The following is a 57,671-nucleotide window of genomic DNA, read 5'->3' as shown; positions in this document are numbered from 1 at the left end:
TAATGATATTGAAAATTGGCGAGGACAAGATGCCTTCACATCCGCTTTCTCATCATTAACTTTAAAACGGGAAGCGTGTAGTAGTCGTGAGGCTGTTTACTATTCATTAAAAAAACATGTAGAAAAACGGCAAAAGGAAAATGAACATTACATAAAGGATCCGCATATCGATGTGCTAATGGATAAAATTAATCATATTCCTTTTAACTCAAAAGCAAATAAAGCTCTTGAGCTTATAAAAGAAATTGACGATAAAGTCGTCATCTTCACGGAATACCGAGCGTCACAAATGTACTTACAGTGGTTTTTACAACAACACGGCATTTCTTCCGTACCATTCCGCGGCGGATTTAAACGCGGGAAGAAAGATTGGATGAAGGAACTTTTCCAAAACCACGCACAAGTATTAATTGCAACCGAAGCTGGTGGTGAAGGGATTAACTTACAGTTTTGTAGCCATATGATTAATTATGATTTACCATGGAATCCAATGCGTCTTGAACAAAGAATCGGACGTATTCACCGTCTTGGTCAAAAGAATGATGTTCATATTTATAACTTAGCCACAAAACACACTGTTGAAGAACATATTTTGAAACTGTTATATGAAAAAATCAATTTATTCGAGCGTGTTATCGGTGAACTCGATGAAATTTTAACGAGAATTAATATGAAAAACATCGATGCGCATATTCAAGAAATATTTGCGCAATCAAAAAGCGAAGGAGAAATCCGAATTAAGATGGAAAACTTAACATCTATTATCGACTTCGCGAAACGAAATGAAGCTGAGGTGCAAGGCTATGCAGCAACATGAAATTCATAATTACTTATACAATTTCTTTGAGGCGAATAACTGCGAAATTTTAGAGCGTTCTCCTCAATTATTAGACGTGCAATTAACAATTGAGATGGATAAATTATTAATGAACCGTCCTTTTTATTGGCACTATCTTGAGAAAACAGGAGGCGTACCGAATCCGATGCGCCTTACCCTTATTACGAATCCAGAAAATGAAGAAAATGATGGCGAGCTTATTCACTACGGTTCACCGCGTCTACATCAAATTTTCCAGACGACAAAAGAACTAGGATCTTACATACGTTTATATGAGGACGTACGGCATAACGGGGCAACACATACCCCGCTCCACCCGTGGCTCGGTATAAATATAAAAGTTTCCTACCAATGTGATCGAAAAAAAGACATTCTTCACTCCATTGGTATTCATCTCATTTCTGGAACAATGATGGCAAACTTTCATGACACATTAACTAAAATTAAACTTACACCAAAAATACCTGACTTTTGTTTTACACTCTCACCTATCATTAAACCGCAAAGTGGTTTACAACGTATAGAGGACGCTTTAAAAAGTATAATTGCAGAAGATGACCATACGTGGGCGAAAGAAGCAAGAGTGCGCTGGAATCACGATTTAGATCTTTTAAATCGTTTTTATGAAGAAAGTGATGAACTTCCTGAAAGCTATGAAATTGAAAAACAAGCCTTGCAAGAACAGTATGAACCACGCATTACAGTGCAAATTATTAACGGTGGCCTTTTTTATGTTACCGCGAATCATTTCCTCTCTTAAAAAAGCTCCTTCTGTTTTAGAAGGAGCTTTTTTTGAGTTATCCTCTATCGCCATTACGCTCTTGCTGTTTTTGTTTTGCCAAACGTTTTTGATGTGCGCGATCTTTTGCGCTCACATGATTTGCATCAGTTGGTAGATTTTCTTTTGAACGGCCAATTCCATTGCTCATATGTCCCACTCCTTTTTATATCTTTCAAAATACACCCTTATTTTCAGCTAGAGGCACCATCCTTATACAAAAAAATAAGAGCAGCCATCGGCTACTCTTATTTACTCACTTACATATTTTTGAAACATATCATGGATGCCTTTATTTACAAGGTTCGAGATCTGTTCGTCAGATTTATTCGGATAACGATCACGTAATCTGATAGATGCCTTCACCATTAAATTTTCTAATACAGAACGGCCACCTTCTCCATAAATAATTTCAGCATACTTAACAAGCCTTCCATCCTCTACTGTTGCTGGATTATGATTGAAGAAAAATTTACTCATTGTCTCCACCTCTCTCTTTTGATAACGTTTACATTTATATAGATTATTTATGTTATTTATTTCACAATATTGTATGCATGTATATTTAATTAGTTTCATTATAAAACAACATATCGATCGTAATTATGTGATTTTCCGTCCATTTTGTGAACAAACTAAAAATGAAAGCGTTCCCTTTATTATATACTAAAAAAACTTACTACGCTAGGGGCAATTTTTTTCAATCTACTAATCATATACTTTTTCTTTTTTCACTAAACCTTATACAATTTTCAGAAATTATATTATAAAATATATGTATGACTTAAGGAGGCTCTATATGAATCAAAATAAAAAAGCTATATTAGATCTCGTCTTTTATCTCGTAATCCCATTCCTCATTTGGAAATTTGCGAAGCCTTATATCGATCCTTATTACGCGATGTTACTTTCCTCTGTTCCGGGGATTATTTATACACTGTATACCTTTAAAAAAGAAAAACAGTTTAACGTAACAGGGTTCTTTATTTTAATTACACTCATTTCGAATACGACAGTAGATTTATTATCTGGATCAGCTGAACGAATGTTGTGGAACGATGCGTATTATCACATCGTACTCGGTATTATCGTTATATGTACAATTTTTATAAAAAAACCACTTATGTTATATTTCGCAGCAGATATTGCCGCACTGCAAGGCCATGACCGTGATAAAAGTCGTGAACTGTATCGTGATAGTCGTATCTATCCTGCACTACAATATTTAACGCTATTTTTCGGGCTACAATTCATATTAAAAAGCTTCCTGAAAATTTATTTCATCTCTTTTTTCGGTGTAGATGGCTATGGTGAAATGAGAGCGATTATGACTGCTGTCGGCTGGGGCATTTCTATTTGTATCGGCATAGGATTCGTATGGGTAAACAATAAAATACATGCTGTTACAGAAGAAAAAGAATCCGTGCAGTAAATACAAATCCCCTAGTAGTATGATGCTACTAGGGGATTTGTATTTTGCTAGACATATTACGGAATAGTTAACTTGATTTTTTTCGTTTATCTTTTACGTTTCGATAAAACAAAGCAGCACTCAGCGGCATCACACCAAACCACTTATTCATAAATGGCTCTTTTTCAGCACGGCGTTGTTCTTTCTTTTGTTTACGATCTTCTTTTGGAGCATCCATATACGACACAAATTGCTGTGTCACAAAGCGAACATAATCATTAGTAGACATATTATCATCACCTCTACTTGATTAGTATGTCCACTTTCTTATTCATTAATCTTTTCTTTTAATTCATTCATAATTTGCTTTACCGACTTATTTGTCGTATCGATATGAATATGTGCTTCCTCATAATACGCTCGGCGCGATTCAAATTTCATTACAAATGCCTCTATATCTTTCTTCTGAAATAGTGGACGTGTCGTATCTTCACGAAGCCTTTCTGCAATTACATGTGGATCACAATACAAGTACACAACAGTTCCATTTTCCTTCATCCACTTTCGGTTTTCCTCTCGTTCAATGATTCCGCCGCCAGTTGTAATAATGACATTATAACTGGGTAGTGAACGTAACATTTCACTTTCATATTCCCGAAAAGCCATTTCGCCTTCTTCGGCAAAAATATCACGAATCTCCTTCTCTTGCTTCTCTTCAATTTTTTGGTCTGTATCTACAACATCCATATGAAGTTCTTTACTTAATGCTTTTCCAATTGTTGTTTTCCCAGCTCCCATATAACCGGTTATGTATATAGATTTCATGTTCGTTCCTCTCAATCGTCATGTATTATTTGTTATTATAACGAAAGATTACATTATTGAATAAAAAAACGTCTTGTTCTCCTTATACAATGAAGAACAAAACGTCACATACACGCTCTTACTTATAAGTACCTCTTCTCACCCACTGCGTTGCAATCCATTTCTCACCTTTCGTTACAGGTGCCCCTCCGTGTAACGTAAGCTCATTTAATGAATGGTCTTGATAGAAATACTCAAAGTATACTGCCATTCCCTTTCTAGGGTTCACAGAAAGATTTAATTTCGGAAAGAACGTTTCTCCGCCTTCTTCTACATCATTTAAGTACATGACAAGCGTACTAATACGATTATTAGTAGCTGATCTACTATGTTCCGCAAAATAATCATAGTGCGCTTTATATTGTTGATCCACTTCATAATTTAAAATGTGTAATCCTTCTCCATGCGACGCAGGAACATTCATGATAGATGAAATTCGTTTTTCAATCTTCGCAGTAAGTTCATTATCGTCTAAAAATGCACCCTTACTCGTTCGAATATCATTTACATCACGTGATGAACCAACTTTTGAACGCGCCAATTTATTTTTAGACAATTCAATTAATTCTTCACATTCTTCATCACTTAATACATTTCCTAACACGACAATAAGAGGTTCTTCGAATCTTGAAATAATTTGTATTTCCCTATCTTCCGTCATAATTACATTTCCTTTATGATCAAAAATAGTTTGTTCCTTATTTTCACCTATTTGATTGTTGTTTGTCATTTCCCTATTCTCCCTAAAATAATGATTGGATAGCATGAATATATCATATTCTTTCTACCTTTCTCTTTTTTGAGAAAATTTAAACTTTTAATTATTTTATTTATCCATTTCCTTTAAAAAAATAGCCTATTTTTAAATGAGAAATCATGGTTTTTTATCCATATATTTTACATACTATCCTTCTATCCAATCGAATATTTTCTCATCTTTTTTTCTATACCGAAAGCTTACTTTATAGAAAACTTCTTGTTTTATTTTGCACTGCAATGAAACGAGAATAACATCGTTTTCAAAAACGTAATTCCCACTTGCTTCGCCCTTTTCATAATGAAAGAAAAAAGTATCTTCCTTTTCTTTTTGTTGTAAGTCTTTTTTTATATTTGTAATAGATCGATTTAATAGTTCCTCCAGTACAAATTTTTGCTCTATTTCAGTATAAAAATTTTTATCTATACGCAACATATTCGTTTCATATACAAAGAACGAAGTTAATAATACAAGAAAAATGATTGTTCCTGGCATTGTAAATCCATCTTGTTTTCTCATGTATTTATTTCCATTTCGCTATATCTTACAGCTACACCTTCATATATTTTTCCCCTCCTATCTTTCACATTTATAAAAAGCAAATGAGGTGTTACTTCATACGAAACCATTTCAACATTTTGTAATATAACTTCTCTTCCACGCATATTCACTTTTCTTACAAGACGATTATTCATTTTTTCATACGTCACTTCATCTCCAGTGCGAAGACGGAAGCGCAACATACTATCTTTATTCTCAGGAACTATTTTTTCTACAAATGATACTTCACGAAACTCTAACTGTACTTGTCCTAAAAATACATCCCATTCCCAATTATTTAATCCTTTCGACTGTTTGTTTTCTATTCCGATAAAATTTAAACGTGGCAAGAGTAAAAAGAACAGTGATAACAGAAAAAAACATACGATCATTTCTATTAATGTAAACCCAGCTTCTAATTTATTTTTTCCCCTGCATAAAAACATTGTTCCATCCTTCTTCCTTTCACATCTCTCCACATAGCACAAACTTCATTTCCTCCCCAATATGTGTAATATACATTTCCGTCTATGACTTTTTCTTTCTGCTGCTTTGCCTCATTCTCATACATATATAAAGCTGCTTCTCTTTTTAATAATACAAATGCCTTATAACGAATTTGTATGTTTTTTCGTTCTTGCATAATCAATACTGTTTGCGGAAGTAGTAAAGATACCGCCATCATTAAGATGCTTAATGCTACAAGCATTTCAGCCATCACTGACCCTTTTTGACATTTCACGATACGTAAATCTCCCTCTGCCAAGCTGAAATACAATATCATATTTATAACTTCGATACGAAAGTAGAATCGTACCACCTCTATTAATATTTCCACTCGGATTATATGTCATCGGATTTGGAAAAGTATTCAAATCAATTTGTATATCACTATCATATTCTCTTTTAATGATAGAAAGATTCGTACTCGACTCTCCTATATAATACATATGTCTATCTTTATGCCAGCGTAATGTATAGTGTTTTTGACGGTTTATCGCTAATTGTTGCATATACAAAATATCATTTGAAAACTGTCTCAAAAATTGTTCGATTTTTTGTTTTTCATATAATGAATGTACGTTATAATACGTGACCATACTTAATACAGAGATTGCAAATAGAACGAGTAGCATTTCTAAAAGAGTAAAACCCTCTTGTTTCACAGTTTCCCACTTGTTACTGTGCCATCATTTGAAATATGAATAGATTCACCATTCGGACACTTATCAGCTGTAATATATTTTTCATCACTTAGCTCTTTTAGCGTAGGAATTTTATTATGTTGTAATTGGTATACTTGTATTTGGGCTTCTATAGATTTCACATAAGCTTTACATCCTTTTCCTTCGACAGATGAACGCTGCGTAACTACATTTGGAATAATTAATAGTAATAATACAGTTATGACCACCATAACTAATAACATTTCTAAAAGAGTAAACCCTTCCTCATTCTGCATGTAAATACCCTCCTAAATAGAATTCATCATTTGAAACATTGGCATAATCATCGCTAAATACATAAGAACGACTATTCCTCCAATACACATAAATAAGATCGGTTGAATGATCACTAACATACGTTTAATTTTCCGCTCCATCTTTTCCATAATAAGATTGCTATAGTCACCTAATTCAATCGCCAAATTACCGTTTGCTTGTCCATGCGTAATAATATAAGAAAGTTCTTTCTCATAATATCCACTTTTAGCAATAATAGATTGTAACGATTCTCCTGCAATTAATTGGTGCTCAATTCGGCTCGCTTCATACTGAAAGAACGGATGATATTTTTGCTCCATCATTATTGTTAGAGCCTCAAGTACTGATAATCCGCCATGTAATAAACTGCTCAATTGAGTGGCGAAATAATGTGAATGCTTTAAAATAAAAAATGTTTTTACGATGGGGATACGAAGCATAATTTTTACCTGCTTCATATACGAGAGTTTCCGAAAGTAAAGCATATATAAACTGCATCCAATCAAAACGATAAAAAGAGTGCTAAATATAAGGTAAGGTAGTAGCTTAATTGTACTTAATATTTGTTTTGTAAATAACGGTGCTGTAGAACCAAACGAACTATATACCATATCAACCTGTGGTAATAAAATGCGGTTAAAAATCAAAATCATGATTATTAAAAAAAATGCCAAAAACATAGGATACTGCATGATTTTTAACATATCTTTCCTATACTTAACCTTTTTATATAGAAGTGCGCTCCCTTGTTGCAATGCAAAAGAAAGATCACCATGTTGCTCGGCATAAAATAAATAGCTTAACATCTCCTGATGAAACTTTAATTGATGAAAAGAATCGTGTAGACTTTTCCCATCTTTTAATCCATCAATCATGTGCTGCAATTGTACTTTCTTTTCTAAAGGTAATTGAAACCGTAAAAATTCTAATGCCTGCAAAAGGGAATATCCTTTTTCTAATAGTTTCCCTAATTGTTTCAGTAATACTACTTGATCACTTAAACTCCATATTTTCTTAAACATAAACATCCTCTTCTAAAAATCCTAAAGCGTATCCTTTTCGTATCGAAGATTCTAATGTTTCATGCGTGTATGTGACACATTCCCCGTTTGCTTCTTTAATCGCTTGTTTTAACTCATATCCATATAACAACTCATAAATACTCGCTTGTCTTACTTGCCTCATTGATTTACATAAAGTTGAGCACTTTCTTTTGCAAAACGGACACTTTAATTCGACAAGTCGCTGTGCAGCTATAGCCAATAAAGACTGTTCAATCTCTTGCCTCGTTACGCCAAAATCCATGAACCTGAGTATCGCCCCTTTCGCATCATTCGTATGCAGTGTCGTCATTACTAAATGTCCAGTCAAACTTGCTCTTATTGCGATTTTCGCTGTTTCTTCATCACGGATTTCACCAACTAAAATAATATCTGGATCATGACGTAAAATAGCCTTTAGTCCCGCCTCATATGTGATACCTGCTTTTTCATTTATTTGAATTTGTAATAAATCGTCATTTCTTTTTTCAACTGGATCTTCCAGTGTAACGATGCGGCGCGTTTTCTTTTTTCTCATTACCTCTAATAATGCATACATTGTTGTTGTCTTCCCAGAACCAGTCGGTCCAGTAAATACAAGTAACCCATGTGAATAACTTAAAAAAGAGAGTAATTTTTTTGCTGTACTTGGAAATAACGAAAGATGAGATAACGGCTGAATAGATGCTTGTAAATGGAGACGAATAACGAGACTTTCTTGGTATACGGTTGGAAGCGTGGAAAGGCGTAAGTACACTTCTTGTCCATCCATTTGTAAATACAGTGAACCATTTTGTGGCTTCCGCCTCTCTCCTATATCCATGGATGCTAAAAATTTAAAGTGTGAAACAAGTTTTTCTCCAAATTCCTTTTCAATACAATGTTTCATCATTAAATCTTTTCCTATACGTAGTTGAATTGCCACGTCCTTCTGCCTCGGCACGATATGTAAGTCCGACGCTTGTACCCTACACGCTTCTTTCAAAATCGTATTCGCAAAACTTTCAATTCCATTCATCATTTTTCCCTCCCCACTATGTATATAGCATGAAAAAATTCATAAGAAAAATCGGCATTTTTGTATTTTCACTAGGTAAAAAAGGAAAAATATGTTTGTGAAATTATGAACAATTTCTGAATTATTGTCTGAAATTACCTATACTCATGTTTATCTGTATTATAATGTTATTATCTTGGATAAAGTGATAAAGGTGGAGATCCTCATGGAACAAGCTTTAAAAATTACAGGTGTATTATCTGACCCAACTCGTTATTACATTTATAAATATATTTCTCAAAAACATAGTTACGTAACTGTACAAGAAATTGCAGATGAGTTTGACATTCATCCAAACGTAGCACGTTTACATTTATCTAAATTAGAAGATGTTCATATGCTTAAATCGGAAACAAAGAAAACAGGAAAAGGCGGAAGACCAAGCAGATTATATGTATTATCTGATGATGTTATCCAATTACAATTCCCCTTCCGTGACTATCAATTGTTAGCAAGAATAGCATTTAATTCTTTACTTAGCCTTGGTGCTGCTGGTGAAAAAGCGCTATACGAAACAGGAAAACAATTCGGGGCCGAATTAATGCAACAACATATGCAGCGCTTAAATGTGAGTGAAGATGCTTTAACAGTGGAACAAAAAGTTCAAATTGCAAAAGAAGCTTTCTCAACAGCTGGCTTATCACCGGCATTTGAATTAAGTGCAGATGGAACGAAAATTTTCTATGATGTACACAATTGTCCATTTAAAGAAGTTGCTGTTCATCATCCAACTGAAATTTGTAATATGCACGGAGATATGATGAAAGGGATTTTTGAAATCCTATTCCCTAACACGGAATTAACACGAAATGATAGTTTACTGGATGGATGTAAATCTTGTAATTATAAACTAACAATTTAATTTTCCCTATAAAAAGAAGCCAATTATAATTGGCTTCTTTTTATATGAACGAATATTTACAATAGTAAGAAAAATAAACTATAATGAAGTGAGGTTTACTTTTTTTAGAAAAGGAGGGAGATGGCATGGAGCGCATGTTTCGCGTTCTCGGCTTTTGGACTGGAATTTTCTCGGTTATGTTTTACGTAGGGGATATGCACTCGACCGCACTACTATTTTTAGGACAAACAGGATTCTTCGTACTTTTAAGCTATTTAAAATTAACAGAGCGTATGTATATATACGTATTCGGGGCATATTTAACTGTTTTCTTCATAGGATTTACATACTACACGACGTTCTTGCTTGTCCCTGGGGCTGGACATTAAAAGATGGCATTTTGCCATCTTTTTTTTAATTCCGCAATTTCCTAGTTGACTTATAGGTTTTATTACCTTATATTCTATATAACAGATTGGAATTAGGGGGAATCAACATGAATACACTGCTTGTCGGAATTAACGTTGCAGTCATGCTCATCTTAGTTGGCGTATTATACTATATGCAACGTAAGCATGTATCTTTTAATAAACGTGTATTTACTGCTTTAGGAGTCGGAATTATCTTCGGTCTTATATTACAATTTATTTATGAGCCTACTTCTAAAGTCATCATTGAATCAAATACTTGGTTTGGCTTAATCGGTAGCGGTTATGTGAAATTGCTTCAAATGATCGTTATGCCACTTATTTTAGTATCTATTATTTCAGCATTTACAAAATTACAATTAACGAAAAATCTTGGTAAAATTAGTGGTCTTATTATCGGAATTTTAATTCTTACTACAGGAATCGCTGCAGCTGTCGGTATCGCTGCAAGTGCAGGATTTGATGTATCAGCAACAGGCCTACAACAAGGTGATGCAGAATCTGCTCGTCTGAAGTTAGTTGAAGAAAGATTTACTTCTATTGAGAAAACAACAATTCCAGATAAATTATTAGAGTTGTTACCTACAAATCCGTTTCTTGATTTAACAGGTGCTCGTCCAACATCAACAATTTCTGTTGTAATATTTGCAGCATTTATCGGTATAGCCTTTATAGGTGTAAAACGAAAATATCCAGAACAAGCAGAGCTATTTAAGAAGATGCTTGATGCTGTATATGCAATCGTAATGCGTATGGTAACATTAATTTTACGCCTTACTCCTTACGGCGTATTAGCTCTTATGGCAAAAACAGTTGCTGGTAGCGATATAAATGCTATTTTAAAACTTGGTAACTTCGTGTTAGCGTCTTACGTAGCACTTATCGTAATGTTCGTTATCCACTTATTATTAATTGCTCTCTCTGGTTTAAATCCAATTCAATATTTGAAAAAGGTGTTCCCTGTATTAACATTTGCATTCACATCTCGCTCTAGTGCTGGCGCAATGCCATTAAATATTGAAGCTCAAAAAGAAAAACTTGGTATTTCTGAAGGAATTGCAAACTTCGCAGCATCATTTGGAGTATCTATCGGACAAAACGGTTGCGCAGGTATTTATCCAGCAATGCTTGCAATGATGGTCGCTCCAACTGTAGGAATTGATCCATTACAACCACAATTTATTTTAACTTTAATCGCTGTCGTTGCGATTAGCTCATTCGGTGTTGCCGGAGTTGGTGGCGGTGCAACATTCGCAGCATTAATCGTACTATCTACAATGAACTTACCAATCGGTATTGTCGCTCTTGTTATCTCAGTTGAACCATTAATCGATATGGGTCGTACAGCTCTTAACGTAAGTGGTTCTATGACAGCAGGTCTTATTTCAAGTAAATGGCTTGGTGAATTAGATCAAGATACGTACAATCAAGATGATACAAAAACTGGTGAAATTGCTTCATAATGAAAGAAAGACGCTAACATACATTTGTTAGCGTCTTTTTTATTCCGTTCCCTCTTTATAGATCTTATCTTGAGAATTATCACACCAAATATTCTTCTAGTTGCTCTTTTAACTCTTCCTCAATCTCATAACAAGATTCATCAACAAGTTCTCCTACTTTCTTACTCCACAAAATGTTTGATTGAATTGGCATTCCTAAAAAAATTCTTTCGCATTTCCAAATTGAAATATTGTGAAATTCAATCATCTCTTTTTCTTCATCTAATATAGCTATAGCAACTGATGAATTATATCCCACCTCAAAGGGATTCTCTTTCTCTCTTGCAAATCCCATATCTAATTCCATGTTTTTTCTATGTATAAATGCGAATACTCTTTATACAGTTTAAGTGATATTCGCTTTATTTCCTTCTCCACACACTGAATTTTCTCTTTTAGCTCCAATGTAAAATCCCGTTCTTTATACTTCATTTCCATCTCCTTAAACACGGAAAAAGAGAATACAATAACATATTCTCTTTCCTCAAATATATTTCATTATCTCACAGCCCGTCCTTTTCACAAATAACCATTTTGTTCGCACCATTTATGAAATTGTCCTACGTCTACTCCAACTAACACGATATCCTTGAGCTCTACATCAATGCTTTGTTCTCCAATTACAATAGCAAACTGCGATTCTAATTTTGTCTCGTTTTTCTTTACAATTCCAATTCGGTTCCGATGCGCTCCATCTTTTATATATGCTTTTTGTCCTACAATATCAAAGTTCAAGATTTTCACCTCTTTTACTGCGCTCAAATTGGAAATACGATCTCCACCTCGGAAAATTTCCTTTCATTGCACTATTTCTCTATATATATGACGAAACAATAAAAGAGTCCTTCCTTCTTTACAATTATTTTTTCTTTGTTTCATTTTTGTGATTGAAACGTAAAGTTTATAATAAAATACACTTGGAAGCGCTTTCTGTGTAATTTTTTATGTTATAATATATAAGTAGAACTTCGTAAAGAGGGTTAAAAAATGAATACAAAAATGATAAAAAAAGTAATTGAAGCATTAAAAGTATATGGGTTTCAGGATGTATCATTCTGTGACAAAACGAAGCAATTTTTATTTCATAACGAAACGGATATTATGAGCGGCTATGCAGAAATAACATATAGTAGTCAATTCGAAAAATTCAACGTACAAATTCATCCAATTGAAACACATCACCAAGGAGAGTTACAAGAGGTTGAAAGACATATACAAGCCTGTATAAGAAAAGTGGAATATTTAAACGCACTTCTTAGCGGACAAACAAAACTAGATGACAAAATTATTATAATGTAAAAAAAGAACGTGAGGATATCACGTTCTTTTTTTACATTATACGTTCATCTTTTCCTTCAGTTGTAATCCTGTAATGGATTGTAATACATCCATTGCTTCTCCAAATGTCATATCAAAAATTGTCTTATCTTCTATGTATGGAAATTGTCTAAAACGCTTTTCTAACATTTTCACGGCGTCCGACGTAAAGTGTGCACTATCAATGCCAAATTCTGTTTCAAGAAGAACGATCCAATCTAACACATGAAAACCTAATCCATTTACGAATGAAATAAGTTTTTCTTCTGGCTGTGAAGATAAGAATACGTATCGCTCCATCTCACTAAACAGTTCTTCGCCTAAAACTTCTGCTAACTCATCATCATGTTCACGTTCAATAATCTCTTCATACCCGTAATCATCAACAAGCTCCTCAACTTCTTCACTATCCTCACAAAGCAATTGACTAAGAAGTGCATCTTTCTTAAATTCACTACCTTGTACAACTTCTAAAAAGCTCGTTTCCCATCCATTTTCTAATTTCATATAATGTAACTCCTTTATATACTTTTTCTTATCATCACTGTACCCAAAAAATCGCTTTTATAACCTTTTAGATAATTACTATTATTTCACATGATTCATAACGTGAGATGCAAATTCAGCTGCATCGCCTTCAAAAATATTTATTTCTGGCAAATGATAGAACGTTGTTTGAAGCGGGTTTCCTTCATGATATACATATATCTTTTTCTCTAGCGCAATCGCCATTCCAAACTCTGTATGACTCCCATTTCCGCCATCTAATATAAGTAAAAAGACATCCGCTTCTTTGATAGCATTCTTTTCTGCCTGGCCAATTTCTCTTAATTGTTCTTGATTTACTGCTCTTTCGTTTCTTGTCCAATCATATGTATGATGCCATCCTGCATGTTTCAGTTCATTTGCTATAGAACGTACAAGATGTTTATTTTTGAATCCTGAAGCGATATAAAAATCCATTTATATACACCCCTTCTTTATATACGGGAAACTCCTTTTTAGCGTTACTTGCTATATATAATAAAAAACGATTTCAAAAAAAATACCCATCTTTAAAACTTATTTGCGTTTAAATGATGGGATGCTTCATGATCTTCTTTTATTTTTTGCTTTTTATAACTTTCATCAGCTAACATATCTAGTTCAGCTGTTATCTCTGATTTTTCAAGCTCTCTTTCTTGCGAAAATTTCCTTGAAATATAAACAATAACACTACCAACGTACAACACAAAGCATATAATAAGTGCAGTATTTTCATAGAGACTTAGCTCCAACACAGTCACTCCTAATCCATTCGTATTTTCACGCTTCATTAATTGGAATTTCCCTACTAACCATTTGTTATTGTAACATAAAAACACCGTTTCTTGGAATCTTTCAACCTACTAAAAGAGACATGATTTTTTCATCATGCCTCTGAAATATGGTGAATGATTGTTTTAGTCGCTTCTTTTCCATTATATTTTTTTAATGCGGTTTTATACGCCTCATTATTATGAGATAGCTCTTCAACATGCTTTATAAGAGAATTCACAGTCACATCTTCTTCATACAGTACAGAGGCATATCCTTGTCTTTCAAAAGACTCTGCATTTAATATTTGATCTCCACGGCTTGCAAATTTCGATAACGGAATTAGCAGCATTGGCTTTTGCAATGTTAAAAACTCAAAAATGGCATTGGATCCCGCACGCGAAATAACAAAATCTGTTATCGCTAATATGTCTGGCAGCTCTCCATGTACATATTCAAATTGTCTATATCCTTCTTCATTTTGTAAACTTTCATCAAGATTACCTTTTCCGCAAAGATGCACAATTTGATACTTTTTCAGAAGTTCTGGTAACGCTTCTCGAACCGTTTCATTAATTTTCTTTGCGCCCAAACTTCCTCCCATGATTGTAATAACTGGCTTTTTACGTGAAAAACCTAAAAATGCTAAACCTTTTTCACGATTTCCCTTTAATACTTCTTCACGTACAGGTGATCCTGTATAGATTACTTTTTCTTTCGGTAAATGTTTCGCAGCTTCTTCAAATGTAACAAATATTTTCGAAGCAAAACGGAGCGCAATTTTATTTGCTAGTCCTGGCGTCATATCAGATTCATGTAATAAGACTGGTACTCTATTTAGCCATCCTCCAATTACGACTGGTACAGATACGAAACCACCTTTTGAAAAAATCACATCTGGTTTGAGTTTTCGAATCCTTACATACGCGTCCATAACACCCTTCATTACAAGAAAAGGATCTTTTATATTTTTTAAATCAAAATAACGGCGTAGCTTTCCACTCGCAATACTATAGTACGGAATGCCTTCCTTTTCTATAATCGTTTTCTCAATTCCTTGATGAGAACCAATATAAGAAATATCCCAGTTGTCTTCCTTTAAATATGGAATAATGGCTAAATTAGGTGTTACATGCCCTGCCGAACCGCCACCTGTAAAGACTATTTTTTTCATACGTCTCCCCCTTCTAGACTATAATACACTAAAATATCTTGCCTCGGGGTGAGAAAATACCATAGCCGTTACAGACGCTTCTGGCTCCATCATAAATCCTTCCGTTAATGAAATACCTATTTCCTCTGGATGAATTAAGCGAAATAGCTTTTCTTGATCTGCAAGTTCTGGACATGCTGGATAACCGAAGGACACGCGTATCCCTCTATATTTCGTACGGAAGCGTTCTTCCATCGTCAATTCTGGCGAATCTGGAATACCCCAGCGATCGCGAATGAGCATATGTGTTTTTTCAGCAAGTCCTTCTGCTAGTTCAAGCGCTAACGATTGAATGGCATGACTGCGTAAATAATCACCTTTCGCCTTCCACTCTTCAGCAATGTCCCGAACGCCTTCCCCAACAGTAACGGATAGGAAAGCAACATAGTCCATTTCATCTCCAATTGGTCTTAAATAGTCACCTAAAGTACGATATGGTGCTTTTCCTTGTCTCGGGAATGTGAAACGCTCTATGACACGTGTATGATCTTCTGGATCATATATTACAATATTTTGTCCGTCGCTTTGCGCTGGGAAAAATTGATACACTGCTTTTGGTTTTAACCAAGATTGTCCTTCCTGCAATAATTCGTCTATTAAATCATTTAAATCGTGCGCTCTTTTATCTCCCTCTCGCAAAAGCTTCTTCACACTTCCTTTTAATCCAAGGTGATGTCCAAGTAGCATTTGTCTATTCAGAAATGGTGCGAGATGTGAAACAGGAACATCTCGTAATACAATTCGTTTTATTGAATCAGGCACCATAACCTCTGATTTTGGTAATGGCTCAATTACTGCTGGAATTTCTACTTTCTTCTCTTCTTTTGTTACAATATGAAGATGACGTTCCTTTTTATCCTGCTTCATCTTCTCACGCTCTTCTTCTTTTTGAAGCTTATTAATAATATCAAGCCCCGTCATTGCATCACTTGCATAACATACGAGCCCTTTATAGGATGGCGAAATACGATTATCTGTAAACTTTCTCGTTAACGCTGCCCCGCCTACAACAATCGGAATATCAATATCCGCCGCTTTTAAATCTTCTGCAGTCGTTACCATTTGTTGAGCCGATTTTACTAACAAACCAGAAAGACCTATAATATCAGGCTTCTTTTCTTGTACTTCTTGAACAATTCGATCCGAACGTACATTGATTCCTAAATTAATAATCTCATATCCGTTATTCGCTAAAATAATTTCAACGAGATTTTTCCCAATATCATGCACATCACCTTTAACAGTCGCTAATAATACTTTCCCTTTTTTTGCACTATCGCTAGATTCCATATGTGGCTCTAAATAGCTTACAGCAGCTTTCATACTTTCAGCACTTTGCAATACTTCAGCAACGATAAGCTCATTATTATTAAATAATCGTCCCACCTCATCCATTCCTGTCATAAGTGGGCCATTAATAATATCCAAAGGTTTTCTTCCTTCAGTAAGTGCGAGGCTTAAATCTTCGTGTAACCCTTGTTTCGTACCTTCTACAATATAATTTGCTAGTCGCTCATCAAGAGTTAATGTTTCTTGGATAACGACATCTTTCTTTTTTGCCGCGCGATAAAAATTTGTAAATTTTTCTAACGTCTCTTGCGTTGTTTCAAAAAGTAATGCATCTGCAAGACGTTTTTCTTCCTCAGGAATTGACGCATAGCGTTCTAATTTTTCCGTATTCACAATCGCGTAATCTAATCCTGCTTTCGTTGCATGATATAAAAAGACGGAATTTAATACTTCGCGTCCAGCTGGTGGTAAACCAAATGATATGTTACTTACACCTAAAATCGTTAAACACTCTGGTAATGCTTCTTTAATAAGGCGAATCCCTTCTATCGTTGCTGCCGCCGAGCCAATATATTCTTCATCACCTGTACCTACTGGAAATACAAGTGCATCAAAAATAATATCTGACGGACGTATACCATATTTCTTCGTCAATAACTCATAACTTCTTTTCGCAATTTCAAGTTTTCGTTCCGCACTTACTGCCATACCGTCTTCATCAATTGTTCCCACAACAATAGCTGCACCATATTTCTGAAGAAGTGGTGTCACTTTTTTAAATCGTTCTTCTCCATCTTCTAAATTAATTGAATTAATAACAGCTTTGCCTTGAATATAAGTAAGAGCTCGCTCCATCACATTTTCATCTGTTGAGTCAATCATAATCGGTACTTTTAACACTTTCGTAACTTCTGCCAAGAAGTTTTCCATATCTTCTATTTCATCCCGGTCTGGGTCTGCCATACAAATATCAATAATATGAGCATTTTTCTTCACTTGTGCTCTTGCGACTTCAGCAGCTTCTTCAAATTTCCCTTCTGCTACTAATCTTTTAAATTTACGTGACCCAATAACATTCGTTCTTTCACCTACAAATAACGGTCTCATAGAATCATCATATTGCAGTGCCTCTAATCCACTAACCCCATGCCCTTCTCGTTCATGATGTTCACGCGGATTAAGCGAATCTAACGCAGATTTCATTGCTTTTATATGTTCTGGTGTTGTGCCACAACAACCACCGATAATATTAACCCATCCTTCTTCAGCAAATCGCTTCACTTTTTCAGCGAGAGAAGATGGAGATTCATGATAATGTCCATCTTCATCAGGAAGACCTGCATTTGGATAACAAGAAATGTAACACTCCGACAAATCAGATAGTGAACGAATATGATCTCTCATAAACTCTGGACCAGTCGCACAGTTTAATCCAACAGATAATGGCTTCATATGTTCTACCGATAAGTAAAAAGCCTCAATTGTTTGCCCAGCCAGAGTCGTTCCCATTGGTTCAATTGTTCCTGAAATCATGATAGGTACAATTTTATTTAGTTCGTCAAAAGCTGCTTGAATTCCAATATAAGCAGCCTTCACGTTACGCATATCTTGACTCGTCTCAACGAGTAATACATCAACTTCTCCCTTCAGCAATCCTCTTGCCTGCCGTGTATAAGCTTCAATTAATTCTTCAAACGTCACACCACCAGTAACACTAATCGCTTTCGTTGTCGGTCCCATTGCTCCCGCAACATATACTTCCTTCCCACTTTCTATAACAGCTTGCTTTGCTAAACTCGCTGCCTTCTCATTTAATTCCTCGTCTAAATGGGACAACGCATAATCACTTAATACAATATTTGTCGCCCCGAATGTATTTGTTTCAATAATATCCGCCCCGGCTTCAATATAAGCTTTATGAATCTTTAAAATAACATCTGGTCTTGTTTCTACTAAATATTCATTACAGCCTTCGTACTCTTCACCTCCGAAATCTTCCGCTGTTAAGTCCTCTTGCTGAATCATTGTTCCCATTGCACCATCTAATATTAAAATGTTATTTTGTAATTTCTCTTCTATACATTTCATCAATTAATACCTTCTTTCACTTCTTGCTTTTCTCTCACATATTTAACAAGGTGTTCTGTAATTTCATATTTTAGAAATGGTGTAATAAGATAAATGCCGTTAAAATATTTCATCGCCGCATCGATCAATTCTTGTGAAATATGAATCCCTTCCTCAATTGCTGCCTCTTTCGTTTCATGCCCATCCATTCTCTCTCTTATTTCCTCAGGAAGTGTAATACCCGGCACCTCAAAATGAAGAAAATCTGCATTCCGTTTACTTATTAATGGCATAATCCCAATAAAAATAGGTTGTTCCAAATGCTTTGTTGCTTCATACACTTCTTCAATTAACGCGATATCATAAATCGGCTGAGTTAAGAAGTATTCCGCTCCAGCATCTATTTTCCGTTCCATTCGCTTAACCGCTGCTTTTAAATGTCTTACATGCGGATTAAACGCACCTCCCACTGAAAACCTTGTTGCTGGGCCTATTGATTTCCCTAAAATAGAGCGCCCATCATTCATTTCTTTAATCATTTTAATGAGCTCAATAGAGGACAAATCATATACAGAAGTGGCACCTGGAAAATCACCGACGCGTGCTGGATCACCTGTTAAAGCTAACACTTCTTCCATACCTAATGCTGATAAGCCTAGTAAATGAGATTGTAGCCCGATGACGTTATGGTCTCTACACGTTAAATGCGTCAATACGGGAATATCATGCTTCGTTAATAATGCTCCCATTGCCATATTCGAAACGCGAGGCGATGCTAATGAATTATCTGCTAGAGTAATAGCGTCCGCCCCAGCTCTTTTCAATGCTCTCGCCCCTTCAAAAAACCGCTGTGTATCTAACGTTTTCGGTGGATCTAATTCCACTACTACTGTCGTTTGTTTTTTTGCTTTCTCCGCTAAAGTGACATGAGCTTTCGAACGTTTCTCGTGTGTATGCACTACTTTCGGTCTTTGAATCGTATCCTTTTCTATTACAGGCGTAACATTTAGAGTAGCCCGTTTCATACTTTCAATATGTTCTGGAGTCGTACCACAACAACCGCCCAATAACCGAATACCTTGCTCAATAAATTTCGGTGTCATCGCTTCGAAATAAGCCGGACTTCCCTCATATACGTAACGTCCCTCCACATAATTTGGAAGACCTGCATTTGGATATGCTGACAAGTAACCATTTTGCGGAATCGATATCATTTTAAAAGCTTCCGTCATATGAAGTGGCCCTAGTTGGCAGTTCAATCCAACGACATTGGCACCGTAATCTAAAAGCTGTTTTAAGATTTCATTTACATCATTTCCATTTTGAGTCGTACCTGCCTCATGTAACGCTAATTGAGCTACAATTGGGATATTCGTTTGTTTTCGTAGCACCTGAACAGCATGAAGTAATTCAAACTCATCATAAAAAGTCTCTAATAGTAGTCCATCAACCTGTTCTTCTAGTAAAGCACTTGCCTGCTCAAGTAGCATAAATTCCCTTTCCATATCAGTAGTTGTAACGGCTCCAATATGTTTCATACCGCCAATTGTTCCTAAAATTGCATTTCTATCTGTCACAGATGCTTTCGCCAGTTTTACTGCCGCTCTATTAATTTCAGTAACTTGATTTTCTAAACCATACATACGTAATTTCGCTTCATTTGCTCCGTACGTATTTGTTTGAATCACATCTGCCCCAGCAGCTACATATTGCTTATGAATCGATATAATTAAATCTGGATCGGATATATTTAATTCTTCAAAACTACTTTGCAAACCATGTGAATGTAATAACGTCCCAACCGCACCATCACCTATTACAATTCCTTTTGATAATAAATCTAGTAATTTCACAAATCTCCCTCATTTCTATCAATATAAAAACCCCCTCTTCACTTTGAAGAGGGGGACATAATTGTTCCTCCTCTTATTATGCAAAACATTCGTTTTGCAGGTATTAGCACCGTTTCAAACATTTCGTTTGAAGGTTGCCGGGTTTCACAGGGCCTTTCCCTCCACCGCTCTCAATAAGAGTTTGTCTTTATTATTTTATTTATGTAGCTAAAAGGAAATACGTTCCCCTTTTAACAATGTTTGTTAATTTTTTAATAAATTTAGCACGCACAAATGCAAAAGTCAATGACAGTTGTGGAAAAATAAAAATTATTTAAAATAAAGTTGCAATTCAATTATCTTTTGTTGTAAAGTTAAAAACATAATAAAATTTCATACGAACATTCTTATCTAGAGAGGTAGAGGGACTGGCCCTATGACGCCTCAGCAACCATTAACATTTGTTAATAAGGTGCTAATTCCAGCAAATTGTGAAAGATTTGACAGATAAGAAGAAGACTCTATTCAAACCGAAAGCCTTCTTCTTAGAAGGCTTTTTTTATTTTACATTCACTTAATTGTTAATTTAAAAAGGAGGAATTTTCACATGTCAACAATTGAAACAAAACTAGCACAAATCGGAAATCGTAGCGAAACTACAACAGGAACGGTTAACCCACCTGTTTATTTCTCAACCGCTTATCGTCATGAAGGAATTGGTAAATCTACTGGTTTTGACTATTCACGAACTGGTAATCCAACTCGCGGCCTTTTAGAACAGGCAATTGCAGATTTAGAATACGGCGAACAAGGTTATGCCTGTAGTTCAGGGATGGCAGCTGCTCTCCTCGTCCTCTCCCTATTCCGCTCCGGAGACGAACTTATTGTATCTGAAGATTTATACGGGGGCACTTATCGATTATTTTCTGAGCACGAAAAAAAGTGGGACGTTCGATGTAAATACGTAAATACACAATCTATTATACGAATTGAGCAAGCTATCACCACTGAAACGAAAGCTATTTTCATAGAAACTCCGACAAATCCATTAATGCAAGTTACTGATATTGCCGCTGTCGCAACTGTAGCGAAAAGACACGGACTACTTCTTATTGTAGATAACACATTCTACACGCCTTATATACAGCAGCCATTAACAGAAGGTGCCGACATTGTACTTCATAGTGCAACGAAATATTTAGGAGGACATAACGATGTACTAAGCGGACTTGTCGTTGCAAAAGGAAAGGAACTTTGTGAGGAAATCGCTCATTATCATAATGCCTCTGGTGCGGTCTTAAGCCCATTTGACTCATGGCTATTAATTCGTGGTATGAAAACGTTAGCTCTTCGCATGAGACAACATGAAGAAAATGCAAAAGCAGTTGTTGCTTATTTAAATAATGAGGACGGGGTGACAGATGTATTTTATCCTGGAAGAGGCGGCATGATTTCATTTCGTCTTAAAGATGAAACATGGATTAATCCATTCTTACAATCTTTATCCTTAATTACATTTGCTGAAAGTCTCGGTGGTGTTGAAAGTTTGATGACATATCCAGCAACACAAACACACGCTGATATTCCTGAAGAAATCAGAACAGCAAACGGTGTATGTAATCGTCTTCTTCGATTTTCCGTTGGCATTGAAAATAGTAACGATTTAATTCAAGACTTACAGCATGCCATTAAACTTGTAAAAGAAGGTGTAAGAATATGAGTTATTCTATAGATACACTTTTACTACACAACCAATATAAACATGACCCACAAACAGGAGCTGTTAACGTTCCCATCTATAACACATCAACATTCCATCAGTTTGATGTAGCTACGTTCGGGAAATATGACTATAGCAGGTCTGGTAATCCAACTCGTGAAGCTCTTGAAGACATCATTGCATTATTAGAGGGCGGAACAAAAGGATTCGCATTTGCATCAGGCATTGCAGCAATTTCTACTGCATTCCTCCTTCTTTCACAAGGTGATCACGTACTCATTTCAGAAGACGTATATGGAGGCACTTACCGAATGATAACTGAAGTACTCTCCCGTTACGGTGTCTCACATACATTTGTTGATATGACTAATTTAGAAGAAATAAAGCACAACATTAAACAAAATACAAAGCTCTTTTATGTAGAAACACCTTCTAACCCGCTTTTAAAGGTGACAGATATTCGCGCTGTTTCTAAGCTTGCAAAATCTATTGGCGCTCTTACCTTTGTTGATAATACATTTTTGACACCACTATTCCAGAAACCGCTTGAACTTGGAGCAGATGTCGTTCTTCATAGTGCTACAAAATTCATTGCTGGTCATAGTGATGTTACTGCCGGATTAGCGGTCGTAAAAGATGCCGAACTTGCTCAAAAACTTGGATTTTTACAAAATGCATTCGGCGCTATTTTAGGACCTCAAGATTGTTCTCTCGTACTTCGCGGTCTAAAAACATTGCATGTACGCCTTGAGCATTCAGCTGCAAACGCCAATAAAATTGCACATTATTTACAAGAGCACGCTAAAGTTCAAAACGTCTATTATCCTGGCTTACAAACACATCTTGGATTTGATATTCAACAATCTCAAGCTACATCAGCCGGAGCTGTCCTATCTTTCACTTTACAGTCAGAAGATGCACTCCGCCAATTTCTATCAAAAGTAAAATTACCTGTCTTTGCAGTTAGTTTAGGAGCTGTCGAATCGATTCTTTCCTACCCAGCTAAAATGTCACATGCAGCACTGTCGCAAGAAGCTCGTGATGAAAGAGGGATTTCTAATTCATTACTTCGTTTATCTGTCGGCCTTGAAAATGTTGATGATTTAATATCCGATTTTGAAAATGCCCTTTCTTATGTAGAAGAGCCTGTAAATGCATAGAGAGAAAAGAAGATATGAAATTAAATTTTCATATCTTCTTTTTATGTTTTCGAGTATACTTTTTACTTTTCGTATAGTTCATAAAAAACGATAGGGCATTATCTATTTCCAATTAATAAATTAATTGATATATTAAGAAATAAAAGGGGCAAAAATAATGGATACTTGTGCAGATGTTTTAATCGTTATCGATTTACAAAATGGAGTATGTTATAGCGAAGAACATTTATTCGATTTAAAAAATTTACTTACAAAAGTAAATAAAAGAATTTCTTCATACAGAAAATCAAACAAACCAATCATTTTCGTTCAACATTGTGATGATGATTTAGTACCTGAAAGAGAACTTTGGGCTATTCATGCTGATCTAGATGTTCAAGAACAAGATTTTTTTGTGAGAAAAACACATGCAAATTCATTTTATAAAACTAACTTAAAAGAAATTTTAGACCAATTATCTGTACAGCATATTGAATTTTGTGGTGCCCAAACAGAGTACTGCATGGATGCTACAATTAAATTTGCTCATGGACTCGGATACGAAAACTTCATGGTACAGAAAGCCACCTCTACGTTAAATAATCCATTTATGTCCGCAAAAGAGACAATTGATTTTTATGAAAATATATGGAACCACAGATTTTTAAAATTGATGAAAGAAGAAATCTAGAATACATAACTAATGTCTTGGTAATTCTAAGATTTATCAGCTATACTCAAACATTTTATTATCACCATAAAGAAGCTGATTACATTCAGCTTCTTTTCTTTTTAACCTGTTTTATATTCTAGATATTACATTATAATTCCTTTATCTTATTATTTTAAAAATTTTGTATATTCATTTGAAAGAATAATAAAATCATGGTAAGATTGTGTTACAAATATATCTATATCTTTCAATTTTTAAAACGCATCGAAATTTTCACCCAAAAATGTCATTTTACAAAACCGTGCTAAATCATCTACTTTATTTACATCAGGGTCTCTTTTCTTACAATTTCTTTACTTTAGGACTTTTTTTCTGCAACAACTGTTTTCTTTTCTTTAATTTTTTGGTATGTATAGTATGGTATAACAGCTCACACGGAGGTGGAAAAGAACATGTTAGAAACCTTTCAAAAAGAAATAGAACTATATGAAAGCAATGCAGAATTATTGAAAGTGCTTGCTCATCCTGTTCGCTTATGTATTGTAAAAGGATTAATTGAACGTGGTCCAAGCAACGTTTCTACAATGTACACTGGCTTAAACATGCCACAATCTACAATTTCACAGCATTTAGCAAAGTTAAAGAGTGCTAAAATCGTTTCAAGTGAAAGAAAAGGTTTGGAAATTTATTACAAAGTAGAAAACGAGACAATTATTCAACTCGTTCGCGTATTATTAGGTTAGGGACTAATAAACAGAGAAAAAGGACGTATTTTATATTTTTCATCTCATATCTTTAATATAAATATATATCATGAGAGGAAATATATGATACTACATAAGTCGTATTAAAAAACAAGACACAGAAATATGCTGTGTCTTGTTTTTTATATTTTTAAATACCGATCCAAGTGTAGCTGTTGCATATGTTTCGTATGTATAACAACATCAAATGCACTCCCTAATCCTCCGCTCAAAATCATAGAACGAACTGCTCGATTTTGTTTTTGAGTTTCAGAAAAAGGATTCCTATCTTGGTGATTTGTAAGCTGGTCTAATATTCCTGCTGCTAACAAAAACTCAGATTGCTTCTTATGCCATACTGTATTCATACCTTGCAGGCTAAACATCTCTTTCAGCTCATCCCAATGAATATGAGTAGTAAGATCCATTTCACCTGGATGTGCTAAAGGATTACGAATTAACTTATGCTCATAATACCCTCGTAAACTTCCTTCTTGATGTGCAGGATGCATCCATTCTTCTTTTGTATATCCATAATCAACTGTAATACATACACCTCGTTGAAACCATTTCGCAATTTCTTTTATATACTCTTCCATCACAATCGGCACTTCAAAACGCTGACCTTCTGCAAGATGAATATTATATTTCAATAAGTATCGACCAATTCTTTTATGTAACGGTCTATATACTTCTGCAAGTTTCCCTTCCTCTGTGTACGTAACACGTACTTCATTCAATATTCCATTTCTCTTCTCAATTACTTCAACAGGGAATGCATCAAATAACTCATTCGAAAAAAGAATCCCTTCGAACGATTCTCCCATTTCACTATGCGACGTATAATATGACACGTTAGAAAACGAACAAAGATTTTTCTGCTGTAGTTTTCTATGAAAAGGACTCATTTCAATCATTGAATAGTTTAAATCAATAAAGGTTTCCGGAGATAATTGCTTCCATTCTTGTAAAACATCATAGGCAAACCTTCCTGTTCCCCCACCAATCTCACAAATATTCGGATTAACTTCACCATTTTCAACAAGACGAATAAAAAACTTAGCAAAGGTCTTTGCAAAAACAGAGGATACGTTGCTACTTGTGAAAAAATCCCCTTGTCTTCCAATTTTTTCACGCTCTTTCATATAATAGCCATGTTCCTCTGCGTATAACGCAAGGTTCATATATGTACTATATGAAATCGAATAATCCTTTTCTTTTTCCATCCATTTTCTAAAAATGAGCTCCATTCCCATAATGACCCCTTACTGTAAAAATGGATTATTTTCTTTTTCAAAACCAATGCTTGTTTCTGGACCATGTCCACATAACACCGCAGTTTCATCTGGTAACACAAATAATTTTTCTTCAATACTTCCAATCAATTCAGCAAAACTCCCACCAGGTAAATCTGTTCTTCCGATGCTCATTTGGAACAATACATCTCCAGAAAATACAGCATTCGCCTCTTTACAATAATAAGAAATACTGCCTGGAGAATGTCCTGGCGTCTCAAAAATTTCAAAATTAAATGAACCAATTGCTAATACACCTTCTGTATCAATAATATGATCTGCTGGTTTTGCTGTAATGCTGCGATTCATCATAAAAATTTGAGAGCCATTTACAGTTGCATCGCCTAACCAATCTGCTTCTTCTTTATGTACGTACACAGGAATATGAAAAGCGTCTCTCACCGCATCAACAGCACCAATATGATCAAAGTGAGCATGTGTTAATAAAACAGCCAGTGGCTTTAATTGTTCTTCTTGTAAATATGTAACGAGCTTCTCTCCTTCATGACCAGGATCAAAGATAATACACTCATTTTTATCATTCGTTAAAATATAAGCATTCGTTTGTAATGGGCCTAACGGCATTTGTATCCATTTCATATGAAAATCTCCTCCAATTATTAAACTTACTTTCAATGATACAACATTTTTTTCTCTTAGGAAAAGAAAGGATGCTATCTCGACAATCATTTTTAAAACATGTACAATATAAAAGAGTAAATATTCCAAAAACTCATATTAAGGAATGGGTAGACAGAGGAGGATATTGTATGGGCCTTGTTATTATTTTTACGCTTGTCACTCTGTTAGCTGTATTTGCTACGCTTAGAACACTTCGTGAAAAGAATTTTCTCGCGGGCGGCTTTGCAATTGCAACTGTACTCGTTTTCGGATGGTTTACAATCATGACTGTTCTATATAACGGGTACCCACCAGCAGCTTAATTCATTTACATGTTATTCTTCATCAAGATTTCGCACAAAAAGAGGAAGGGTTTCCCCTTCCTCTTTTCATAGTTCACAACTTATATCATCTTCGCTTCGTATTTGTGCTTTTTTACAAGCCACGCTCCTCCGATAACACCTGCATCATTACCAAGTGTTGCAATAGCTAGCTTCGTGCTCTTTACAGCACGTGAGAAAGCATATTGCTCGAAATAACGTTGAATTGGTTCTAATAGTGCATCTCCAGCTTTAGAAACGCCTCCACCAATAACAATTTTCTCTGGGTTCAACGTGCTAGAAAGGTTCGCTACAGCTAAGCCTAAATAAGAAGCTACTTTTTCTACTACTTCACCAGCTAGTTCATCACCTTGTCCATGTGCTTCAAATACGTCTTTTGATGTAATACGCCCTTCTTCTGCTAACATAGAACGAAGAATACTCTCTTTATCAGTCTCTTGTATTTTTTGCATAGCAACACGTACAATACCCGTTGCAGATGCTACAGTTTCTAAGCAACCAGACTTCCCGCAATTACATGGGAAAGCATTCTCTGTAACTACTGTAATGTGTCCAATCTCACCAGCAGCACCACTTACACCGTGTACAATCTCACCATTAGCAATTACACCGCCGCCAACACCAGTACCAAGTGTCATACAAATTAAATCTTTTGCTCCTTCACCAGCACCTTTCCACATTTCACCAAGCGCTGCTAAGTTTGCATCATTATCAATAACAACAGGTAATCCTGTTTCTACTTCTAATAAATCTTTTAACGGATAGTTTTTCCATCCTAAATTAACCGCTTCATAAATCATTCCAGACGCCACGTGTACAGGACCAGGAGCTCCCATACCAATACCGATTAACTTACTTTTTAATTCACCTAACTCTTCTAACTTTTTATCAATAGCTTTCGCTACATCAAGCGTAATATGTTTTCCTTGCTCATTTGTATTCGTAGGGATTTCCCACTTATGTAAAATTTCACCGTACACATTAATAAATGCTAATTTAATCGTTGTACCACCAAGGTCAACACCAACTAACCATTTCTCTTCCATGTTGCTTACCTACCTTTATCTAATTCTTATTTAGCTCTTTTTGAATTTCTTGCTTCAATAAAAATAAAGCTGTTTGATAGTCTTGTGGATCGATTAGCTGTGATTGATTTAATTCACGCAATTCATCTTGCATTAATTGTAAATCTGCAATTCGATCACCCGTATAAATAATCGTACCAAATTTCTTTAGCAATTGCTGAATATCATAAATAGATATCATTTCATCACCCTCTATGCTCACTTACTATAAAAAATTATAATAAGAAAACGTTCACATATTTTATTATAATCAAGAAGAAAAAGTCTCGTCAATTTTTATTTGTCTATACAAGCCCATTTATAACCATTGTTCCTTTTTCTGTAATAATTTTTTCGACATTTTTATCAAATGGCTCTACTGGAATATGTTTTACCATTTGAAAATCATAAGCTAATGATAGCGTTTTCCCTTTATAATGTACGAGATAACGATCATAATAGCCACCGCCATATCCAATTCGCTCTCCTCGCTCTGTATAGGCTACGCCTGGTACGATTTGAAGATCAATTTCATCCGCATTCACTTCTTCCGTAAGCGCCGGAATCGGCTCACGTAAATTCATATACACTGTTTCTAATTGATCAAAATTACTAATTTGTCGGAAGGACATCGTTCGCGTTCCTTTGTTACACTTTGGAACAACAACTTTCTTTCCTTCTTCCCAAGCTTTTTCGATGATAGGATATGTATTCACTTCATTTTCCATTGAAAGAGTAATTCCAATTATTTTAGCCTCAGCCCACTCTTTTTGCGCATACAACGAAAATGCAATTTGCTCTGATAAAGTTGCATACTGTTCTTCTGATAAAGAATTCATGTGTTCTATTATTTGTCTACGCAAACGTATTTTCTCTTCTTTCACACATCTTCCCCCTTACAGTGACACTTTACTCTATGATGATAGTGTATCACTTTTAACAAAGGAATCGAATAAAAAAAGAAACAGTAGGAAAATATTCCTACTGCTTACTTTGTTTCACGGTGTAACGTAGACTTCTTGTCACGCTTGCAATACTTTTTAAGCTCGATACGCTCAGCGTTGTTACGTTTGTTTTTCTTTGAGATATAGTTACGATCTCCGCATTCTGTACATGCTAGAGTAATATTCACACGCATTCTTATTTCCCTCCAGTACTAATAACTTAAATCAGACTATACTATAATACCACTTTTAAAATAAAAATTCTACACCTTTTGATATTGTCTAATTTTTTCTATAAGATTTTTCATGTTTTCCCTTGCTATTACTGGGTTTCTAGCATGTGAATACACTAAAAATTTCGGTTGTTTTGTGTCAGAAACGATATAAGACCACTCTTTTTCGGTATATTTGAACTGTACTCCTTCAAATATACCTTCTTCCTTTCTTTCCATATCAGCCAATAATTTCCTCATTACTTTCCCTTTTTCATTCCATGAACATACAACTTCATCACAAAGTAAATAGAGCGGCGGTGATTGCTCTACTATGCTGAGAAATGTTTTTCCCTGCAATGCTATTAACTCGAATAATTTTCCAATTCGATATAAAATATCTCGTTTCCATCTCGCTTGAAACGACTTTTTTTCATCCTGCGTATAAAATAGAAGGTAACATTCTCCTAATTTCAGAGACATTGGGTAAATACTTCCTGCCGATTCAAGTAATAAATCTGGAATATCTACCTCTTCAAAATCTGTCCCCTGGTAAATATTACTATGATTATCATATAACTCAAAATAATTTCCTTGCTCGGAAAACATAAGTGCCATATTTGCTTTACTTGATTTCATCAAGGCTTTCACATGATCCTTTTGCTCGCCCGCATAAATCCACGTAACTGTGCATCCGAGCCTTTGCAAAAAAAGCATAAGTAAATGTTGTAACATATCATTTCTCTTATTAATAAGAAGATGGAACTTCTGTTTTTTTATTTTTTCAATATCAATACACTCTAATACAGCCTCTATATAATCATGTAAAGAAACGTGGACTAGCTTATTCCGTCCCATTTCTTTCTCACATGTGTAATAAAACGCCTCAGACATATATACTTGTTCTATCGCTTTTTGCTGCTTATACGTTAATTGTAACCCATCCTTACCATACAACTTTATAACAACCTCTTTTTCATTTTCCACTTGAATGAAAACCCCACCTGCACATTGTAAATCCTGAATGCTATACCGAAAAAGCGATTCATTCATTTCTTTGCATTCCATCGTATGAACTCCGATACCATGAATCGCATGAAGAAAGAGATTTTTATAAGAAGTCGTTTCTATATGCTCTTGACTCCCGATTAATATACTTTCTCCTTTAGCAAAAAGGGATCCGTACGCCATCGCAACCTTTACAATAAATTGAGGCGTAATCTCAACATTACCTCTTCCTACAATGCGACTTTTTTGCAACCATCCTGCACTCTTTTCACTTGCTTGAACACCAGCCGATCCTACTACCGAATAGCTGTCGATCGCCTTATATGGCCATAGTTTTCCCTTTTGCTTAATTACTGTACTTTTCCCTATATGACAATGATCCGCTACAATGCTTTTTTGAAACAGTGTAACGTCATCTTCAACCATTGTATGCTCTCCTATTGTCGTCTCTAATAGCTCGCAATACTGCCCAATTTTCGCATTTGCAAAGACAATACTTTTTTGAAGATGAGAATAACTTGAAACAATACTATTTTTCCCTATAATAGAGTACGGTTCAATTATAGCTCCTGCACCAATTTTTGCTCCTTCTCCAATAAAAGAAGGGCCGTGAATTTTCGTTCCTTTTCCAATCGTCACGCCTTCTCCCATCCATACCATCGGCAATACTTCCGTGTAAGGAATAGGTACTTGCAATTTTTTCGTTAACAAATCAAATTGTGCTTGGCGATATTGATCAAATGTCCCAATATCTAACCAATAACCTTCTGACAAATATGCAAATAATGCGTTCTTATTTGCCAATAACGGAAACACATCTTGACTGAAATCAAAAAATTTCCGGGGCGGTATGTAAGAAAAAATTTCTGGCTCCATAATATATATACCTGTATTCACAATATTAGAGACAACTTCATTCCAGCTCGGTTTTTCTATATATCGTGTAACCTCTTGTTCTTTGTTCATTACAACTAAACCGAATGAGAGTGGGTTTTCTACTTCTTTTACAAACATAGTTACCATTCTTTTCTTTTGTTCATGAAACGTAATTCCTTCTGATAATTGAAAATCAGTTAACGCATCTCCACTTATGACAACAAACGTTTCATCTAAAAATTTTTCCGCTTGTTTAATACTCCCTGCAGTTCCAAGCCGAGGAGAGTCTTCAAAGTAGTACAAGTTAACGCCCCATTTGCTACCGTCACCAAAATATTGCTTAATAGCTGTACTCATATATTGAACAGTAATTGCAATGTCACGAATACCATGCTGACGTAATAATTCAATATTGTATTCCAAAACTGGCTTTTCTAATAATGGCAACATCGGCTTTGGAGTATTACATGTTAATGGTCTAAGGCGTCGTCCTTTTCCTCCAGCTAAAATAACCCCCTTCATATACTTCAGCCTCCACTTATATAATGTTCAGTAACTTCATATACGATATGTATATTATCTACCCCGCATTAACTAGCAGTATAAAATAAAACTTTAATCAGTATGGGGTTTGTTCCTTTCGCACTGATTATGAGCCCTGACCACTCGTGCTTTGACAGGCGGTAAAACTCCCTATATACATGTACCTTTTAAACGCCAAAAGAAAGCGCTTACTATTTACTTAGTAAAATATTACTTAATAAGCGAACAACATATATGTCCTATTTTTTCCATTATATTATGATACATCTTATCATCATAAACTAAAGGAAACAACGAGCTTTTTTTGTCATGTTTTGACTAAAAAAAGCAGGTGATGTTTCACCTGCTTTTTTTCTTTATTCATTTAATAAGTAATGCTTTCCTTTTACTAAATAAAAAACATTTTCAGCAATATTTGTAATATGGTCTGCTACACGCTCAATATATCTCGCTACAAAGGATAATTGTGTAATTTGTGTAATTGCTTCTGGTTGTTCTGGAACTGAAGATATAAATTCACGAATTGCTTTCCCGTATATTTCATCAACAGAATCATCCATTTCGGCAATTTGTTTCGCAAAAGTTAAATTTTCTTGCTCATATGCTTCTAACGCTAACTGTAACATCTCATTTGCAATTGCAAACATCTCATCAAGATTGTGCAAACTAACAGCCACTTCTTTTTCCCCTAGGCGAATTGTTGATTTCGCAATATTAACAGCATGATCTGCAATACGCTCTAAATCTGTCGCAGTTTTAATTGAAATGAAAATCCTTCTTAAATCACTTGCTACAGGTTGCTGCTTCGTAATAAGCATAAGCGCAAGATCATTTATTTCCTCTTCTAAAGTATCCATACGATAATCACCATCTATTACCTCTAACGCTTTCTCTACATCCTTTTTATGAAGACCTTCCATAGCAATCAATAAAGCTTCTCTCGCTAGTTCGCCAAGCTCAATCACCTTTTGCTGTAATGTTTTTAAATCACATTGAAACTGTTCTCTTACCATTGTTTCTTCCCCCTCAGTATTTATGTGCCATTATATATATAGATCTCCTACCTAGCCTACATGTAATAAGCCTTAAGATAGGAGAAGTATTACTTCTCTATCAAAACAAGGTAAAATAAGAAATGCCCTCCGTTAAGAGGGCATTGGCTCTTAGCCTTGCTAGTGATATCAACCAAATCGGCCTGTAATATAATCTTCTGTACGCTTATCTGAAGGTGTCGTAAATAATTTGTTTGTATCTGTATACTCCACAACTTCTCCACTTAAGAAGAAGGCAGTTTTGTCTGAAATACGTGCTGCTTGTTGCATGTTATGCGTTACGATAACAATACTAAAATCTTTCTTTAACTCTTGAATTAATTCTTCTACTTTTAATGTTGAAATTGGATCTAGTGCCGATGTTGGCTCATCCATTAAAATAACGTCTGGTTCAATCGCTAAACAACGTGCAATACATAGACGTTGTTGCTGTCCACCGGATAAACCGTATGCATTATCATGCAAACGATCTTTTAACTCATCCCAAATCGCTGCTCCACGTAAACTTTTTTCAACAATTTCATCCAACGTTTTCTTGTCACGAACACCATGGATTTTCGGGCCATATGCTACATTTTCATAAATAGATTTCGGAAATGGATTTGGCTTTTGGAACACCATTCCTACATGTGTTCGTAATTCTTCAACTGGATACGCTTTATCAAATATATTGCGCTCTCTATATTCAATTACACCTGTAGTTCGCACGATCGGTACTAACTCTACCATACGATTTAATGTTTTTAAGTACGTTGATTTACCACAACCACTTGGCCCGATAATTGCTGTAACTTCATTCTCATGAATGCTTAAGTTAATATCTTTTAGAGCATGGTCTTCTCCGTACCATAAATTTAAGTTTTTCGTATCAAATACTACTTTCTTTGGCGCAGTCTCGATTTTCTCCTCGTTTTTCACCTGTACATTTACTACTGTTGCTACCATTTGAATTCCCCTTTCATCCATTTCCAACTTATTTTCGATTTCGTAACCATAGGACAAATATATTGATAAAGAGCAACAAACCTAACAAAACATTCATCCCAGCAGCTGCTACATACTGAAATTCTTCTTGCGGTCTACTCATCCAATTAAAAATTTGAATTGGTAAAACTGTAAATCTATCAAACATACTAAATGGAACATAATTTGCAAATGCAAGTGCCCCGATAACTAATAACGGTGCCGCTTCTCCAATCGCCCTCGATATCGCTAACGTACAACCCGTTATAATTCCTGGGAAAGCATATGGCAATACAATTTGATACATCGTTTGCCACTTCGTAGCACCTAATCCGTAAGAAGCTTCTAATAATGAACTTGGTACAGATCGTATCGCTTCTTGACTCGCTACAACAACTGTCGGTAAGACGAGTAAACTCATCGTCAGTGCCGCCGCAATGATACTCTCACCTAAATGAAGAGCATATACAAAAATAGTTAAGCCGAGTAATCCAAATACAACGGAAGGTACTCCTGCTAACGTTTGATTATTAATTTCTATTACCTTTTTAAATATAGATTCCTTCGCATATTGCTCTAAATAAAGAGCAGTTCCGACTCCAAATATAAAGGAGACTGGTATAACAATACTCATAAATAATATTGTTCCTGACAAAGCTGCAGCAATCCCAGCTTCTTTCGGATTACGCGAAGCGAAGTTTATAAAGAAATCTACCGAAAGGTAACTTATACCTTTTTCAAAAATTTGAAAAAGCAAAATAAGTAGTATTACTATTGAAAACAAAATTGCTATATAAAATAACAATTTGTAAACTCGATCTTTTAAAAAACGTGATGCCATATTTTCTTGTATTTTTTTATGATTCAACATTCGCATATTATGTCAGCCTCCTAAAGCGGCGCATAATAGACTGCGAAATGATGTTCATTATAAAAGTAAAAAAGAATAACGTTGCGCCTACAGCATACATGCTGTAATAAGTAATTGTTCCATGTGGAGCATCACCTAAACTCACTTGCACAATATAGGCTGTTAGCGTTTGAATAGAGTGTGTCGGATCGAACGATACATTCGGTGTGGATCCCGCTGCAATTACAACGATCATTGTTTCACCGATTGCCCTGGAAGCGGCTAATATAATCGCTGACATAATCCCTGTAAAAGCCGAAGGAAACACGACTTGTTTTACCATCTCAAACCGAGTTGCTCCAAGTGCTAACGAAGCTTCTTTCGTTCCTTTCGCTACAGCTCTCATTGCGTCTTCAGACAGAGATGCAATTGTAGGTATCATCATAAACCCAATAACAATACCTGGACTAATCGCATTAAAAAACTGTAAATCTGGTATAATCCGTTGTAAAAGCGGTGTGACAACTGTTAATGCAAAAAAACCATATACAATTGTCGGGATACCTGCTAATAGTTCTAACATCGGTTTTAATAATTTCCTTGCACTGTTTGAAGCATATTCACTTAAAAATACAGCACACGCTAAACCGATAGGAATTGCTACGAACATGGCGATTGCGGTTACAAGGACCGTTCCACATATAAGTGGTAATATACCGAATTTAGGATCTTCAAAAAAAGGTAGCCATTCTTTCTCCGTCAAAAAGGAGTGTAATGGTATTTTTTGAAAAAATATCATTGTTTCATTTGCTAACGTAAAAATAATTCCAAGTGTCGTCACAATAGACACGCTAGCAATTATTTTTAGTAATAACGGAACTATTCGATTGATTCGCTGCGTTTTTTTTCTTTGTTTTGTATTTCTTTCAATCAAATGTTGTACAGAAAATGTAATTTGACTTTTGTCATTATAAGCCAAAGATGAAAACCCCTTTCCACCCTGACATTACCTTTTTATTTCTGTTAACATCCGCAGCTGTTCATTGTATTTTTCTTTTGGTAATTTTACATATCCAACCTCTTCGGCGAGATTACCAACATGCTGAATCATAAACTCAATATAATTTGCTACATTCATTTTATTTCGGATAGATGCATCATTCACATAAGCAAATAGCGACCTAGATAATGGCTGATACTTACCTGATTGAATGGTATCTTTCGTCGGAAGTACACCATTCACCTTGATTGCTCTCACCTTATCTCGATTGGCCATATAATAAGCATATCCTACAAAAGCAATGGCATTTTTATCATTCATTACCCCTTGCATAATAACTTGATCATCTTCAGACAAAGAGACTTTTTTTACAATGCGACTTTTTTGTAAGATGACATTTTGAAAATAATCATACGTACCAGAGTCTACACCTGGCGCATAAAACTTCACCTGTTCACGTGGCCATGATGAATGAATTTGTGACCATCGCTTTTCGCTTTCATCTTCACTCCACAATAGACGTAACTCGTCTACCGTCATATTGTCTACCCAAGTATTTTGGCGGTTCACAACGATCGTAAGACCATCGTAAGCGACTTCGAACGGTGTAAACTGAATGGAGTTTTTCTTCATTTCATTTTCTTCCACTTGTTTCATTACTCTCGAAGCATTATTTATATCCACTTCTCCTTTACTGAAACGATTAAATCCTCCTCCTGTTCCAGAAACACTGATGGAAATTTTCACGTTCGGATGCACCTTTGTATATTCCTCCGCTACTGCTTCTATAATAGGAAAAACTGTTGAGGATCCATCTACTCTCACTTCTCCCATTTCATTCACAGCAAATGCAGTAGCCGTGCCAACATAAAGGAAACATGTCGACAGCATGAAAACTTTAATCGATGCACTTATCCATTTCACGTGTTCTTCCTCCTAGAAGTAACCGGAAATAACAGGATTACAGATATAAGAATACTGCTAAACTATTAATTCGGTTTTAATTGTTTGTAAAAGTTTTGTAAAGTTCCACAAGAATCAACATGAAGTAAAATTTTAATCCGTAGCCACTGTGCATCTTCATTGATGATTGGTCTATAAAACAGTTATCCTCTAGAGGAGATGCATACGTATCATTTGTGAAGCCTCTTAATTTTTCGATATTATTATATGCTTGTCCACTTTATTAAAACGTATGCATGAACCATAAAAAAAAGCACACTAACTTTTCAGTTAGTGTGCTTTTTTTACAATCTTTTTATTCATCGTCTTGATCTACATTTTTATTTTTATTGTCTTTTTCATCTGTTGAAGCTTCACCATTTTCTTCCTTTTTCAAATCAAAGTACGCGTCCATAATGTCACGACTAATATAACCGTTAATACCTGATTTATCATCTACCCAAGGTACAACAACAGAAAATGCTACTTCAGGATCTTCAAGTGGCGCATAACCTACTAAAGTTAAGTTATATGTCTCTTTACGCTCACCGTTTGCCTTTCTACCAATCTCTTGATCTCCGCCATACACAGTTTGAGCTGTACCTGTTTTACCAGCAGCTTTATATGGTGCACCTGTAAAGTATTTCGCAGCTGTACCACCAGATTCGTTAAATACTTGTCTAAATCCTTCCTGAACACGTTTAATTTGTGATTCAGGCATATCAATACGGTTTAGTACTTTCGGTTCCATTGAATGAACAACTTTTCCAACTTCGTCTGGTTTCACTGAAGGTTGACGAATTTCTTTCACAACTTGCGGCTGCATACGGTAACCACCATTTGCAATTGTTGAAACATATTGTGCTAATTGAAGCGGTGTATACGTATCATACTGTCCAATTGATAAATCTAATAGGAAACCTGGCTGATTTCCTCTACCTGTTTGGCCGGCTGATTCATTCGGTAAATCAATACCTGTTTTCACACCAAGTCCAAACTGTCCGAAATAATAACGCATCGTATCAAATGCTTTTTGTGGTATATCTAACGTACCACCTCTCACATATTGAACACCTGCGATATTCATCGCTGTTTTAAACATATATACGTTAGAAGACATTTTTAATGCTGTCAGATCATTAATATATCCCATCGTCTTCCAAGAAGATTTCTTCGGTGTTCCTTTCAATACGATTGGTTCATCGAGTTGAGAGGAACCTGGTTTAATCGCACCTGTTTGATACCCCGTAAGTACTGTCGCACCTTTTACAGTCGATCCCATCGGATATGAACTTGTCATCGTTCCTAATGCGAAATCTTGTACTTTCGTTTCGCCATTTTCATTCACTAACTGTTTCCCAGCCATAGATAAAACTTCACCATTTTTCGGATTCATCATTACAACGAATGCACGATCTAAAAAAGGTTGTCCGCCTTTATATCTCAATAAATTTTTCGTGATAATTTCTTCTACACGCTTTTGTAATTCCATATCGATTGTTAAGCTCAAGTCATTACCACTTTGCCCTTTTGATACATTAATCGTTTCTAAAATATTACCGTTTTTATCTGTAATATTTTTCACTTCTGCTTTCGTACCGTGCAGGCTATCTTCATATTGCTGCTCAAGATAACTTTTCCCTACGCGGTCATTTCGATTATAATCACGAACAAGATAGTAATCTAAACGCTCTTTCGGTAAGCCTTCATCAGAAGTTGTTACACCACCAAGTACACTTCGGAACAAATCACCATCATATGCATATTTTCGTTCCCAATCGACACTTGTATCTACTCCTGGCAATTCCGCTAACTTTTCACTAATAATCGCATATTCTTCATCTGTTGCATCCTTCTTAATGACTTGTGGTGTCATTGCATATCCGCCGTCCATTTTGCTTTTAATCGCTAATATTTCTAAATCTTTTGCGGATAATTGATTCACTTCTTCTTCTGTCACGCGATTTCGTTGACGCTCATCTAATTCTTTATCGTCAATTTTCTTATCTTTCAACTCTTGACGATCTTTATTCGTAATTTTTTCTTTGGCTTCCTCTTTATGAATAGCAAGCCAATAATCTTTTTTATCGCGATCTGTTAATTTATCTGTCGGTACTTCAATCAAATCTGCTAGCTTCTTCGCTGTTTCTAAACGAGCCTCTGCAGTTGATCCTTTCATTTTTGTAAATGTAATCGTACGAACAGCTGCATTATCTACTACAGGTCGCCCATAACGGTCAAATATTTTTCCACGTGGTACAGGATTACTTATCGTCGAGTTCTCTTTCCTCTCCACTTCATTCTTGTATTCCTCACCGCGAACAATTTGTACATATCCAAGTCTTACAATAACCGCGGAGAACATTAAAAACACGCAGAAAAACAGCACGTTTAACCGAAAAGGAACGTGAGTCTTTTTCTTTTGTTGTTTCTGCTTCTTGCTCATACAAACCCCCTCTACCAACAGCTATGTAATGTGAAAGGGACACCCTCGTACAGGTGTCCTCACTGCTGTCTTACATCTTTTTCTATTCTAGCATAAAACAAACCAGAAGTTAACCTTCTGGTTCAGTTTGGTTCTGCGTGGTTCCTTGCGCTACAACACTTGTTTTCCCCGCATTTCCCTTATCATATTTGACATTTTTAACTGCAAAATAAATAAGAAAATGTCCAGCACCTAAAATACATAGTAAAAAAGGTAAACTCTTTTCAGGCGGAAAGAATAATACAGCACATAAAAAACTTAATACTGAACACATTCTTCCAGCATTTAACCATAATTCTCGGACAACTACATACTCTACACGCCACTCTCTCGCATTTTTCGCTCTACCAATTACATCATATGTCATCGATCCATACGGAACGAGTAAAATAGGGTATGCAATCGCAATGCATGCTGCATAAATAAGTAATTTTGTGTATGTAACATTAAATATAACTAAAAATACAACCGCATATAAAATAATGCCTCCAAGTAAAATTGCTTTTTTTCGCCACTCTTTCTTTAACATACGAGCGACTAGGTAGTAACATACAAATGATACAGCAGAATTTACCAAGCTATATTTTCCTAATGCGAGCTCACTATCGGTTGCTAAGTACACGTATACTGAAATAACAAAAATAAATGTTCCCTCTCTCAATCCTTGGAAAAAATGAGCACGTGTAATTCTTCCCCAATTTTTATCAATTCGTCGCTCTTTCAAAACTTGCTTGATCTCATAGCTACCTTCACATTCTCTCTTAGATAAAAAAAAGCTTAAAACAACAGCGATTGCAAATAGCACTAATGAAAGAAAGAATATGACCGTATAGCCACTCCATTTTTCCATACGTGAAATTGTGTATCCAGCTGCTATCGGTCCAATCATGCCAGAGAAGGATGTAAGAAGTCCAAGAAACCCGTTAAAGAAATCTCTTGTTTCTGGTTCTGTAATCTCAAATGTTAATAAGTTAAACGCGAGCCAGTAAAAACCATATCCAACTCCTAAAAGAGCCCCCATTAATAAAATATAGTGAGAAGCGCTTTTTCCCGCTACTAAAACAACGATAAAAAAAATCGCTAACGTTCCTACGCCTATTCTTAACAAGATTGAGCGATCAATACGCTTCGCTAATTTCCCACCTATAAGAAATGTGAGAGGCTGTAATACAACGCTGGCCAAATTATACAAGCCAAGATTCACATAATTTTGTGTTTGTTTCCATAAATAAATGTTAACAAACGTATTCGATAAAGAAATTGCGAGCGTGTATAAACCTCCAATAAGGAGCAATAACACTAAATCCCGATTCACTTCAACGTCACCAATTATATGTTTCCACTTCATACACAACTCTCCTTTACTTCATGTTCTAGTCTTCCAAAGACAAGCCCAATTATGTAAAAGGAAAGCATAGAAAAAAGCTAGGAGCACTCTCCTAGCTTTTTCTATCGTTATTACAATTATTTTGCTTCTTGGTAACGTTTTTCAGCAGCGTTCCAATCTACAACGTTCCAGAATGCACCGATGTAGTCTGGACGACGGTTTTGGTAATTTAAGTAGTAAGCATGTTCCCAAACATCTAAACCGATAACTGGAGTTTTACCTTCAGTTAGAGGAGAATCTTGGTTTGGCGTGCTTGTTACTTCTAACTCACCATTATTTACTACTAACCAAGCCCAACCAGAACCGAAGCGAGTTGCGCCAGCTTTTGCGAATTCTTCTTTGAAAGCATCGAAGCTACCGAATTTCGCTTCAATTGCAGTTGCAAGTTCACCTACTGGTTGTCCGCCGCCGTTTGGAGATAAGATTGTCCAGAAGAATGTGTGGTTAGCATGTCCACCACCATTGTTACGTACTGCTGTACGGATTGCTTCTGGTACTTCGTCTAAGTTTGCAACTAATTCTTCTACGCTTTTGTCAGCTAATTCTGCATGACCTTCTAAAGCAGCGTTTAAGTTTGTGATGTACGTGTTATGGTGTTTAGTATGATGGATGTTCATTGTTTCTTTGTCAAAGTGAGGCTCTAAAGCATCATACGCATAAGGTAAATTTGGTAATTCGTGTTTTGCCATTGTTATATTCCTCCCAGTTTATGTATTGCCACTTAAGTGACATACAACTTCATTCTACCCTAATTGCCATAGGGTGCAAACAAATAAATCACATTGTCTTGCTATCATTAAAGTAGCAAAATTCCCACTTCTTTTCAATTAAAATGCTCATATATTTCATAAAAAAAGCTCCCTTCTACAAGGAAGCTTCCTGCTGACATAATAAACATGTGAAATGGATATGGACCCTGTAGGACTCGAACCTACGACCGGACGGTTATGAGCCGTCTGCTCTAACCAGCTGAGCTAAGGGTCCACAATTATGTATGTAACAATACTTCAAATAAAGGAATTCCTATCGGATATATCCTTTAAGAAATGTAAGATAAATTTACCATATAGAAAAGAAAAGTGTCAATTGTATTTTTCTCATTTAAAAGAAGAAAATTAATAAAAGAAATTTAGTTATCTCCACTATATGTAAATATAATATATCTTGAGATTCCCTAGATTCCTACGTTACAATGATTTTATACATACATAAAGGAAGTGAATCTATGTCCATATTTACCCAATTAGCCAAAAGCGTATATTCGCCTAAAGATATGGCGCTATTCCGTTTTCAAAAAATCGGAAAAACCATTTTGTATATTATGCTACTTTGTCTAATCACTACTATCCCAAGAACATTCTTTTATGGTAGCTTTATCCAAGATAGTGTTACCATGGTAAATCAAGCAATTGAAAAAGATTTACCTGATTTTAAAATCGAAAATGGTGAACTAAAAGCTGATATTGAACAACCTATTCAAAAAGAAGAGGGAGATGCTCTTTTCGTATTTGATCCAAATACAACAGATATCGAAAAATATCAAAATAAAACTGGTTTATTTATTTTAAAAGATAAAGTAGTTTCTATAGGAAATGGTCAAACCCAAACATACTCCTATAATGATTTATTAGGGACATCTCTTGAGAAAAAGGATTTGCAAGATTTCATTTCTGTATTCGATAGTATTTATCCAATTTTACTAGCCGTTATCGGCGTGTTAGTATACCTATTCCAATTGTTTATTACTTTCTTAGGAATTACTTTACTTGCGTTTATAGGTTCTGCTATGAGTGGTCAACGTAAATTATCTTATAAGCAAGTATGGACGTTAACTGCTTACAGCTACACAATTCCAACAATCTTCTTTATGATTATGGATTTATTCAAAATCGTTGTACCTGGTTCAACATTCATTTATATCGCAGTTGTTTTAATTGTTCTATACTTAACGATTAAAGAAGTTCCAAAACCGAAAGAAAAATAAGACCGAAAAAAATGCCTAAATAGGCATTTTTTTTTTGGACAAGCATATATTCCTAGCAAAGGAGTGAAGAATATGAAGAGATTAGGTATATTCTTATTCGTGCTTGTTCTTGGTTATATATTTTATTACGATATAAAAATCGGCACTTTACCGATGTTAAGTTCATATAAAAAAACAAATGCAGCCCAAACGATAAAACAAGAAAATACAGATACAAAACAAAATAAAGAGAACAAAGCAGAAAAAGAAACAAATGTAACTTATAAAACAATTGAAGTTAAAACAGGTGAAACAGTTCTTTCTATCACCGAACAAATTAACAAGAAAAAAATCCCTTCTATTGAAAAGGTAATTGATGACTTTAAAGAACTAAACAAAAGTACATCTGCTACAAAAATACAAATTGGAAAGTCTTATAAATTCCCTTTATATCAATAAGCAATCACTTAATCCTTGTCAATTACATAAAGGCGCTGATACAATAGTAAAAGTGAAACCGAGCACTTCCGGTTTCTGTAGCCCTGTATCACGTATACTATCATTGATATAAGGGACTAAATAAGAAACTTCTTTTATAAGGAGAGCGATCTATTCGTGAATGAAATGACTCATCGTACAAAAACACGTCCAGTTAAAGTCGGTAATTTAACAATTGGCGGTAATAATGAATTAATTATACAAAGTATGACAACAACAAAAACACATGATGTTGAAGCAACAGTTGCTGAAATTAAACGTTTAGAAGAAGCTGGCTGTCAAGTCGTGCGTGTTGCTGTTCCAGACGAACGCGCAGCAAATGCTATTGCTGATATTAAAAAACAAATCAACATTCCACTTGTTGCTGATATTCATTTTGATTATCGCCTTGCTTTAAAAGCAATTGAAGGCGGCATTGATAAAGTACGTATCAATCCAGGTAACATTGGTCGTCGCCATAAAGTAGAAGCTGTTGTAAATGCAGCAAAAGAACGCGGTATTCCAATCCGTATCGGTGTAAACGCAGGTTCATTAGAGCGTCACATTTTAGAAAAATACGGATACCCAACTGCAGATGGTATGGTTGAGAGCGCCTTACATCATATTAAAATTTTAGAGGACTTAGATTTCCACGATATTATCGTATCTATGAAAGCCTCTGATGTTAACTTAGCAATTGAAGCATACGAAAAAGCTGCACGTGCTTTTGATTATCCATTACATTTAGGTATTACAGAATCTGGAACTTTATTTGCTGGAACTGTAAAAAGTGCCGCTGGTCTTGGAGCAATCTTAAATAAGGGTATCGGAAATACATTACGTATTTCATTAAGTGCTGACCCAGTTGAAGAAGTAAAAGTTGCGCGTGAACTATTAAAGTCATTCGGCCTTGCATCTAATGCAGCAACACTTATTTCTTGTCCAACTTGTGGTCGTATTGAAATTGATTTAATTAGCATTGCCAACGAGGTGGAAGAATACATCTCTACACTGCAAGTACCAATTAAAGTTGCAGTACTTGGCTGCGCTGTAAATGGTCCTGGTGAAGCTCGTGAAGCTGATATCGGTATTGCTGGCGCACGCGGAGAAGGTCTATTATTCCGCAAAGGGCAAGTTGTTCGTAAAGTACCAGAAGAAATAATGGTAGAAGAACTGAAAAAAGAAATCGACGTAATTGCTGCTGAAATGGCTGCTGAACGAGAAAAAGAAAAAGAAGCACAAGAACAATAAAAAAAAGGTTGCTCACAATATTGGTGAGCAACCTTTTTTCTACGTAAAAAAGCTCGTCAGTTATATAACTGACGAGCTTTTACTTTGCACATTTTGGACAACGGCCGTATATTTCAAACTTGTGACCTGTTACTTCATAACCGTTAAAATCTTTATTCATAAAATCCATCGGGCAGGAAGTGATTTCTTTCGTTCCCCCGCAATCTAAACAAATAAAATGATGATGATGTTCCATAATAGAGCATGTAAAACGAAAATGTTTTTCACCATTTAATTCTGTTTGTTCTAAAACACCAATTTCAGCAAACACCGTTAAGTTACGATAAATTGTATCAAAGCTAAGACCTGGATAATCATCCTTCATATGCTCTAAAACGTCTTTCGCCGTTAAATAACGATTGTGAGCTGCAAATAACCTGAGCATTTCTTCCCTTTTCCCAGTATGTTTGTATCCTTTATCTTTCATTAGGCGTAAAGCTTCTGTTAGATTCATATCTATCCCTACTTTATGCAGTTTTTTTCTTCTTCCATAAAATCGCACCAATTAAAATAAGAACTGCTATCATAACAATTGTACCACCTGGTGCTAGATCAAGTTGATACGAAGCAAACATTCCACCAATTACTGCAATTTCACCAAATAAAATGGAAAAGAAAATTGTTTGTTTAAATCCATTAGCAATACGAATACTCGCTGCAACTGGTAACGTCATTAATGATGATACGAGAAGAACCCCTACTACACGCATTGATACTGCAATAACAAGCGCAACCAATATAATGAAAATAAAGTGAATCCACTTTGCACTCAAACCGGTTGATACAGCGTATTCCTCATCAAACGATAGTAAAAATAACTCTTTGTATAATAGAGTAATCGTTACAATAACAACAATTGCTACAATGCCGATGATTATTAAATCCGTACTTGTTACAGCACTTACACTACCAAATAAATAACTAAATAAATCTGTGTTAAATCCATTTGCAAGTGAAATAAAAATAACACCAATCCCCATTCCTGCTGAAAGAATAATCGGAATTGCTAATTCTTGATAATGTTTATATACAGTACGTAATTTTTCAATAAGTAACGCCCCACCAATAGAAAAAATCATCCCCATATATAACGGATTTAAAAATCCCCCTGTGAAAATTGTTTTTTCTAGTAGTAAACTTGCAGCAATACCCGATAATGTCACGTGACTTAATGCATCTGCAATAAGTGACATACGGCGAATGACAACAAATACACCGATAAGCGGTGCAACAAGTCCTATTAAAATCCCTGCATATAAAGAGTTACGTAAAAAGTCATATTGTAAAAAATCTTGTATCATTATATCCTCCCGTGATGCTCATGCTCGTGTTTTAAACGATGAACATGATGTCCATATAAAACGGACATTTCTGCATCTTCTAACTCTCGGAACTTTTCTACATTTCCATGGAAATGTAGATGTTGGTTTAAGCATGCAACATGCGTTACTTTCTCGGTAACAGCTCCCATATCATGCGTAACGAGAATTAATGTGATTCCTAACCTTTTGTTTAAATCCTCTAATATCTCATAAAAACTTTCTACATTCTTCACATCGATCCCAACAGTAGGCTCGTCCAAAATAAGTAATTCAGGATTACTAACGAGCGCACGAGCAATAAATACACGCTGTTGTTGTCCACCAGAAAGTTCTCCGATATTACGCCCCTGAAACTCACTCATCCCTACATCAGCAATCGCTTTTTCTACCTTTTCCTTATCGCTTTTCGTGAAAAAGCGAAACAGCCCTTTTTTGGAAACGAGTCCCATTGACACAACTTCAAAAACAGTTGCCGGAAAACCAGAATTAAAGCTATTTGCCTTTTGGGATACATAACCAACTTTGTTCCATTCTTTAAACTTCTTACTATCAACACCAAACAAACGAATACTTCCCTGTTTCGGCTTTAAAACGCCTAATAAACATTTTAACAAGGTTGATTTCCCAGAACCATTTGGCCCAACTAAACCTAAAAAAGCTCCCTTCGGAACTTGCAAATTAATATCTTCTAACACATTTCGATCTTCATATCGAAATGACAATCCTTCTATTTCTAATACATTATTCATAGCATCTCACCTATTTTAATTCAGAATGATTCCGATTTATATCTATTTGAATTATAGTACAGCTTATTATAGTTGTAAACCAATCTGCATAAAATATATCTATTTTTTCAAGAAACCTTACTATTATAACAAAAAGCAGAGAAAAATTCTCTGCTTTCGAAAAATATTACAATTAATCTTTTAGTGAATAGCCGATTTAAACTTACCACCATTTGTCTCTTGTGTACTCATAATCGTAACAAATGCATTCGCATCAATTTCATACACAATCGATTTTAACTTTGTCACTTCCAGACGCGTTACAACGGCATATATAACTTCTTTTTCTTTATCCGTGTAACCACCTTTCGCTACAAGCTTTGTAGTTCCACGGCCAAGACGATGTAAAATCGCATTTGATACTTCCTCATATTGATCTGATACAATTAAAACTGCTTTCGTTTCATCTAAACCTTGAATGACTGTATCAATTGTTTTGAATGCGATATAGTACGTCATAACAGAATACATAGCTTGTTCAACACCAAATACAAATGCTGCCCACGCAAAAATGAATAAGTTCACAAACATTACAAATTCGCCAACGGAGAAAGGTAATTTCTTCGTTAATAAAATACCCATAATTTCTGTTCCGTCCATTGATCCACCGTGACGAATAACGAGCCCTACACCAAGACCTAAAATAAGACCACCAAACACTGTCGCTAAAATTGGCTCTGTTGTAAATGGCGGAACAGCATGTAACGTTGATTCAATAAACGCTAAAGCTACAATACCGAACGCCGAAGATAGCATGAACGTTTTTCCGATTTGCTTATAACCTGAATACATAAAGGGGATATTGAGAATAACGACTAAAGTAGAAAAACTTAACCACCAAATATTAGGAGTAAGATAATCTAATATAAGAGAAATACCAATAATTCCACCATCAATAATTTTATTTGGCATTAAAAATAGTTCAATTGCTACCGCCGCGCATGCTGCCCCGAAAATAATCATAACTAAACGATACATAAGATGGATAACACTTTCTTTTCGATGTTGCTTTTGCTCCATAAGTCCTCCCTATAATCTTTTTCTATAGTTTTGTCCTTTTATTATAACATACGCTTCTTTTTCTCATGAAAAAAGAAACTCTATACGAATATGTACAAGCTACGTACTCATATATTTCGATAGAAGAACGTGTGAAGGAGGATAACTCAATGAACCTCATTAAACAACTTGTAAATAAAAAATTAAATCATATTTCTACAAAAGAGTTATTGAAATATAGTAAAGAGTATAAAGTTTCCATTACGACTGCACAAGCTGATCAAATTGTTGTACTTATGAAAGGAAAGAATATTAATATTTACGATAATGACGAACGACTAGAGCTCTTAAAACAAATTGCAAAAGTAACCTCCCCTGCTACTGCCCAACAAGTAAATACTTTATTTCAGCAACTACTAAAATAAGGAGGGGAAAATCCCCTCCTTATTGCTTATTGCGCTTTAATTTTCTCAAGAAGCCCTTCATCAAAAGTACCATTTTTCAGCATTTCGATTTCTAATTTATATGGTGGCTTCTTATCTTTTTTATCCTCACCTACATATGGAGTTTCAAGAATTTTCGGTACGTGCATTAACTGCGGATGATGCACAATATGATGCAACGCTTTATAACCGATATGACCAAAACCGATATTTTCATGACGGTCCTTTCCTGCGCCGCGTACATTTTTACTATCATTAATATGCAGTACTTGCAAACGATCAATACCGACAATCTTATCAAATTCGTTTAATACACCGTCAAAGTCATTTACAATGTCATATCCTGCATCGTGCGTATGACACGTATCAAAGCATACAGATAGCTTCTCATTATATTTCACACCATCAATAATCTTTGCAATTTCTTCAAAGCTACGACCGCATTCTGTTCCTTTTCCTGCCATCGTTTCTAACGCAATATTAACCGTCTGCTCTGGCGTTAATACTTCATTAAGCCCTTTAATAATTTGTTGAATACCAGCATCCGCTCCTGCACCAACGTGCGCACCTGGGTGAAGCACGATTTGTTTCGCCACACCTAATGCCGATGTTCTTTCAATTTCCATGCGAAGGAAGTCCACACCTAATTGGAAGGTTTCTGGCTTCGTCGTATTCCCGACATTAATAATATATGGCGCATGTACGATAATTTCCTCAATGCCGTTTAGTTCCATATGTTTTCTTCCTGCTTCTATATTCAATTCTTCAATTGGTTTTCTTCTTGTATTTTGCGGTGCACCTGTATAAATCATAAACGTCGTTGCACCGTATGAAACAGCCTCTTCACTTGCTGCTAATAACATTTTCTTACCACTCATAGAAACATGAGATCCAATCTTTAACATACAATCACCTCTTCAATATACAATAGATATAATGATAGCATAATTTGTAGAAATATGTAGTGAATTGTTTGTTCACAAAAAACGCACTACACAAATTCATATGACTATTTAAACAGACTATACTCTTCATTTAAATTAGCTGGATTAAGTGAAACTGTAATCAATATTTTCTATCCATATTGATTACGACTCTCGCAAATAGCTGGGTAAAAAAAAGATAAGGGAAATCCCTTATCTTTTTTTATTGCTATATTTTTTCTTCACTTTGTCACGTTCCGTTGCAAGTTTACGTTTATAGTTTGGTTTTACTTTTTTCGGCTTTTTAATAACTTTTGTTGCCATAACGTCAAGTTCATCATTTGGTTTTTTACGGCTCTTACGACGACGACGCTCACCTAAATCCGCCCACTCATCTCCGCGTAAATCTACATGCTTGAACTCAATATTACGTTGCTTTTCTAAACTATCTAACGCTTCTTCGTTTGCCGGATCATAAATTGTCACTGCAATACCTGAATGGCCTGCACGTGCTGTTCTTCCAACGCGGTGAACGAAGAAATCTAAATCTGATGGAAGTTCGTAGTTAATAACATGACTAATTCCTTCAATATCAATACCACGTGCTGCTAAATCAGTTGCAACGATATATTGGAATTCTAGATCACGAATTTGTTTCATCATTTTTTTACGATCACGCGGTGATAAATCTCCGTGAATTCGTCCAACTTTTAGACCACGTTCCATTAATCCGTCAGCAACCTGATCCGCCATCTTCTTCGTATTCGTGAAAACAACTGCTAAATACGGTTTAAATTGTAGCAACATTTTATTCACTAAATCGATTTTGTTACGATGTTTAGAAGGTACTAAATAATGCTCAATATTTCCAGCTGCAACTTGTTTTGGATTGATATGAATATGCTCTGGATTCTCCATATATTTCTTCAGAAACGGTTTTAGTTTTTGAGGAATTGTTGCAGAGAAAACTAGCATTTGCAAGTTTTTAGGCATGCGTGCTGCAATTTTGTCTACATCATGAATGAATCCCATATCAAGCATTAAGTCTGCTTCATCTACAATAATAGTATTTGCTTTATGAACAAATAGCGCTTGTGCTTCTACTAAGTCTTTAATACGTCCTGGTGTTCCAACTACAATATGAGGTTGTTTTTTCAACTTTTCAATTGATCGTTGTTTATCAGTTCCACCAATTAAACAACGTGCTGTAATTATTTGATCTTCCGCACAGAACTTTGTTAATTTCACGATTTCTTCGTAAATTTGTTGTGCTAACTCACGAGTAGGCGCTGTAATAACAAGTTGTACTTCTTCACGACCTGGGTTAATTCTATTTAATGTAGGGAGTAAGTATGCATGTGTTTTCCCAGAACCTGTTTGGGATTGTCCAATTACACTTACACCTTTTTTCACGACCGGGAAAATTTTCTGTTGAATTCCTGTCGGCTCTGTAAAGCGTAGTTCACGAACTGCATCTATTAAAAATGGTTTAAAATCATACTGTGTAAAAGTTTGTTGTGTCATAAGTTACACCTTCTTTCTAAATTTCTACTGCGCGCACAAATCAGTCAAGTCTACATTATATCGAAATCTACAAGTAAAATCCATCTTTAGTTTAGGTTTTTACTTCAAAAACTAACCTTCTTCCCTCTTATTGCATATTGTATGTGTATATACCTAACTGAAGAAAGGAGGATTTCTCACATGTTTCCAAAATCTCCCGCAAGGCAAATGTATCCGAATCCAGGCCAACAACCTTATACACCATATCCAATTCCACAACTACCACCGATGGCACAAAAAAAGAAAGGGTTCCTTGCTAAACTCTTTAAAAAACACGATCCAACCGAACCTTTCATGCAAATGGTTCCGCCTTATCGACAAATAGAAGGGCAGACACCAATGATGCACCAACACCAGCAACCGCCACCCCAATATCAACAGCAATACCCACAGCAATATCAACAACAATACCAACAGCGATATCAACAACAATACCCACAGCAATATCAACAGCAATATCAACCATACATGCAGCAGCATCCCGAGCAAATGATCCCCCCTCAAATGTATGAATCAAATGAAACGCGCGGCGGTGCAGCAACTACAGCAGCATCAAGCAGCGGTATCGGCAGTTTTTTTGCAAATTTAATTTCGAATCCAACTAATATGATAAACAATATCGAAAAAGTATCCCAAGTCGTTCAATCTGTAAGTCCTGTCGTCGAACAGTACGGTCCCATTATGCGTAACCTACCAAGCATTGTTAAAATCCTCACCTCTGGAAAAAGTACGGAAGAAGATCCAGCCGAAGATCAAACTGAAGATTTAACAGAAAAGGTTGAGGTAGCAACTCCACCTCCTCCACAAAAAAAAAGAAAAAGAAAAAAAATAGCGATTGAGCCAGCCATAGAAAAAGAAGTACGAGAGGAGCCCGTTCAAAAAATAGCAACAAAACCAAAACTGTATGTGTAACAATCCTTTGTTTTCTATCCACTCCTCCTTTATAATGTAAAAGACTATGCACAAAAGTATCCCTTGTTTAGAAGGAGAGGATTACTCATATGAAAATTGTTAAAATTTCCCCTCGTGGTTATTGCTACGGTGTTGTGGATGCGATGGTTATTGCACGTAACGCCGCATTAGATACAACATTACCAAGACCTATTTATATTTTAGGTATGATTGTTCACAACAAACATGTAACAGATGCATTCGAAGACGACGGTATCATTACATTAGACGGTCCAAGTCGATTAGAAATTTTAGATAAAATCGATTCTGGTACTGTTATTTTCACTGCACACGGTGTTTCTCCAGAAGTTAAACAACGTGCAAAAGAAAAAGGTTTAACAACAATCGATGCCACTTGCCCAGATGTTACAAAAACACATGATCTTATTGAAGCAAAGAAAGCTGAAGGTTACCATGTCATTTATATCGGCAAAAAAAATCATCCAGAACCAGAAGGCGCAGTTGGTATTGCACCTGACATCGTTCATCTTATCGAAAGAGCTGATGATTTAAAAACATTAGAAATTCCAACGGATAAAATTTTAGTTACAAATCAAACAACGATGAGCCAATGGGATGTTCAACATTTAATGGAGGACATTCAGAAGAAATTCCCAACAGCAGAATTCCATAAGGAAATTTGTTTAGCAACTCAAGTTCGCCAAGAAGCCGTTGCCAAACAAGCTGATGTTGCAGACTTAACAATTGTTGTTGGTGATCCGAAAAGTAACAATTCAAACCGTTTAGCACAAGTATCACAAGAAATCGCTGGTACGAAAGCATACCGCGTTGCAGACGTAAGTGAAATCAAATTAGAATGGCTACAAGGTGTAGAAAACGTAGCTGTTACAGCAGGTGCTTCTACTCCAACGCCAATTACGAAAGAAGTTATCGCTTTCTTAGATCAATATGACCCAATGAATCCCGCTACATGGGAAAGAGTTCGAAAAGTACCGTTACAAAAAATATTACCTCGTGTAAAAGTGAAAAAAGAACAATAATAAAAACCGTTGCCTATATGAGCAACGGTTTTTATTTTTCTTATACAAATGTAAATGGATCTGTATGTAACTGCGAAGCATGAATGTGTACTTTGAGTTTCTTTGCATCCACTTTTTCTTGCAATTGCTTTTGCACACCTTGCTTCATTACTTTTTCAACGTTATGTCCTGGGTCAACTATGTTTAAACCGAGCATCATCGCATCATGAGCAACATGATAATACATGTCACCTGTTACATATACATCCGCTCCTTTAAATTTAGCTTGATTGATGTATTTGTTACCATCGCCACCAAGTACAGCTACTTTGCGCACTTTATCATCTAATTTCCCAACAACTCGTGCACCCTTTACGTCTAATGATTGCTTTACATGTTCTGCAAACTGTCCGAGTGTCATTTCTTCTTGTAAATAGCCTATTTTTCCAAGCCCTAACGTTTCACCTTTATTATCAAGTGGATACACATCATATGCTACTTCTTCATATGGATGTGCCGTTACCATTGCTTTAGTCACTTTTCGCTGTAATGAAGCTGGAATAATCGTTTCGATTCGCACTTCTTCTACGCGTTCTAACTGCCCAGTTTCCCCGATATAAGGATTTGTTCCCTCTTGAGGAAACGTACCAGTACCCTCGCTATTAAACGTACAGTGGCTATAATTGCCGATATGACCAGCACCTGCGTCTCCTAATGCTTTTCGTACTTCTTCCGCGTGAGTTATTGGCACAAACACAACAATTTTTTTCATTTCTTCTGCGTATGTCGGTGCCAAAACTTCTGTATTTTGCAATCCTAACGCCTCAGAAAGTAAATCATTTACTCCGCCCTTAGCAATATCCACATTCGTATGCGCTGCATAAATGGCAATATCATTTTTAATACACTTTTCAATAATTTTCCCATACGCCTTATCTGTATGAATCGCTTTTAGCGGGTTAAAAATTAAAGGGTGATGTGCAATAATGACATTCGCTCCTAATTGAATTGCTTCATCTACAACTTCCTCCGTTACATCTAACGCAATCAATACGTGCTGTACAGGTTTGTTAAGCGCTCCAATCTGCAGACCAATCTTATCTCCTTCCATCGCCAAATGCTTCGGATACATACTTTCAAATACAGAAATAATTTCATGGCCGTTTGGAATTTTACTCATGATAAAACCTCCCCTATCATTTTCATTTTCGCCTCTACTTCCTCACGCTTCACCTTTGTTTCTTCAGAATCAGCCGCACGTTCTAACTGTTTTAAAATATTTTGGAAGTTTTTCAATTCTCCTTCCCATTTTTCAACGAAAGCTTCACTTTTTTCTTTTACTAAAAATGGTCCCATAAACAATTCAGCTTGTTTATTCTCAGAATAAGGCACCGCAGTATTTCCTCGCTCCCCTACTAGGATTTCGTAAATTTTCCCATCTTCTTTTACGATTTTTTCATGGATAAGCTCCCATCCATTCTCAATAAACCATTCACGAATGTTATGCGCTGCAATATTCGGCTGTAAAATTAAACGCGATACACCTTCTAATTTTTCTTTACCACTTTCTAAAATGTCACGAATTAACGCTCCGCCCATTCCGGCAACTGTAATTACATCTACTTCTCCTGGCGCGATAACAGCTAATCCATTCCCTTTACGCACGTCTACTTTATCTTGTAAGCCACTTTCAGCTACAGTTGCTTGTGCAGAACGAAATGGTCCATCTACAACCTCTCCAGCAACTGCTTTAGTAGCAATATTATTTATAATTGTATAACACGGTAAATACGCATGATCCGATCCAATATCAGCAACTGTAGATCCTACTGGTATCTCACGCACAACTTCTTCTAATCGTTTTGAAAGCTTTACTTCATTCATGTATTTCCATTACTCCTTCTCTTATCAGTCTGTCTCCATGATAATGAATTTATAGTAGTTGTTGCAAGCCCATAGCAACAATTCCATTCTCTATAACTCATCGTATTTTAGAAAATATAGAAAAACAAGCCCTTTGCATAAGCAAAAGGCTTGTAACACAAAACTTTATTTTTTCTTCGATAACCAATCAGCTACTTTAGCGGCTTGATCAGCCGGAACTAAATTTGGCGGCATATTTCCTTTTCCTTTCGAAATAACTTCTTGAATCTCTTCTTTCGAAAGTTTCCCACCAATTTTTTGTAAATTAGGTCCTACTGCCCCTTGTAACTGATCGCCGTGGCAGCTCGTACAGCTTTGCTTTACAATATCCTCTGGCTTTGATGCTGTTTGTGCTGGCTTCCCGCCATTTTTTGCATCAGCTAACTCTTTAGATTTATTTAGCCCCTGAAATGAAAATACAAACATAACGATAATACCTAATGCTGCAATAAGAGCGAACGGAATCAGCGGATTACGTTTCATATCTCTTCTCCCCCCTCTATACCCCTAAATAGTTAGATGATTCAGTCATTTCCATTGTACTTGAAAACGCTCTATCAGAAAAGAGTAAACTACTACTTGTTAAAAATATTCCATAAATTCAGTTTATTGTTTTTTATTGTTATATCGCTTATTATTTCGATAATTATTAACGTTTCTCATCATATTTTTCACTTTTCTACATATATTTTTGTATAGAATAAACAAAATTAATCGAAAAATCGAAAAATGAGCATTTGCAAATCAAAAGACAATTCTGTAAAATAAATTACAAGAAATTGTAATCGTTGCCGACAGATAAAGTTTAACAAAAATTAACAAAACAAAAAAGTTTACTTCACAAAGGTGAAGTAAACTTAAAGGTAGCCTATTCTAAGAAATCCTTAAGACGCTTACTACGGCTTGGATGTCTTAGTTTACGAAGTGCTTTTGCTTCAATTTGACGGATACGTTCTCTTGTTACGCCGAATACTTTCCCAACTTCTTCAAGCGTACGAGTTCGTCCATCATCTAAACCAAAACGAAGACGTAGAACATTTTCTTCACGATCTGTTAGTGTATCTAACACATCTTCTAATTGTTCTTTTAGCAATTCATACGCTGCATGGTCCGCAGGCGATGTTGCTTCTTGGTCTTCAATAAAATCACCTAAATGGGAGTCATCTTCTTCACCAATCGGTGTTTCAAGGGAAACTGGCTCCTGTGCAATTTTTAAGATTTCACGTACTTTTTCTGGAGCAAGATCCATTTCTTCACCAATCTCTTCAGGAGATGGTTCGCGTCCTAAATCTTGTAATAACTGACGTTGTACACGAATTAACTTATTAATTGTTTCAACCATATGAACTGGGATACGAATTGTTCTTGCTTGGTCTGCAATCGCACGTGTAATTGCTTGGCGAATCCACCAAGTTGCATACGTACTAAATTTGAAACCTTTACGATAATCGAACTTTTCAACCGCTTTAATTAGACCCATATTCCCTTCTTGGATTAAGTCTAAGAAAAGCATACCACGGCCCACGTAGCGCTTTGCAATACTTACTACAAGACGTAAGTTTGCTTCTGCAAGACGACGCTTCGCTTCTTCATCGCCTTCTTCAATACGCGTTGCAAGTCGAATTTCTTCTTCTGCAGATAGTAAATCTACACGACCAATTTCTTTTAAATACATACGAACAGGATCGTTGATTTTAACCCCAGGTGGTACACTTAAATCATTGAGGTCGAATTCTTCTTCCGATTTTGCTATTTGGCGATTATTAGGGCCTTCGTCGTTGTCATTGTCGCCAACTAAGTCAATTCCTTGTTCACCTAAATATTCATAGTATTCATCCATTTGATCGGATTCAATTTCAAATCCATTCATGCGTTCTGCAATCTCTTCATATGTAAGAACGCCACGTTTTTTTCCGAGCTCAGTGAGTTGTTCTTTCACCTGCTCAAGGGTCATTTCAGTTTCAATTTGTTTAGAACGAGCTGGTTTATCAGCCATCTGTTCCCCTCCTTACGCGAGATACAAACATTCATTATACTAAAAACTTCTCAAAAAAGCTATTTTCTCGCTTTTTGATTTTGTAAATATGCTACATAATATTTAGCAGCCTCTACAGGATCCGTTTTTTCCATCTGTTTTACCTTAAAGATGATTTCCATCTTTTCAAGTTTTTCTTGATGACGTCTAAGCGTCTCCAAATGGCCTTCTAACACTTCTTCTGTGTATTCTGGATTAATAAATTCATCCGTCGAAATATCAGTGATAATATTTTTCAACTTTTCATCAGAGAGCCAACTTAAAAATGTTCCGACTGAAGGTTCATTTCCCTTTTCATAATATGCGTATAGTTCATATAAAATCCCTTTATGTTCTTCTGTATGAAAATCTTCTATGTGGGATTCCATACGAACAGCCACTTCTGGACTTTGCAACATATGGTAAATAATTTCTCTTTCTGCCCTTTCAAAACCTGTTAACTTCGGTTTTGTTTGAACAATTTGAGACGGCTTAGAAACCTGCTTTACTTGTTTTTGCTGTACCTTTTGTTCTTTGCGATATTGGTGCAATTGATTCAAAAGTGTTTCCATTGAATACGAAAATTCTTGCGATAATGACTTCAAATATGATTCTGCCTGCATCGCATCCTGTAACAATGATAACTCTTTTAAAACACTTTTCACATACTCTTCTTTGCCAGACTCATCTTGCAAATTTTTCCCTAAACGCAAATAATTTATTTTAAAACCAACAAAACTTATACTTGATTTCACAAGATTTTCAAAAGCAGTTGTCCCATATTGTTGCACATATTCATCAGGATCAAGCTTATCTGGCAAGGATGTAACTTTCACTTGGCAACCAACTTGCAACAATAATTGCCCTGCTTTCATCGTCGCTTCTCGCCCTGCTTTATCACCATCATAGCAAAGAACAACAGTTTCAACGTTACGTCGCAGAAGTTTTGCTTGTTCTTCAGTTAAAGCTGTTCCCATTGTCGCAACAGCTTCTTCCACACCACTTTTTACCGCAGCTAGTACGTCAGCATATCCTTCCAAAAGGACCACTTGCCCACGTTTTCTAATAAACGGCCTCGCTTGGTGGAAGTTATACAACAATTTACTTTTGTGAAAAATCGGTGTTTCAGGGCTATTTAAATATTTCGGAGTGTCATCTCCTAATGCCCTTCCACTAAATGCTATCACTTTACCTTGCAACGTATAGATTGGAAACATGACCCTTCCACGGAAGCGATCATAATGACTACCATCCTTCTCGCTTCTTATGAGAAGACCAGCTTGTTCCATACTAGACAGCGATAAACCTCTTTTTTGCAAAATTTTTGTTGCTGCATCCCAAGCAGGTGACGCATAACCAATTTCAAACTTCTCAATCATCTCTTTTGTAATACCACGTTTTAACAAATACGAAAGTGCTTCGTTTCCTTCTTCTGTATTTACTAATAAATGATGATAATACTTTTTCAAAAGTTCATGAGCTTGTTGCATGATGACAGTGTCATCAGATATGTCTTCTTGTTGTCCTTGCCCTGATGTATACTCTGCAACCGCAATTCCATTTCTTTCACCTAGCTTTTGAACAGCCTCGGTAAAAGCCAGTCCTTCCATTTTCATTAGAAA

The 57,671-nt window shown here is 35.7% G+C and carries 64 protein-coding genes, 1 tRNA gene, 1 pseudogene and 2 riboswitches (2 of these 68 cut by a window edge); of the genes and pseudogenes, 19 read left to right on the top strand and 47 right to left on the bottom strand.

What is annotated here, in order from left to right:
* Positions 1-817: the final stretch of a DEAD/DEAH box helicase gene (locus ACQVV1_RS03960; protein ID WP_063222967.1), read on the top strand. 866 nt of this gene lie to the left of the window's left edge; the window shows 817 of its 1,683 coding nt (coding positions 867-1,683); its start codon lies beyond the left edge, outside the window; its stop codon occupies positions 815-817.
* Positions 804-1,598, top strand: coding sequence for a YqhG family protein (locus tag ACQVV1_RS03955; protein ID WP_063222966.1), 795 nt, complete (start codon positions 804-806; stop codon positions 1,596-1,598). The genes ACQVV1_RS03960 and ACQVV1_RS03955 overlap by 14 nt, the downstream gene beginning before the upstream one ends.
* Positions 1,599-1,635: 37 nt before the next feature.
* Here ACQVV1_RS03955 and ACQVV1_RS03950 read toward each other — a convergent pair whose 3' ends face one another.
* Both ACQVV1_RS03950 and ACQVV1_RS03945 read right to left on the bottom strand, forming a co-directional pair.
* Complete coding sequence (locus tag ACQVV1_RS03950) at positions 1,636-1,767, bottom strand: hypothetical protein (protein WP_063222965.1); 132 nt, start codon at positions 1,765-1,767, stop codon at positions 1,636-1,638.
* A gap of 101 nt (positions 1,768-1,868) precedes the next feature.
* Complete coding sequence (locus ACQVV1_RS03945; protein WP_000032702.1) at positions 1,869-2,096, bottom strand: hypothetical protein; 228 nt, start codon at positions 2,094-2,096, stop codon at positions 1,869-1,871.
* Positions 2,097-2,169: 73 nt separating this feature from the next.
* Here ACQVV1_RS03945 and ACQVV1_RS03940 point away from each other — a divergent pair, with 73 nt between their 5' ends.
* Together ACQVV1_RS03940 and ACQVV1_RS03935 are read left to right on the top strand one after the other, a co-directional pair.
* A complete protein-coding gene (locus ACQVV1_RS03940) occupies positions 2,170-2,286 on the top strand; it encodes a GTP pyrophosphokinase (RefSeq protein WP_309260289.1) in 117 nt (38 codons plus the stop codon).
* A gap of 129 nt (positions 2,287-2,415) precedes the next feature.
* A complete protein-coding gene (locus ACQVV1_RS03935) occupies positions 2,416-3,048 on the top strand; it encodes a VC0807 family protein (RefSeq protein WP_242252223.1) in 633 nt (210 codons plus the stop codon).
* Positions 3,049-3,115: 67 nt separating this feature from the next.
* Here ACQVV1_RS03935 and ACQVV1_RS03930 read toward each other — a convergent pair whose 3' ends face one another.
* The 10 genes from ACQVV1_RS03930 to comGA form a co-directional block, all read right to left on the bottom strand.
* Positions 3,116-3,316, bottom strand: coding sequence for a YqzE family protein (locus ACQVV1_RS03930; protein ID WP_000106080.1), 201 nt, complete (start codon positions 3,314-3,316; stop codon positions 3,116-3,118).
* A gap of 38 nt (positions 3,317-3,354) precedes the next feature.
* Positions 3,355-3,852, bottom strand: coding sequence for a shikimate kinase AroK (aroK, locus tag ACQVV1_RS03925; RefSeq protein WP_242252225.1), 498 nt, complete (start codon positions 3,850-3,852; stop codon positions 3,355-3,357).
* A gap of 118 nt (positions 3,853-3,970) precedes the next feature.
* Positions 3,971-4,621 carry a prolyl hydroxylase family protein gene (locus ACQVV1_RS03920; RefSeq protein WP_063222963.1) on the bottom strand — a complete coding sequence of 217 codons (651 nt, stop codon included), beginning with the start codon at positions 4,619-4,621 and terminating at the stop codon, positions 3,971-3,973.
* Between the two features lie 174 nt (positions 4,622-4,795).
* Entirely contained in the window at positions 4,796-5,167 is a 372-nt protein-coding gene (gene comGG, locus ACQVV1_RS03915; RefSeq protein WP_063222962.1) for a competence type IV pilus minor pilin ComGG, read from the bottom strand.
* Complete coding sequence (comGF, locus tag ACQVV1_RS03910; protein ID WP_431168636.1) at positions 5,164-5,634, bottom strand: competence type IV pilus minor pilin ComGF; 471 nt, start codon at positions 5,632-5,634, stop codon at positions 5,164-5,166. The genes comGG and comGF overlap by 4 nt, the downstream gene beginning before the upstream one ends.
* Positions 5,604-5,906, bottom strand: a complete 303-nt coding sequence (comGE, locus tag ACQVV1_RS03905; protein WP_242252227.1) for a competence type IV pilus minor pilin ComGE — start codon at positions 5,904-5,906, stop codon at positions 5,604-5,606. Before comGE ends, comGF begins: the two co-directional genes overlap by 31 nt.
* Entirely contained in the window at positions 5,899-6,354 is a 456-nt protein-coding gene (gene comGD, locus ACQVV1_RS03900) for a comG operon protein ComGD (RefSeq protein WP_242252228.1), read from the bottom strand. The genes comGE and comGD overlap by 8 nt, the downstream gene beginning before the upstream one ends.
* The gene (gene comGC, locus ACQVV1_RS03895) at positions 6,351-6,650 is read right to left on the bottom strand and encodes a comG operon protein ComGC (protein ID WP_063222959.1); all 300 of its coding nucleotides are present in this window, start codon (positions 6,648-6,650) and stop codon (positions 6,351-6,353) included. The genes comGD and comGC overlap by 4 nt, the downstream gene beginning before the upstream one ends.
* Positions 6,651-6,662: 12 nt before the next feature.
* On the bottom strand, positions 6,663-7,694 hold the full coding sequence (gene comGB, locus ACQVV1_RS03890; protein ID WP_242252230.1) for a competence type IV pilus assembly protein ComGB: 1,032 nt from the start codon (positions 7,692-7,694) through the stop codon (positions 6,663-6,665).
* Positions 7,687-8,730 (bottom strand): competence protein ComGA, encoded by a 1,044-nt coding sequence (gene comGA / locus ACQVV1_RS03885; protein WP_242252231.1) that lies wholly within the window; start codon positions 8,728-8,730, stop codon positions 7,687-7,689. The genes comGB and comGA overlap by 8 nt, the downstream gene beginning before the upstream one ends.
* A gap of 205 nt (positions 8,731-8,935) precedes the next feature.
* On the opposite strand from comGA, the gene ACQVV1_RS03880 reads away from it, so the two are divergent.
* From ACQVV1_RS03880 to ACQVV1_RS03870, 3 genes are all read left to right on the top strand, one after another.
* Positions 8,936-9,631 (top strand): helix-turn-helix transcriptional regulator, encoded by a 696-nt coding sequence (locus ACQVV1_RS03880; RefSeq protein ID WP_000434117.1) that lies wholly within the window; start codon positions 8,936-8,938, stop codon positions 9,629-9,631.
* A gap of 125 nt (positions 9,632-9,756) precedes the next feature.
* On the top strand, positions 9,757-9,999 hold the full coding sequence (locus tag ACQVV1_RS03875) for a DUF2626 domain-containing protein (protein ID WP_000440713.1): 243 nt from the start codon (positions 9,757-9,759) through the stop codon (positions 9,997-9,999).
* Between the two features lie 107 nt (positions 10,000-10,106).
* Positions 10,107-11,501 carry an L-cystine transporter gene (locus tag ACQVV1_RS03870; RefSeq protein WP_001094341.1) on the top strand — a complete coding sequence of 465 codons (1,395 nt, stop codon included), beginning with the start codon at positions 10,107-10,109 and terminating at the stop codon, positions 11,499-11,501.
* Between the two features lie 79 nt (positions 11,502-11,580).
* Here the strand turns inward: ACQVV1_RS03870 and ACQVV1_RS03865 are convergent.
* Positions 11,581-11,972, bottom strand: a pseudogene (locus tag ACQVV1_RS03865) (hypothetical protein).
* Between the two features lie 87 nt (positions 11,973-12,059).
* Entirely contained in the window at positions 12,060-12,275 is a 216-nt protein-coding gene (locus tag ACQVV1_RS03860; RefSeq protein WP_001008320.1) for a DUF3912 family protein, read from the bottom strand.
* A gap of 252 nt (positions 12,276-12,527) precedes the next feature.
* Here ACQVV1_RS03860 and ACQVV1_RS03855 point away from each other — a divergent pair, with 252 nt between their 5' ends.
* Complete coding sequence (locus tag ACQVV1_RS03855) at positions 12,528-12,839, top strand: hypothetical protein (RefSeq protein WP_063222956.1); 312 nt, start codon at positions 12,528-12,530, stop codon at positions 12,837-12,839.
* A 36-nt stretch (positions 12,840-12,875) separates the two neighbouring features.
* Here ACQVV1_RS03855 and ACQVV1_RS03850 read toward each other — a convergent pair whose 3' ends face one another.
* From ACQVV1_RS03850 to ACQVV1_RS03825, 6 genes are all read right to left on the bottom strand, one after another.
* Positions 12,876-13,364 (bottom strand): hypothetical protein, encoded by a 489-nt coding sequence (locus tag ACQVV1_RS03850; RefSeq protein ID WP_242252237.1) that lies wholly within the window; start codon positions 13,362-13,364, stop codon positions 12,876-12,878.
* An 81-nt stretch (positions 13,365-13,445) separates the two neighbouring features.
* Positions 13,446-13,820: a nucleoside 2-deoxyribosyltransferase gene (locus tag ACQVV1_RS03845; protein ID WP_063222954.1), complete on the bottom strand. Its 375-nt coding sequence runs from the start codon at positions 13,818-13,820 to the stop codon at positions 13,446-13,448.
* 92 nt (positions 13,821-13,912) lie between these two features.
* Entirely contained in the window at positions 13,913-14,173 is a 261-nt protein-coding gene (locus tag ACQVV1_RS03840; RefSeq protein WP_242252238.1) for a DUF3966 domain-containing protein, read from the bottom strand.
* A gap of 95 nt (positions 14,174-14,268) precedes the next feature.
* The gene (gene murG / locus ACQVV1_RS03835; protein WP_242252239.1) at positions 14,269-15,327 is read right to left on the bottom strand and encodes an undecaprenyldiphospho-muramoylpentapeptide beta-N-acetylglucosaminyltransferase; all 1,059 of its coding nucleotides are present in this window, start codon (positions 15,325-15,327) and stop codon (positions 14,269-14,271) included.
* Between the two features lie 18 nt (positions 15,328-15,345).
* On the bottom strand, positions 15,346-18,744 hold the full coding sequence (gene metH / locus ACQVV1_RS03830; RefSeq protein WP_431168635.1) for a methionine synthase: 3,399 nt from the start codon (positions 18,742-18,744) through the stop codon (positions 15,346-15,348).
* A complete protein-coding gene (locus ACQVV1_RS03825) occupies positions 18,744-20,576 on the bottom strand; it encodes a bifunctional homocysteine S-methyltransferase/methylenetetrahydrofolate reductase (RefSeq protein WP_063222951.1) in 1,833 nt (610 codons plus the stop codon). Before ACQVV1_RS03825 ends, metH begins: the two co-directional genes overlap by 1 nt.
* A 70-nt stretch (positions 20,577-20,646) precedes the next feature.
* A riboswitch (SAM riboswitch) is annotated at positions 20,647-20,756 on the bottom strand.
* 203 nt (positions 20,757-20,959) lie between these two features.
* Positions 20,960-21,069, top strand: a riboswitch (SAM riboswitch).
* A gap of 93 nt (positions 21,070-21,162) precedes the next feature.
* On the opposite strand from ACQVV1_RS03825, the gene metI reads away from it, so the two are divergent.
* From metI to ACQVV1_RS03805, 4 genes are all read left to right on the top strand, one after another.
* Positions 21,163-22,275: a cystathionine gamma-synthase/O-acetylhomoserine thiolyase gene (gene metI, locus ACQVV1_RS03820; protein WP_431168634.1), complete on the top strand. Its 1,113-nt coding sequence runs from the start codon at positions 21,163-21,165 to the stop codon at positions 22,273-22,275.
* Positions 22,272-23,435, top strand: coding sequence for a cystathionine beta-lyase (metC, locus tag ACQVV1_RS03815; protein ID WP_431168633.1), 1,164 nt, complete (start codon positions 22,272-22,274; stop codon positions 23,433-23,435). The genes metI and metC overlap by 4 nt, the downstream gene beginning before the upstream one ends.
* A 157-nt stretch (positions 23,436-23,592) precedes the next feature.
* Complete coding sequence (locus ACQVV1_RS03810; RefSeq protein WP_242252245.1) at positions 23,593-24,105, top strand: cysteine hydrolase family protein; 513 nt, start codon at positions 23,593-23,595, stop codon at positions 24,103-24,105.
* A 434-nt stretch (positions 24,106-24,539) separates the two neighbouring features.
* Entirely contained in the window at positions 24,540-24,830 is a 291-nt protein-coding gene (locus ACQVV1_RS03805; RefSeq protein ID WP_000894375.1) for an ArsR/SmtB family transcription factor, read from the top strand.
* Between the two features lie 143 nt (positions 24,831-24,973).
* Here ACQVV1_RS03805 and ACQVV1_RS03800 read toward each other — a convergent pair whose 3' ends face one another.
* Positions 24,974-26,086: a class I SAM-dependent methyltransferase gene (locus ACQVV1_RS03800; RefSeq protein WP_242252246.1), complete on the bottom strand. Its 1,113-nt coding sequence runs from the start codon at positions 26,084-26,086 to the stop codon at positions 24,974-24,976.
* A 9-nt stretch (positions 26,087-26,095) separates the two neighbouring features.
* Positions 26,096-26,725 carry an MBL fold metallo-hydrolase gene (locus ACQVV1_RS03795; RefSeq protein WP_242252247.1) on the bottom strand — a complete coding sequence of 210 codons (630 nt, stop codon included), beginning with the start codon at positions 26,723-26,725 and terminating at the stop codon, positions 26,096-26,098.
* Between the two features lie 170 nt (positions 26,726-26,895).
* On the opposite strand from ACQVV1_RS03795, the gene ACQVV1_RS03790 reads away from it, so the two are divergent.
* On the top strand, positions 26,896-27,069 hold the full coding sequence (locus ACQVV1_RS03790; protein WP_000524853.1) for a DUF2759 domain-containing protein: 174 nt from the start codon (positions 26,896-26,898) through the stop codon (positions 27,067-27,069).
* Between the two features lie 80 nt (positions 27,070-27,149).
* Here the strand turns inward: ACQVV1_RS03790 and glcK are convergent, their stop codons facing one another.
* The 14 genes from glcK to ACQVV1_RS03720 form a co-directional block, all read right to left on the bottom strand.
* A complete protein-coding gene (gene glcK / locus ACQVV1_RS03785; protein WP_000391706.1) occupies positions 27,150-28,133 on the bottom strand; it encodes a glucokinase in 984 nt (327 codons plus the stop codon).
* A 19-nt stretch (positions 28,134-28,152) separates the two neighbouring features.
* Entirely contained in the window at positions 28,153-28,353 is a 201-nt protein-coding gene (locus ACQVV1_RS03780) for a YqgQ family protein (RefSeq protein WP_000623706.1), read from the bottom strand.
* Positions 28,354-28,456: 103 nt separating this feature from the next.
* On the bottom strand, positions 28,457-29,035 hold the full coding sequence (locus ACQVV1_RS03775) for a 5-formyltetrahydrofolate cyclo-ligase (protein WP_242252248.1): 579 nt from the start codon (positions 29,033-29,035) through the stop codon (positions 28,457-28,459).
* Between the two features lie 104 nt (positions 29,036-29,139).
* On the bottom strand, positions 29,140-29,289 hold the full coding sequence (gene rpmG / locus ACQVV1_RS03770; protein WP_001265616.1) for a 50S ribosomal protein L33: 150 nt from the start codon (positions 29,287-29,289) through the stop codon (positions 29,140-29,142).
* 69 nt (positions 29,290-29,358) lie between these two features.
* Positions 29,359-31,713: a sugar phosphate nucleotidyltransferase gene (locus tag ACQVV1_RS03765; RefSeq protein WP_242252249.1), complete on the bottom strand. Its 2,355-nt coding sequence runs from the start codon at positions 31,711-31,713 to the stop codon at positions 29,359-29,361.
* A 377-nt stretch (positions 31,714-32,090) separates the two neighbouring features.
* Complete coding sequence (phoU, locus tag ACQVV1_RS03760) at positions 32,091-32,747, bottom strand: phosphate signaling complex protein PhoU (protein ID WP_242252250.1); 657 nt, start codon at positions 32,745-32,747, stop codon at positions 32,091-32,093.
* Between the two features lie 168 nt (positions 32,748-32,915).
* Positions 32,916-33,731 carry a phosphate ABC transporter ATP-binding protein gene (gene pstB / locus ACQVV1_RS03755; protein ID WP_060632283.1) on the bottom strand — a complete coding sequence of 272 codons (816 nt, stop codon included), beginning with the start codon at positions 33,729-33,731 and terminating at the stop codon, positions 32,916-32,918.
* A 28-nt stretch (positions 33,732-33,759) separates the two neighbouring features.
* Positions 33,760-34,626: a phosphate ABC transporter permease PstA gene (pstA, locus tag ACQVV1_RS03750; protein ID WP_242252251.1), complete on the bottom strand. Its 867-nt coding sequence runs from the start codon at positions 34,624-34,626 to the stop codon at positions 33,760-33,762.
* A 1-nt stretch (position 34,627) separates the two neighbouring features.
* Positions 34,628-35,578 (bottom strand): phosphate ABC transporter permease subunit PstC, encoded by a 951-nt coding sequence (pstC, locus tag ACQVV1_RS03745; protein WP_242252253.1) that lies wholly within the window; start codon positions 35,576-35,578, stop codon positions 34,628-34,630.
* 27 nt (positions 35,579-35,605) lie between these two features.
* Entirely contained in the window at positions 35,606-36,523 is a 918-nt protein-coding gene (gene phoX / locus ACQVV1_RS03740) for a phosphate ABC transporter substrate-binding protein PhoX (RefSeq protein WP_063222940.1), read from the bottom strand.
* Between the two features lie 334 nt (positions 36,524-36,857).
* Positions 36,858-38,987: a peptidoglycan D,D-transpeptidase FtsI family protein gene (locus tag ACQVV1_RS03735; RefSeq protein ID WP_242252255.1), complete on the bottom strand. Its 2,130-nt coding sequence runs from the start codon at positions 38,985-38,987 to the stop codon at positions 36,858-36,860.
* A 109-nt stretch (positions 38,988-39,096) separates the two neighbouring features.
* Positions 39,097-40,374 carry an MFS transporter gene (locus ACQVV1_RS03730; RefSeq protein ID WP_242252257.1) on the bottom strand — a complete coding sequence of 426 codons (1,278 nt, stop codon included), beginning with the start codon at positions 40,372-40,374 and terminating at the stop codon, positions 39,097-39,099.
* A 116-nt stretch (positions 40,375-40,490) separates the two neighbouring features.
* Entirely contained in the window at positions 40,491-41,102 is a 612-nt protein-coding gene (gene sodA, locus ACQVV1_RS03725) for a superoxide dismutase (RefSeq protein ID WP_242252259.1), read from the bottom strand.
* 221 nt (positions 41,103-41,323) lie between these two features.
* Positions 41,324-41,397: transfer RNA gene (locus tag ACQVV1_RS03720), tRNA-Ile, on the bottom strand.
* 241 nt (positions 41,398-41,638) lie between these two features.
* Between ACQVV1_RS03720 and ACQVV1_RS03715 the strand changes: the two genes are divergently transcribed.
* From ACQVV1_RS03715 to ispG, 3 genes are all read left to right on the top strand, one after another.
* The gene (locus ACQVV1_RS03715) at positions 41,639-42,397 is read left to right on the top strand and encodes a DUF1189 domain-containing protein (RefSeq protein WP_016086261.1); all 759 of its coding nucleotides are present in this window, start codon (positions 41,639-41,641) and stop codon (positions 42,395-42,397) included.
* A 72-nt stretch (positions 42,398-42,469) separates the two neighbouring features.
* A complete protein-coding gene (locus ACQVV1_RS03710) occupies positions 42,470-42,835 on the top strand; it encodes a hypothetical protein (protein WP_063222938.1) in 366 nt (121 codons plus the stop codon).
* Between the two features lie 165 nt (positions 42,836-43,000).
* On the top strand, positions 43,001-44,104 hold the full coding sequence (gene ispG, locus ACQVV1_RS03705) for a flavodoxin-dependent (E)-4-hydroxy-3-methylbut-2-enyl-diphosphate synthase (RefSeq protein ID WP_140350543.1): 1,104 nt from the start codon (positions 43,001-43,003) through the stop codon (positions 44,102-44,104).
* 79 nt (positions 44,105-44,183) lie between these two features.
* Here ispG and ACQVV1_RS03700 read toward each other — a convergent pair whose 3' ends face one another.
* The 4 genes from ACQVV1_RS03700 to ACQVV1_RS03685 all read right to left on the bottom strand — a co-directional run bounded on the left by ACQVV1_RS03700 (position 44,184) and on the right by ACQVV1_RS03685 (position 47,273).
* On the bottom strand, positions 44,184-44,597 hold the full coding sequence (locus ACQVV1_RS03700; protein ID WP_001054512.1) for a Fur family transcriptional regulator: 414 nt from the start codon (positions 44,595-44,597) through the stop codon (positions 44,184-44,186).
* A 13-nt stretch (positions 44,598-44,610) separates the two neighbouring features.
* Positions 44,611-45,444 carry a metal ABC transporter permease gene (locus ACQVV1_RS03695; protein WP_000613823.1) on the bottom strand — a complete coding sequence of 278 codons (834 nt, stop codon included), beginning with the start codon at positions 45,442-45,444 and terminating at the stop codon, positions 44,611-44,613.
* Positions 45,444-46,214, bottom strand: coding sequence for a metal ABC transporter ATP-binding protein (locus tag ACQVV1_RS03690; protein WP_242252261.1), 771 nt, complete (start codon positions 46,212-46,214; stop codon positions 45,444-45,446). Before ACQVV1_RS03690 ends, ACQVV1_RS03695 begins: the two co-directional genes overlap by 1 nt.
* Positions 46,215-46,394: 180 nt before the next feature.
* Positions 46,395-47,273 (bottom strand): YitT family protein, encoded by an 879-nt coding sequence (locus tag ACQVV1_RS03685; protein WP_000435966.1) that lies wholly within the window; start codon positions 47,271-47,273, stop codon positions 46,395-46,397.
* A gap of 149 nt (positions 47,274-47,422) precedes the next feature.
* On the opposite strand from ACQVV1_RS03685, the gene ACQVV1_RS03680 reads away from it, so the two are divergent.
* Positions 47,423-47,677 carry a DUF2624 domain-containing protein gene (locus tag ACQVV1_RS03680; protein ID WP_097950552.1) on the top strand — a complete coding sequence of 85 codons (255 nt, stop codon included), beginning with the start codon at positions 47,423-47,425 and terminating at the stop codon, positions 47,675-47,677.
* 26 nt (positions 47,678-47,703) lie between these two features.
* Here ACQVV1_RS03680 and ACQVV1_RS03675 read toward each other — a convergent pair whose 3' ends face one another.
* Together ACQVV1_RS03675 and ACQVV1_RS03670 are read right to left on the bottom strand one after the other, a co-directional pair.
* Positions 47,704-48,600, bottom strand: coding sequence for a deoxyribonuclease IV (locus tag ACQVV1_RS03675; protein WP_000912460.1), 897 nt, complete (start codon positions 48,598-48,600; stop codon positions 47,704-47,706).
* Between the two features lie 231 nt (positions 48,601-48,831).
* Entirely contained in the window at positions 48,832-50,142 is a 1,311-nt protein-coding gene (locus ACQVV1_RS03670) for a DEAD/DEAH box helicase (protein WP_242252262.1), read from the bottom strand.
* Between the two features lie 180 nt (positions 50,143-50,322).
* Here ACQVV1_RS03670 and ACQVV1_RS03665 point away from each other — a divergent pair, with 180 nt between their 5' ends.
* Positions 50,323-51,093 carry a YqfQ family protein gene (locus tag ACQVV1_RS03665; RefSeq protein WP_242252263.1) on the top strand — a complete coding sequence of 257 codons (771 nt, stop codon included), beginning with the start codon at positions 50,323-50,325 and terminating at the stop codon, positions 51,091-51,093.
* Between the two features lie 89 nt (positions 51,094-51,182).
* Positions 51,183-52,133, top strand: coding sequence for a 4-hydroxy-3-methylbut-2-enyl diphosphate reductase (locus ACQVV1_RS03660; protein WP_063222934.1), 951 nt, complete (start codon positions 51,183-51,185; stop codon positions 52,131-52,133).
* Between the two features lie 40 nt (positions 52,134-52,173).
* Here the strand turns inward: ACQVV1_RS03660 and ACQVV1_RS03655 are convergent, their stop codons facing one another.
* The 5 genes from ACQVV1_RS03655 to dnaG all read right to left on the bottom strand — a co-directional run.
* Positions 52,174-53,292, bottom strand: a complete 1,119-nt coding sequence (locus ACQVV1_RS03655; RefSeq protein ID WP_431168632.1) for a Nif3-like dinuclear metal center hexameric protein — start codon at positions 53,290-53,292, stop codon at positions 52,174-52,176.
* Positions 53,289-53,996: a tRNA (adenine(22)-N(1))-methyltransferase gene (locus ACQVV1_RS03650; RefSeq protein ID WP_242252265.1), complete on the bottom strand. Its 708-nt coding sequence runs from the start codon at positions 53,994-53,996 to the stop codon at positions 53,289-53,291. The genes ACQVV1_RS03655 and ACQVV1_RS03650 overlap by 4 nt, the downstream gene beginning before the upstream one ends.
* Before the next feature lie 165 nt (positions 53,997-54,161).
* Positions 54,162-54,518 (bottom strand): cytochrome c550, encoded by a 357-nt coding sequence (gene cccA, locus ACQVV1_RS03645; RefSeq protein WP_000828148.1) that lies wholly within the window; start codon positions 54,516-54,518, stop codon positions 54,162-54,164.
* Between the two features lie 385 nt (positions 54,519-54,903).
* Complete coding sequence (rpoD, locus tag ACQVV1_RS03640; RefSeq protein WP_000764060.1) at positions 54,904-56,031, bottom strand: RNA polymerase sigma factor RpoD; 1,128 nt, start codon at positions 56,029-56,031, stop codon at positions 54,904-54,906.
* Positions 56,032-56,090: 59 nt separating this feature from the next.
* On the bottom strand, positions 56,091-57,671 hold the 3' portion of the coding sequence (dnaG, locus tag ACQVV1_RS03635; protein ID WP_199677512.1) for a DNA primase. Its footprint extends 216 nt past the window's final position; only the last 1,581 of its 1,797 coding nucleotides appear in the window; its start codon lies off the right edge, out of view — the gene reads right to left on this strand; its stop codon occupies positions 56,091-56,093.

The sequence above is a fragment of the Bacillus basilensis genome (assembly GCF_050630465.1).
Lineage (GTDB): Bacteria > Bacillota > Bacilli > Bacillales > Bacillaceae_G > Bacillus_A > Bacillus_A basilensis.
Note: the sequence above shows the minus strand (reverse complement) of the source record. Positions and strands in the feature narration are given on the sequence as shown.

Bases quoted from the DNA above. Each gene is read 5' to 3' on its own strand.
- ACQVV1_RS03950 (WP_063222965.1), bottom strand. From the start codon at position 1,767: ATGAGCAATGGAATTGGCCGTTCAAAAGAAAATCTACCAACTGATGCA.
- ACQVV1_RS03790 (WP_000524853.1), top strand. From the start codon at position 26,896: ATGGGCCTTGTTATTATTTTTACGCTTGTCACTCTGTTAGCTGTATTT.
- ACQVV1_RS03930 (WP_000106080.1), bottom strand. From the start codon at position 3,316: ATGTCTACTAATGATTATGTTCGCTTTGTGACACAGCAATTTGTGTCG.
- ACQVV1_RS03660 (WP_063222934.1), top strand. From the start codon at position 51,183: ATGAAAATTGTTAAAATTTCCCCTCGTGGTTATTGCTACGGTGTTGTG.
- ACQVV1_RS03715 (WP_016086261.1), top strand. From the start codon at position 41,639: ATGTCCATATTTACCCAATTAGCCAAAAGCGTATATTCGCCTAAAGAT.
- ACQVV1_RS03650 (WP_242252265.1), bottom strand. From the start codon at position 53,996: ATGAATGAAGTAAAGCTTTCAAAACGATTAGAAGAAGTTGTGCGTGAG.
- ACQVV1_RS03735 (WP_242252255.1), bottom strand. From the start codon at position 38,987: ATGAGCAAGAAGCAGAAACAACAAAAGAAAAAGACTCACGTTCCTTTT.
- ACQVV1_RS03940 (WP_309260289.1), top strand. From the start codon at position 2,170: ATGCATGTATATTTAATTAGTTTCATTATAAAACAACATATCGATCGT.
- rpmG (WP_001265616.1), bottom strand. From the start codon at position 29,289: ATGCGTGTGAATATTACTCTAGCATGTACAGAATGCGGAGATCGTAAC.
- pstB (WP_060632283.1), bottom strand. From the start codon at position 33,731: ATGGTAGCAACAGTAGTAAATGTACAGGTGAAAAACGAGGAGAAAATC.
- ACQVV1_RS03845 (WP_063222954.1), bottom strand. From the start codon at position 13,820: ATGGATTTTTATATCGCTTCAGGATTCAAAAATAAACATCTTGTACGT.
- murG (WP_242252239.1), bottom strand. From the start codon at position 15,327: ATGAAAAAAATAGTCTTTACAGGTGGCGGTTCGGCAGGGCATGTAACA.
- ACQVV1_RS03780 (WP_000623706.1), bottom strand. From the start codon at position 28,353: ATGATATCTATTTATGATATTCAGCAATTGCTAAAGAAATTTGGTACG.
- ACQVV1_RS03870 (WP_001094341.1), top strand. From the start codon at position 10,107: ATGAATACACTGCTTGTCGGAATTAACGTTGCAGTCATGCTCATCTTA.
- ACQVV1_RS03655 (WP_431168632.1), bottom strand. From the start codon at position 53,292: ATGAGTAAAATTCCAAACGGCCATGAAATTATTTCTGTATTTGAAAGT.
- ACQVV1_RS03665 (WP_242252263.1), top strand. From the start codon at position 50,323: ATGTTTCCAAAATCTCCCGCAAGGCAAATGTATCCGAATCCAGGCCAA.
- ACQVV1_RS03850 (WP_242252237.1), bottom strand. From the start codon at position 13,364: ATGAAATTAGAAAATGGATGGGAAACGAGCTTTTTAGAAGTTGTACAA.
- metH (WP_431168635.1), bottom strand. From the start codon at position 18,744: ATGAAATGTATAGAAGAGAAATTACAAAATAACATTTTAATATTAGAT.
- rpoD (WP_000764060.1), bottom strand. From the start codon at position 56,031: ATGGCTGATAAACCAGCTCGTTCTAAACAAATTGAAACTGAAATGACC.
- ACQVV1_RS03700 (WP_001054512.1), bottom strand. From the start codon at position 44,597: ATGAATCTAACAGAAGCTTTACGCCTAATGAAAGATAAAGGATACAAA.
- ACQVV1_RS03955 (WP_063222966.1), top strand. From the start codon at position 804: ATGCAGCAACATGAAATTCATAATTACTTATACAATTTCTTTGAGGCG.
- ACQVV1_RS03810 (WP_242252245.1), top strand. From the start codon at position 23,593: ATGGATACTTGTGCAGATGTTTTAATCGTTATCGATTTACAAAATGGA.
- ACQVV1_RS03675 (WP_000912460.1), bottom strand. From the start codon at position 48,600: ATGTTAAAGATTGGATCTCATGTTTCTATGAGTGGTAAGAAAATGTTA.
- comGB (WP_242252230.1), bottom strand. From the start codon at position 7,694: ATGTTTAAGAAAATATGGAGTTTAAGTGATCAAGTAGTATTACTGAAA.
- glcK (WP_000391706.1), bottom strand. From the start codon at position 28,133: ATGGAAGAGAAATGGTTAGTTGGTGTTGACCTTGGTGGTACAACGATT.
- pstA (WP_242252251.1), bottom strand. From the start codon at position 34,626: ATGCGAATGTTGAATCATAAAAAAATACAAGAAAATATGGCATCACGT.
- ACQVV1_RS03945 (WP_000032702.1), bottom strand. From the start codon at position 2,096: ATGAGTAAATTTTTCTTCAATCATAATCCAGCAACAGTAGAGGATGGA.
- ACQVV1_RS03685 (WP_000435966.1), bottom strand. From the start codon at position 47,273: ATGGAGCAAAAGCAACATCGAAAAGAAAGTGTTATCCATCTTATGTAT.
- phoU (WP_242252250.1), bottom strand. From the start codon at position 32,747: ATGGTAAGAGAACAGTTTCAATGTGATTTAAAAACATTACAGCAAAAG.
- metC (WP_431168633.1), top strand. From the start codon at position 22,272: ATGAGTTATTCTATAGATACACTTTTACTACACAACCAATATAAACAT.
- comGA (WP_242252231.1), bottom strand. From the start codon at position 8,730: ATGAATGGAATTGAAAGTTTTGCGAATACGATTTTGAAAGAAGCGTGT.
- cccA (WP_000828148.1), bottom strand. From the start codon at position 54,518: ATGAAACGTAATCCGCTGATTCCGTTCGCTCTTATTGCAGCATTAGGT.
- ACQVV1_RS03670 (WP_242252262.1), bottom strand. From the start codon at position 50,142: ATGACACAACAAACTTTTACACAGTATGATTTTAAACCATTTTTAATA.
- ACQVV1_RS03920 (WP_063222963.1), bottom strand. From the start codon at position 4,621: ATGACAAACAACAATCAAATAGGTGAAAATAAGGAACAAACTATTTTT.
- ACQVV1_RS03695 (WP_000613823.1), bottom strand. From the start codon at position 45,444: ATGATACAAGATTTTTTACAATATGACTTTTTACGTAACTCTTTATAT.
- ACQVV1_RS03855 (WP_063222956.1), top strand. From the start codon at position 12,528: ATGAATACAAAAATGATAAAAAAAGTAATTGAAGCATTAAAAGTATAT.
- comGE (WP_242252227.1), bottom strand. From the start codon at position 5,906: ATGGCTGAAATGCTTGTAGCATTAAGCATCTTAATGATGGCGGTATCT.
- aroK (WP_242252225.1), bottom strand. From the start codon at position 3,852: ATGAAATCTATATACATAACCGGTTATATGGGAGCTGGGAAAACAACA.
- ACQVV1_RS03730 (WP_242252257.1), bottom strand. From the start codon at position 40,374: ATGAAGTGGAAACATATAATTGGTGACGTTGAAGTGAATCGGGATTTA.
- ispG (WP_140350543.1), top strand. From the start codon at position 43,001: ATGACTCATCGTACAAAAACACGTCCAGTTAAAGTCGGTAATTTAACA.
- ACQVV1_RS03805 (WP_000894375.1), top strand. From the start codon at position 24,540: ATGTTAGAAACCTTTCAAAAAGAAATAGAACTATATGAAAGCAATGCA.
- ACQVV1_RS03710 (WP_063222938.1), top strand. From the start codon at position 42,470: ATGAAGAGATTAGGTATATTCTTATTCGTGCTTGTTCTTGGTTATATA.
- ACQVV1_RS03680 (WP_097950552.1), top strand. From the start codon at position 47,423: ATGAACCTCATTAAACAACTTGTAAATAAAAAATTAAATCATATTTCT.
- ACQVV1_RS03935 (WP_242252223.1), top strand. From the start codon at position 2,416: ATGAATCAAAATAAAAAAGCTATATTAGATCTCGTCTTTTATCTCGTA.
- ACQVV1_RS03800 (WP_242252246.1), bottom strand. From the start codon at position 26,086: ATGGGAATGGAGCTCATTTTTAGAAAATGGATGGAAAAAGAAAAGGAT.
- comGC (WP_063222959.1), bottom strand. From the start codon at position 6,650: ATGCAGAATGAGGAAGGGTTTACTCTTTTAGAAATGTTATTAGTTATG.
- ACQVV1_RS03875 (WP_000440713.1), top strand. From the start codon at position 9,757: ATGGAGCGCATGTTTCGCGTTCTCGGCTTTTGGACTGGAATTTTCTCG.
- ACQVV1_RS03880 (WP_000434117.1), top strand. From the start codon at position 8,936: ATGGAACAAGCTTTAAAAATTACAGGTGTATTATCTGACCCAACTCGT.
- sodA (WP_242252259.1), bottom strand. From the start codon at position 41,102: ATGGCAAAACACGAATTACCAAATTTACCTTATGCGTATGATGCTTTA.
- ACQVV1_RS03690 (WP_242252261.1), bottom strand. From the start codon at position 46,214: ATGAATAATGTATTAGAAATAGAAGGATTGTCATTTCGATATGAAGAT.
- comGF (WP_431168636.1), bottom strand. From the start codon at position 5,634: ATGTTTTTATGCAGGGGAAAAAATAAATTAGAAGCTGGGTTTACATTA.
- comGG (WP_063222962.1), bottom strand. From the start codon at position 5,167: ATGAGAAAACAAGATGGATTTACAATGCCAGGAACAATCATTTTTCTT.
- metI (WP_431168634.1), top strand. From the start codon at position 21,163: ATGTCAACAATTGAAACAAAACTAGCACAAATCGGAAATCGTAGCGAA.
- ACQVV1_RS03840 (WP_242252238.1), bottom strand. From the start codon at position 14,173: ATGAAGCGTGAAAATACGAATGGATTAGGAGTGACTGTGTTGGAGCTA.
- ACQVV1_RS03795 (WP_242252247.1), bottom strand. From the start codon at position 26,725: ATGAAATGGATACAAATGCCGTTAGGCCCATTACAAACGAATGCTTAT.
- ACQVV1_RS03765 (WP_242252249.1), bottom strand. From the start codon at position 31,713: ATGAAGGGGGTTATTTTAGCTGGAGGAAAAGGACGACGCCTTAGACCA.